Raw genomic sequence first — 55471 nt, 5'->3', positions numbered from 1 at the left:
TCGTTCTCAACCTGACCATCCCGGCCGCGCACGCACCGGTCCACCAGGCGGCGCTGCAGGCCGGCAAGCACGTGTACGGCGAGAAGCCGCTGGCTGTCGATCGTGCCGAGGCTGAGCCGCTACTGAAGCTCGCTGCGGCCAACAACCTCCGCATCGGCTGCGCACCCGACACTGTGCTCGGCACCGGGACCCAGACCGCCCGTGCGGCGCTCGACCGTGGCGACATCGGCGTACCGACTGCAGCGACGGCCTCGTTCGTCACGCCTGGACATGAGCTCTGGCACCCGGCTCCCGAGTTCTACTACCAGCCAGGAGGCGGCCCGCTGCTCGATATGGGCCCGTACTACGTGACGAGCCTCGTCACGCTCCTCGGCCCGGTACGCCGGGTTACTGGTCGCGCAGGCCGCTCTCAGGAGCAGCGCAAGGTCCACACGGGTCCCCGGGCGGGGGAGACGTTCCCGGTCGAGGTGCCGACGCACGTCACCGGCGTTCTGGAACATGAGTCGGGTGCGCTAACCACTGTGCTGATGAGCTTCGACGTGTGGGCGGCGCGGCTGCCGCGGATTGAGATCTACGGCACCGAGGGCAGCCTGTCGGTCCCGGACCCGAACAACTTCGACGGGACCGTGGAGATTGCCACCGCGGCCAACCGCGACTGGACGGCGCTCCCGGTGGCCGGTGGGTATGCCAATGCCGGGCGCGGGGTCGGGGTGGCGGACATGGCTCGGGCCTTGCGCAACGGCGAGCCGCATCGCGCCGACGGAGCGCTGGCCTACCACGTGCTCGACGTACTGCAGTCGGTGCTCGAGTCGGCCGCTCAGGACCAGTCGCTGGACGTGGCGAGTACGGTCTCCCGGCCGGCCGCCGTACCTTTGGGGGCGTCACCCGAGCTGGCCTGAGATGTGTCCCACGCTGGCTCGTGGGGTACTGGCTGGCCACGGCTCGGTAGACTGGCACTCGAAAGTCCGGAGTGCCAAGAGGGCTCCCGGTGGCCGACGCGGCGGAGAGGGTGGTTGCGGTGCTGGACGAACGCAAGCTGGACGTGCTCCGGGCCATCGTCGAGGACTACGTCGCCACCCACGAGCCGGTCGGGTCGAAGACCCTGGTCGACCGGCACAACCTCGGCGTCTCCCCGGCCACGGTCCGCAATGACATGGCCGCGCTGGAGGAGGAGGGGTACATCACCCAGCCCCACACCAGCGCCGGCCGGATCCCCACCGACGCGGGCTACCGGCTGTTCGTCGACAAGCTGAGCACGGTCAAGTCGCTGTCCCCGGCCGAGAAGAAGGCGATCTCGTCCTTCCTGGTCGGCGCGGTCGACCTGGACGACGTCGTACGCCGTACTGTCCGGCTGCTCGCGCAGATCACCCGCCAGGTCGCGATCGTGCAGTACCCGACGCTGAGCCGCTCGAGTGTCCGGCACATCGAGGTGGTCACGATGACGCCGCGGCGGCTGCTGCTGGTGCTGATCACCAGCACCGGCCGGGTCGAGCAGCGGATCGTCGAGGCGCAGGAGGACGTCGACGAGCAGTTGATCGCCGACCTGCGCACCCGGCTGAACTCGGCCCTGACCGGCCAGCGGCTGACCGACGCGGCCACCTCGCTGGCGAACGTCACCGACACCTTCGCCCCGGCCGACCGCAACCTGGTGGCCGCGATCGTGGCCAGCCTGCTGGAGGCCTTCACGGTCGAGGGCGAGCAGCGGATCGCGGTCGGCGGCGCGGCCAACCTGACCCGGTACGGCGACGACTTCGAGCGCAACGTGAAACCCGTGCTGGAAGCGCTCGAGGAGCACGTGATCCTGCTCAAGCTGCTCGGCGAGGCGACCAGCCCGCAGACGCTGACGGTCCGGATCGGCCACGAGAACCCGTACGAAGGACTTGTCACCACCTCGGTCGTCGCCACCGGCTACGGCTCCAAGTCGGAGGCGCTGGCCACTCTCGGCATCGTCGGCCCGACCCACATGGACTATCCGAGCACGATGGGCGCGGTCCGCGCCGTCGCGCGCTACGTCAGCCAGATCCTGGCCGACTCGTGAGCTTCCACCAGAGAACGCACCCAACACTGCCTACCAAGTGGTCTGGAGTATGAGCACCGATTACTACGCCGTCTTGGGCGTGAGCCGTGACGCATCACAGGACGAGATCAAGAAGGCCTACCGCAAGCTGGCCCGTCAGTACCACCCGGACGTGAACGATTCCGAGGACGCGCACCACAAGTTCCAGGAGATCGGCCGCGCGTTCCAGGTGCTGAGCGACCCGCAGAAGAAGCAGGTCCACGATCTCGGCGGTGACCCGTTCGCGAGCGGACCGGGTGGGGGAGCGGGCGCCGGCTTCGGCCAGCAGTTCACCTTCACCGACATCATGGACGCCTTCTTCGGCCAGACCGGCGGGGCGACCCGCGGGCCGCGGCCGCGGACCCGGCGCGGCCAGGACGCGCTGATCCCGCTCCGGATCGATCTGGCCGAGGCCGCCTTCGGGACGACCCGCGAGCTGAAGGTCGACACCGCGGTGGTCTGCCCGACCTGTACCGGGTCGGGCGCGCAGGCCGGCTCCGAGCCGGTCACCTGCGAGATCTGCCACGGCCGGGGCGAGGTCACCCACACCCAGCGCTCGTTCCTCGGCGAGGTCCGGACGATGCGGCCGTGCCCGAACTGCCGCGGCTTCGGCACCACCATCCCGAACCCGTGCGTCGAGTGCGCCGGCGACGGGCGGGTGCGCTCCCGTCGTACCGTCACCGTCAAGATCCCCGGCGGCGTCGACAGCGGCACCCGGGTGCAGCTGACCGGCCAGGGCGAGGTCGGCCCCGGCGGCGGCCCGGCCGGCGACCTGTACGTCGAGATCGAGGTCGAGCAGCACGAGATCTTCACCCGCAGCGGTGACGACCTGCACTGCACGGTCACGCTGCCGATGACGGCTGCCGCGCTCGGCACCACGATCGACCTGCCGACCCTTGAAGGCGAGACCACCCCGCTGGAGATCCGCGCCGGCACCCAGTCGGGCACGGCGATGACGCTGACCGCGCGCGGCGTACCGCGGCTGCGGCACGCGGGCCGCGGCGACCTGATCGTCCAGGTGATCGTCGAGACGCCGACCAAGCTGGACGACGCGCAGAAGGCGCTGCTCCGGCAGATCGCCGAGGCGCGCGGCGAGGAGCGGCCGCAGGGGCACGTCCAGGCGGCCCACAAGGGTGTCTTCGGACGCCTGCGTGACGCCTTCGGCGCACATTGAAAACGACTTAGGCTGCCGAGCGATGGGACTCGCGGTCTTCTACCTGCCTGAGCTTGATGGTGCTGAGCTAGTACTTGACGGCGCAGAAGGGCGGCACGCTGCCGTCGTACGCCGAATCGGCCCGGGCGAGCGGATCCGGCTGACTGATGGCCGCGGTTCGTTCGCGGAGGGCGCTGTCATCGCGTCCTCCAAGACCGGCCTGACCGTCGCCGTGGACCATCGCGGTGAGGTCGAGCCGGCGGCGACCCGGCTGGTCGTAGTACAGGCACTGCCGAAGGGTGAGCGGGCCGAGCTCGCCGTGGAGATGCTCACCGAGGTCGGCGTCGACCTGATCGTGCCGTGGAACGCGGACCGCAGCCAGTTCCGCGCGAACCCGGAGCGGGTCGCGAAGACCCAGTCCAAGTGGCAGTCCTGGGCCTTCGAGTCCAGCAAACAGTCCCGCCGCTCCTGGTTCGGCGAGGTCGCGCCGATCGCCTCGACGCCCGAGGTCGCCAAACTCCTCGCGGACGCCGCGCTCGCCGTCGTACTGCACGAGGAGGCGACCACCCCACTGGCCGCGCTCGACCCTCCCGCCTCGGGCGACGTGGTCATCGTGGTCGGCCCCGAAGGCGGCATCACCCCTGCAGAACTCGACACCTTCGCCGCCACCCCGATCCGCCTGGGCAACACCGTCCTCCGCACGTCAACCGCCGGTGTCGCCGCCGCAGCAGCCTTGCTCGCCCGCTCCCGCTGGACCTGAGCAGCTACTACTTCACGGTCACCGTCTTCGAGTCGACGTCGGTGATCCGGCCATCCTCGGCGGAGGTCAGGTAGACCTCGATCAGCCATTCACCCTGGCCGAGCTTGGGGTTGAACTTGTAGGGGGAGAGCTTCTGGCCCTCCGCGGTCATCGTGTAGTTCTTCACGATCTGCTTGGTCTTGAGGTTGGTGGCCCGCCAGTCCACCTGTGCCTCGAACGCCGCCGCGGTCCCGGTGACCAGGAAGCCGGACTTGACCACCTGGTTGTTCTCCGGGGTCTCGATCCAGACCAGTGCCTGGACGTCGGCGGCCTTGGCGCGGCTGAACGGCGTACTGGTGTCGATGACACCGAACAAGTCCCTCGCGGGGCGGCCGCGCTCGGTGACCTGGACCGGAGCGGTCTGCTGCAGCGCGCCCTGGACCGTGTAGACGAGCTGCTGGGCCGCCATGTCGGCGACGTCCGGCTCGAGTTTGGTCTGCGGGAGTTGCTTGAAGTCGACCAGGATCAGGCCGCCGGTGTACCGCACCGAGCTGACCGAGGCGCCTGACCAGGGGGACTCGTAGTCGGCATCGTTGGCGACCTTCGGCAGGGTCATCAGCTCGACGGCCTGGAAGGCCGGCCGGCCCTTGACCTGGCTGAAGGTCCGGTAGAGCCGGTACTCCGCGGCCTTGTTGTCGGGCGCGCGCCCGAGCCAGTAGATCGGGACAGCCCTCGGCTCGGAGAGCGCCGGTTCCTCGACACCGCGGGTCTTCTCCGATGGTGACGTGGTCGGGAGGTCGGTGGCCGCCGGTGACGGCGTGGGCACTGGGCTGGCCGGCAGCGTCGGCTCGTTGCTGGTCGGCAGAGATGACGCGCTGGTGGTGGTGTCGGGGCCGCCGGCGACGTTGGGCTGGTCTGCGTTCTGGCCGGTGTCGTTGAGTACTGCGAAAGCGCCAACGGCTGCCGCGGTACCGACGACCGCCAGGCCCGCGGTGACCGCCCAGGGGCGGCGGGTGACCGGAGTTCGCTGGCTGCTGACCCGTGCTTGGATCTCGTGCAGACCGTCGGTCGGGTCGATTCTGCCGGCCTCCTCGGACAGGGCGCGGCGCATCAACTCGTCGAACGGGTCGTCCCCGTTTTCGTGCCTGTGGTCGTTCATGCGCTCTGCTCCAGGACCTGGCGCAGCGACTTGCTCGCTCGCGCGGCGTGGCTCTTCACGGATCCCCGGCTGATCCCCATCGTGTCGGCGATCTCCGCCTCGGACAGGTCACCGTAGTACCGCAGCACCATCACGGTGCGTTGTTTCTCCGGCAGTGTGCGCATCGCCTCGATCACCCGATCGGTCTCGGCGGTGCGCAGCACGGCCTGTTCGGCGCTCGGCTCGTCCGGCAGGGACTTCGGCAGGTGTTTGTCGACCACCACCAGGTGCCGTTGCCGGGAGCGGCAGCGGTTGACCACCGCGGTCCGCAGGTAGGCCAGGGCCTTGTGCGGGTCGCGCAGCCGGTGCCAACGGCCGTGCATCGCCACGAAGGCGTCCTGCACGATCTCCTCGGCCGAACCGTTGTCGCGCAGCAGTAGGGCGCCGAGCCGGACCAACGACGTGTAATGCGCCGTGTAGACAGCCGTCAGCGCCTCGTCTGCATCCCACGAGGACTCATGTGCCACGCACTCTTGATACATCACGGCTGGTTGTGCCACACAACAGAGACGCGAAGGCAGCATTCCAGGTTGACAACAGGTCGGAGGAAAGATGAAGCAGCACGGCGACGCGGCCTGGTCCGGCCACCGGGAGATCAGTTACGCCGCGACCGACCGCCTGTACGACGAGCTGGCCGGAAGCGGTGGCAGGATCCGCGGCCTGACCCGCCCGGAGTACGCCGCGGCGCTCGACAAGGCGCAGGCCAAGGCGGACGCGCTGCTCGGCGCCGGGCTGGTCAGGAACGCCGGCGGCACCGGCCTGACCTTCGTGTACGTCGGGCTCGGCAAGACCGCGCAGTCGGCGTACTTCAACCCGGAGGCGCAGGCCGAGCACTTCATGGCCAACCCGTACGCCGACGGCGCGGCCAATCTCGAGGCCAACGCCAAATTTCTCCACGACCAGTTGCGGCTGGCCCGGTCGGGGGAGCGCAGCCCGGCGCAGCGGCTCACGCATCTCGGCGCGGCGGCGCACGCGTTGCAGGACAGCTACAGCGGCGCGCACGCGTGGCGGGACAAAGCTGTGTACGAGGGCAAGGTGGATGCCGCGATCGAGTCGCTGCACGTGTTCACGCCGTCGCATGTGGTGGGGCTCGACGACGGGCGAAACACCCATGCCGACGAGTTCGACCAGCCTGGCGCTCGGTCCGGTACGACGCGGGCCGCGGTCGAGGCGACCGCCGCGATGTTGATCGCGCACGAGAGGGCGCTGGAGCAGCCGGCGCAGGCGGAGGCGCTGATGCGCGCGGCGCTCGATCCGATGCTGCGGGCCTCGCCGAACGGCGTGACGGTGAATCTGAGGCCGGATGCCGCCTGGCAGGCGGAGCGGGATCTGCGGGTCTCGCTGGAACAGGCATCAGGGAGCAGGTTGGCGCCAGGGGAGCTCGACAAGCTGAACTCCCTGATGAATCCGCAGCCTGGAGTGCCGCGGATCGCCGGGGACGGGCTCGCGGCGGTACCGGAGTACGGGGTAAACAGCCTGGTCAGGGCATTGCCCGGGGGTGATCGGGGTTTTATCGGGTGAGCCTGTCGGAGGAGACGGCTAGCATTGGTCATCTCACACCATCTGCATCAGGAGGAAGAGGCTGTCCAGGCCACGCAGTATCGAGCCGTCGCACCCGGATGCGGCGCGCGCTGAGACCAGCGCGGCAAGCGCCGGCCAGACGGCGTCCCACAAGATCATCGTGCCGAACAGCATCGACATGGTGGCCCTGCTCGGCGCCCGGGACGAGTTCCTCCGCATCATCGAGAAGGAGTTCGCCGCCGACATCCTGGTCCGCGGCAACGAGATCACCATGTCCGGCGAGCCGGCCGAGCTGGCGCTGGCCGAGCGGCTGATCGACGAGCTGATCGCCGTCGTCCGGACCGGTCACGGGCTGACCGCGGACTCGGTCGAGCGCAGTATCGCGATGGTCAAGGCCGAGCCGGGCGAGAGCCCGGCCGACGTGCTGACCCAGAACATCCTGTCCAGCCGCGGCCGGACGATCCGGCCCAAGACGCTGAACCAGAAGCGGTACGTCGACGCCATCGACAAGAACACCATCGTCTTCGGGATCGGCCCGGCCGGCACCGGCAAGACCTACCTGGCGGTCGCCAAGGCGGTCCAGGCGCTGCAGGCCAAGGAGGTCAACCGGATCATCCTGACCCGGCCGGCCGTCGAGGCCGGTGAGCGGCTGGGCTTCCTGCCCGGCACCCTGTCGGAGAAGATCGACCCGTACCTGCGGCCGCTGTACGACGCGCTGCACGACATGCTCGACCCGGACTCGATCCCGCGGCTGATGACGGCCGGCACGATCGAGATCGCGCCACTGGCCTACATGCGCGGCCGGACCCTGAACGACGCCTACATCATCCTGGACGAGGCGCAGAACACCTCGCCGGAGCAGATGAAGATGTTCCTCACCCGGCTCGGCTTCGGCTCCAAGATGGTGATCACCGGTGACGTCACCCAGGTCGACCTGCCGACCGGGACGAATTCGGGTCTGCGGGTCGTCCAGGACATCCTGGAGGGCGTCCAGGACCTCACCTTCTGCCGGCTGACGGCGCACGACGTCGTCCGGCACAAACTGGTCGGACGGATCGTGTCGGCCTACGAGAACTACGAAGGCAGCGCTGAGCCCAGAAAATGAACGTCGAAGTCAACAACGAGTCCGGTGTCGAGATCGACGCCCACGGACTGATGCGGTTGGGCCGGTTCGTGATGTCGTCACTGCGGCTGCACCCGGAGTGCGAGCTGTCGATCAAGCTGGTCGACGAGGACACGATGGCGAAGTACCACGTGGAGTTCCTCGACCTGCCGGGGCCGACCGACGTGATGTCGTGGCCGATGGACGAGCTGCGGCCGGGCGGTGACTCCGGTGACGACGCCGACCTGCCCCTCGGGCATCTCGGCGACATCGCCCTGTGCCCGACGGTCGCGGCCGCGCAGGGCGCGAAGGCCGGCCACGGCACCTGGGCCGAGCTCGAGCTGCTGACGGTGCACGGCATCCTGCACCTCCTTGGCTACGACCACGCCGAACCGGCCGAGAAGGCGGAGATGTGGGACGTCCAGGGCAGACTGCTGGAGGCCTGGCGGGCCCCCGGAAACAGGCTCGGACAGGAGTGAAGTTCCAGTGAGTTCCCACGACGGCGTCCTGCTGGTTGTGGCTGCGGTGCTGGTGCTGCTCGCCGGGCTGTTCGCCGGCGCCGAGGCCGCCTTCTCGTCGTACTCGAAGGTGCGGGCCAACGAGCAGGTGGAGCAGGGCAACCTGCGCGCGCTGAAGCTGAGCGAGCTGCTCTCCGACGCGCCCCGCTACCTCAACTCGCTGCTGCTGATCCGGCTGATCTGCGAGATCACCGCGATCGTGCTGGTCACCCAGGCCCTCTCGAACGTGTTCGAGGTGACCTGGACGCACATCCTGATCACCGCGGTGCTGATGGTGTTGATCTCCTACGTGGTGATCGGCGTCGCGCCCCGCACCCTGGGCCGGCAGCACTCGGACCGGTTCGCGATCGTCTCGGCCGGCCCGATGATGGCGCTGACCAAGGTGCTCGGGCCGCTGCCGAAGCTGCTGATCCTGGTCGGCAACGCGCTCACCCCGGGCAAGGGCTTCGCCGAGGGACCGTTCGCGACCGAGGCCGAGCTGCGCGCGCTGGTCGACCTGGCCGAGAAGTCGTCGGTGATCGAGAAGACCGAGCGGCAGATGATCCACTCGGTCTTCGAGCTCGGCGACACCATCGTCCGCGAGGTGATGGTGCCGCGGACCGACATGGTCTACATCGAGCGGCACAAGAAGCTGCGCCAGCTCACCTCGCTGGCGCTGCGCAGCGGCTACTCCCGGATCCCGGTGATCGGTGAGTCGCTGGACGACATCCTCGGGGTCGTCTACCTCAAGGACGTGATGCGCCGCGTCTACGACAACGCCTCGGCCGAATCCACCGAGCGGGTCGAGTCGGTGATGCGGCCGTGTATGTACGTCCCCGACTCCAAGCCGGTCGACCAGCTGCTGCGCGAGATGCAGGCGGCCCGGATGCACGTCGCGATCGTCGTCGACGAGTACGGCGGCACCGCGGGCCTGGTCACCATCGAGGACATCCTGGAGGAGATCGTCGGTGAGATCACCGACGAGTACGACGAAGCCCCGGAAGCGGTGCAGGCGCTGTCCGACGGCGCCTACCGGGTCTCCAGCCGGTACCCGATCGACGAGCTCGGCGACCTGTTCGGCATTCCGCTGGACGACGACGACGTGGACACGGTCGGCGGCCTGATGGCCAAACTGCTCGGCAAGGTGCCGATCCCCGGCGCCGAGGTCGAGATCGAGGGGCTCGGACTGTCCCTCACCGCGGAGCGGCCGTCCGGCCGCCGCAACCAGGTCGGTACTGTGCTGGTCCGGCGCGGTGTCACCGCCGACCAGGCGCAGGACAGCAGTCACCAGACCGCCTGATCTCCCGTCAACCCTATGGAGCCATCTTTGCCTGCCGAGCTCACGGCCGAGGACGCCAAACTGGTCACCCTGGCGCGCGCCGCCCGGGCCCGCACCCGGGCCGCCGAAGGCGCCGCCGTACGGGACACCGACGGGCGCACGTACGCCGCCTGCACGGTCCAGCTGGACAGCGTGCTGCTGAGCGCGTTGCAGCTCGCGGTGGCGATGGCCGTATCGTCGGGCGTGAAAGGCATCGAGGCCGCGGCAGTGGTCACCGACGGCGACGCGAGTGGCGTCGATGTCGAGGTGGTCCGCTATTTCGGCGGTGCCGCTCTTCCGGTAGTCGTTGCCGATGGCAACGGAGAGGTTCGTGATGTCGTCCACACCTGAGAACGCGGTGCCGGAGTTCAAGTCCGGTTTCGCCTGTTTCGTCGGCCGCCCGAACGCGGGCAAGTCGACCCTCACGAACGCCCTGGTCGGCCAGAAGATCGTGATCACGTCGTCCAAGCCGCAGACCACCCGGCACGCCGTCCGGGGCATCGTGCACCGCTCGGACGCGCAGCTGATCCTGGTCGACACTCCCGGTCTGCACAAGCCGCGGACGCTGCTCGGCGAGCGGCTGAACGACATCGTCAAGACCACCTGGGCCGAGGTCGACGTGATCGGCATCTGCCTGCCGGCCAGCGACAAGATCGGCCCGGGCGACCGGTTCCTGGTCGCCGAGGCGGCCAAGGTGGCCAAGACGCCGAAGGTCGCGCTGGCGACCAAGGCCGACCTGGTCTCGCCGGAGCGGATGATCGAGCACCTGTCCGAGATCCAGTCGCTGGGCGAGTCGGTCGGGATCGAGTGGGCCTCCGTGGTCCCGGTGTCGGCCACTTCGGGGTACCAGATCGACGTGGTCGCCGACGAGCTGGTGAAGTTCCTGCCCGACGGCCAGCCGCTCTACCCCGACGGCGACGTGACCGACGAGCCGGAGGAGATCCTGGTCGGCGAGCTGATCCGGGAGGCCGCGCTGGAAGGCGTCCGGGACGAGCTGCCGCACTCGATCGCGGTCACCATCGACGAGATGGGGCTGCGCGAGGGCCGGCCGGACGACAAGCCGTTGCTCGACATCTACGCGAACCTCTACCTCGAGCGGGACAGCCAGAAGGGCATCATCATCGGGCACAAGGGCGCCCGGCTGCGCGACGTCGGCGCCAACGCCCGGCGCCAGATCGAGGCCCTGCTCGGTACGCCGGTCTACCTCGACCTGCACGTGAAGATCGCCAAGAACTGGCAGACCGACGCCAAGCACCTGCGGAAACTCGGGTTCTGACGTGGGGCCGGACGTCCTGAAGAATCCGGCGTACTACGCGCTCAACGGTCCGCACGCCGGGCTGGCCGAGATCCGCGGCCGGGTCCGGCGCTATCCGGCCGAGGTGGCCCCGTTCGTCGGGCTGCCGGACGACCTGACCGAGCAGGACTGGGCGGACGCCGCCGAGCTGCTCGGCGTCGGCAACAGCGCCGCCACCAAGCGCCCGGACTTCGAGCTGCCGGAGACCTTCAAGCTGGACCAGCAGTTCGGTCTGGTCCAGTTCGTGGCGCCGGACTCGTTCGGCGCCGAGGACCCGGAGCTGGTCGTCCTCGGAGTCGAGGACGTCCCGGAGATGGTCGCGCTGACCGTCCTGACCGAGCCCGGCCCGTTCCGGTCCCGGACGATCGAATGCGGCCGGTACCTCGGGCTGCGCCGCGACGGTGAGCTGATCGCGATGGCCGGTGAGCGCTACCGGCTGCCGGGGTACGTCGAGATCAGCGCGGTCTGCACCAACCCGGAGTACCGGGGGCGGGGCATCGCCAGCCGGCTGATCCGGGCGGTGGCGGCCGGTATCGAGCAGGCCGGCGACCGGCCGTTCCTGCACACCGGCGCGACCAACGCGACCGCGATCCGGCTCTATCAGGGGCTCGGCTGGAGCGTCAGCAACCGGATGACGGTCAGCATCTTCGAGCCCGTCGCACGATGAGCGCCTCCCCGAGCGGCTTGCGGCTGAGCGCGGGGACCTCGCAGTCGCCGGCCGGATAGCCGACCGGGAAGAGGATGTACGGGCGTTCGGTGCGCGGGCGGTCGAGGACCTTGCCGAGGAACGCCATCGGGTTCGGCGTGTGCGTCAGGGTCGCCAGCCCCATCCGGTGCAGCGCGGCGATGAAGAACCCGCAGGCGATGCCGACGCTCTCCGAGACGTAGTAGTTCTTGCGCAGACTACCGTCGGGCAGCGGGGTGTGCTTCTGTGCGAAGGTGACCACCAGCCAGGGCGCGACCTCGAGAAACTCCTTGTGCTCGTCGGTCTCCAGCCGGGCCAGCGACGAGTGCCACTCGGGCAGTTCGCGCTCCAGGTAGAACGCGCGCTCTTCCTCCTCGGCGGCCAGCCGCACGCTGCGCTTGATCTCCGGGTCGTCGGTGGCGACGAACGTCCAGGGTTGGTGGTGTGCTCCGCTCGGCGCGGTGTTAGCAGCTGCGACAGCAAGTTCGATCGCTTCCAACGGGACGGGGTCGTCGGAGAACCATCGAACGGATCGCCTTGCCTCCAGCTCGGCCTGGAAGTCTCTGCCGCGGCGAAGACCTTCCTCGATCGGCACGCGAGGAGGTGCGTAAGGGATGAAGGGATGCTGATGGGTGCGGCTCACCCGTCGACCGTAGCCAGCGGGTCGATCATGAGTCCAGCTTGAGAAACTCGGCTCACCCATATGCTTTCCTCATGTCGCTGCCGAACGTGTCACTCCGCCAGCTGGAGTACTTGGTGGCCATCGCCGAGACCGGCGGGATCACCGCAGCAGCCGATCGCTGCCACGTCTCACAGTCCGCGGTATCGCTGGCCGTGGGGGAGCTGGAACGCGCGCTCGACGTCGCCCTCGTGCTCCGTGGCTCGCGGCGCGGCACCCGGTTGACGCCGGCCGGTCAGCAGGTGGTGGCCGACGGCCGCAAGGTGCTCGCCGCGTTGTCGGATTTGGGGGCCGGCGCCCGAAGTCTCGGTCAGGAGATCGAGGGGCGGCTCACGATCGGGTGCTACGGGCCGATCGCGCCGTTCCATCTGCCGTTGGCGATCGCGGGGTTCCGGGAGGCTCAGCCGGGGGTGGAGATCGACTTCGTGGAAGGGACCCTGCCGGACCTGCAGACCGCGCTGCTCGACGGGCGCTGCGAGCTGGCTTTCCTTTACCAGCAGGACTTGCTGCCGGGGATCGACAGCGCAGTACTGCATGATCGGGCGCCGTCGGTGCTGCTGCCGGGTGGGCATCGGCTGGCGCGGCGGCGGTCGATCTGGTTGGCCGAGCTGGCCGCGGAGCCGTTCGTGCTGCTGGACGTGCCGCCGAGTGAGCGGTACTTCCGGGCCGTCTTCGAGGCCGCGGGGTTGGAGATGCGGCCTGCTCATCGCGCCGGCAGCTTCGAGCTGGCCCGGGCATTGGTTGCCCGAGGCATCGGATACTCGCTGACCGTGCAGACGCCCGCGGTCGAGCTGAGCTACGAAGGGCTGCCGGTGCTGACGAAGGCACTGGCGGACGACGTACCGACGACTCCGGTGGTGCTCGGGTGGGCCGGCGGAGGACGCCTCACCCGGCGGGGTGAGGCGTTCCTCGGCCATTGCCGCAAGGCGTTCAGAGCGACTTCTGGTAGTCCTTCGTCCGGGCGACGATGAAGTAGTTCAGCTGCTCGTTGATCGCGATCATGTGACTGTTGGACTCGGCGTTCCAGGTGTCGAGCTGGGTCACGGCCGGCTCCGCCTCGCGCAGCCAGAGCAGCATCCCGGTCTTCACCAGCGCGCCGAGCCGGTGCCCGCGATGGTCGCGGGAGACCGCGGTGTCGGCCTGCTCCGCGATGTGCGGCCGCTCGCGCTCGACGGTGACGAGCGAGTGGCCGGCCAGCTCGCCGGTGGTGCGGTGCCGGGCGATCACCCGGTAGACGGTCTGGTTGTGCCCGCGCCGGGACTCCTCGTAGGCGCGCAGCCGCTCGGCGGTGAAGACGTCGTCCTCGATGTCGAGATCGTCCTTCGGGGCGTCGTTGATCGAGGCGGTGACCGCGATCATGCCCTCGAGCATGTCGTCCGGCAGTTCGCCGGTGAGCTTGACCAGCTCGTACTCCGCCGACGCCAGCACCGCCTCGTCGTACAGCTTCTGGACGGTGGCCCAGTCCAGGGTGGCGATGTCCTGGCGGCGGTTGACCTCGATCGCCTTCTGCTCGAAGCCGTGCCGCTTGATGAAGGCGTCCGCCTTCGGCAGGTCCCAGGCGCCGATGCCGATCGAGGTACGGCCGAGCTCGCGCGCGACCTGTTCGCCGTACCGGACCAGTTCGCTGCCGATGCCGCGGCCACGATGATCGGGATGGACCTCGACCTCGATCCAGGCCAGATGGGTGTTGTCGTAGGTCGGCGCGAAGAACTGGAGCAGGCCCACCAGGGTCCCACTCTCGTCACGGGCCAGGTAGCTGCGCCCCGGATCGCCGTCCCAGCCGTAGCGGAGGTTCGCCGCATAGCCGAACGGGGTCGACAGCAGGGCCGCCGGGCAGTCGACGGCGTGCGTCGCGGTCAGCAACGCCACGGCGTCGGCACAGCCGGCCGCGTCGTCGGGAGAAAGCCTGGTGATGTCCACCTCCCCAGAGTGGGGCTTGGCAGGCGGTCACCGCGAGTCATTTATCCGTGGTGGAGAATTTCCTCGCTGAGCCGCCACAGCCGGCGGGCCGTGTCCGGGTCGATTGCGTAGGGCAGGACGCCGAACGCGCCCGGAGTCAGAGCCAGTACTTCGGTGTCCGGCAGCGCGCCGGTGTGGACGGCGGCGACCTCGACGTCTTCGCAGTACAGACCGCCGAGTCCGTCGAGTTGTGGGCTGGTCGCGCACCAGACCTGGGTGGCGGCGCCTTGTTCGGGGTTCTTCAGGCCGCGGCTCGGGTCGATGATCGGCTGGTAGTCGTCGTCCAGGAAGCCGCCTTTGCGCAGTACTTCGCGATCGGCGTTCTGGGCCAGGTTGGTCATGATGCTGCCCGGATGGACGGCGAAGGCGCGGATGCCGTTGGCCTGTTCGCGGGCGTCGAGCTCGACGGCGAAGAGCACGTTCGCCGTCTTCGACTGGCCGTACGCCGCGTACGGGTCGTACGCGCGGTGGTCGAAATGGGGATCGTCGAAGTGGATCGGGCTGTAGCGGTGGCCGCGCGAGGAGACTGCGACCACTCGGGCACCGCCGGCTTGGCGCAGGGCGGGGAGGAGCCGGGTGGTGAGTTGGAAGTGTCCGAGGTGGTTGGTGGCGAACTGCGACTCGAAGCCGCGGGCATCGCGGGCCAACGGTGCGGCCATGATGCCGGCGCTGTTCACCAGCAGGTGGAGTGGGCGTCCGGTGGCGAGGAAGCGGTCGGCGAAGGCGTCGATGCTGTCGGGGTCGAGCAGATCGAGGTGGTCGACGACGGCGCCGTCGATGTCGGCGAGCTGCTTGGTGGCTCGGGCGACATCGCGGGCCGGGACGATCACCTCGGCGCCGGCGGCAAGGAAGGCTCGGACGGTCTCTTTGCCGAGCCCTGAGTAGCCGCCGGTGACGATCGCGGTCTTGCCGGTCAGGTCGATTCCGGCGATCACGTCGGCGGCGGTCGAGGCGGCGGTGAAGCCGGATCCGAGGGGTTGTTGTGTGGTCATACATTGAACCTAGGTCGGGAAATCCGTACGCTGAATACTTGTGAGTCCTGAAAACCTGCGCGAAAGTACGGCTGACCCGCTGGCGGAGATCCTGGCGCTGACCGAGGCTCAGTGCTTCGTGTCCCGTGGCTTCGAGGCGTACGGCGAGTGGGCGCTGCGCTATCCGGCGTCCGGGCGGCTGAAGTTCAGTGCGATGGTCGAGGGGACCTGCTGGATCGACTTCGAGCAGGGGGAGCCGCGGATCGAGCTGGGTCGTGGCGACGTGGTGATGTTCGACGGCCGGCAGGGCTTTCTGAAGGGCAATGCCGACGTACGCGTCGAGGATGCCGTGGCCGCCTTCGAGTCGACGGACGGGCCGATCGCCTGCTTCGGCAGTGGTGCGGCGGATCGCTCCGGGGTGAAGGTGGTCGGCGTCGGCGGCCACGTCAGCGTCAATCGGACCGGCGAGGAGTTGCTGCTGCGGGCGCTGCCGCCGGTGATCGTGCTGAAGGCGAGCGACGACCGCGCGGCGACCTTCCGCTGGCTGCTCGACCGGTTGTTGCGTGAGGCAACGACAACCGATCCGGGCGCGGGGTTGGCCGCGGACAAGCTGGCCCACCTACTGTTCGTTGAGACATTGCGGGCGTGCCTGGCCGAGGCGGCGTCGTTGCCGGTCGGCTGGTTGCGGGCGATCGCCGACGACCGGATCGCCCCGGCGCTGCGGCTGATGCACGACCAGCCTGGCCGTGCGTGGCAGCTCGAGGAGCTGGCGCAGGCCGCGGCGATGTCACGGACCACCTTCGCGGAGCGGTTCCGGTCGGTGGCCGGCGTACCGCCGTTGACCTACCTCACCAACTGGCGGATGAGGCTGGCCGAGCGGGCGCTGCGCGAGGAGGACGTCGTGTTGTCCACTCTCGCGCGCTCGCTCGGCTACACCTCGGACAGTGCGTTCAGCAATGCCTTCAAACGCGTCAACGGGTTGGCCCCGAGGCGCTACCGGGAATCAGTCACATCCCATAGGAATGGTCGACGGTCATCGTGAACAGCAGACGCTTGTCGGCCACCATCGCCCGGCGGTAGTCGTCCCAGTCGTCGTGCTCCCCGGCCGCCTCGCGGTAGTAGGCAACGAGTTGCTCGACGGTGTCATCGTGCTCCTCGGCCGCAACCGAGGTCAGCTCGGCCTTGCCCTCCACCACGAGGTACGAGCGCCCGTTGGGTCCGTTGACATAGAGACTCGCGCGCGGGTCACGCCGAAGGTTCTTGGTCTTCGCCCGGCCATCGGTGAGCGACACCCGGATCCGCTCCCCGTCGTACAGGTAGGTGACATTGGACAGCTGCGGCCGCCCGTCCCGCTTGATCGTGACGAGCACACCGAGGCCGGTCTTCTGCAGAAGCTCAGAGGTCATACCGCCAGCCTAGGTATTTGGGGCAAGGAGCCAGTTGCGGGTGTGTTCGAGGACTTCGGCGCGGGTGCGGGGGCCGTGGTCGGCGGCGACGAAGTGGTTGCCGATGTAGAGGGAGTAGACGAGCAGGCAGCGGGTCTCGACCTCGGCGGGGTCGGGGACGAAGGTGGCGAAGAGTTCGCGGAGGTAGGTCAGGCGGCGGGTGTCGACGCGGCGGAGGCGTTTGGCGACGGCAGGATCGCGGCGGGCCCAGTCGCGGATGGCCAGGTCGATGGTGACGGTGGTGGTGAGTTGGTCGGCGGAGGCGACGATCGCGATCAGGCGGTGGAGCTTGGCCTGGGCGTCGCCGCCGTCGGTCTCGACGCGGTCGATCAGTTGCTCGGTGGTGCTCGACTCTCAGGTGTCGAGCATCTCGTCGAGGAGCGCGCCGCGGTTCGCTCCACCTGCCGGCGAGGCCGCCGCCGGTACTCGCTTCCCCGAGGATGCCCCGCTGGTAATTCGCGTGCTGTGGGAGGCCCGCTGGAAGCTGGGGCGGGTGTTCGGGTGGGACGACGAGAGGGGTGGTCTCGGCGCGCGGGTGCCGACGCTGCGCGATCGGTTTCCCGCCGACCTGAGGGCGACGCCGACCGGTCCGCGGCCCGGGAAGGTGCCGTTCGAGCCGCTCTACCAACTCGACGACGAGTGGGCGGCCGAGATGGCGAATCGGACCGTGCACGCGGTGATGCACCTGGGGTGGGTTCCGGACGGTGATGGTGGCTATCGCGGGCAGATGGCGGTGCTGGTGAAACCCAACGGGCGCAGGGGATCGGCGTACATGGCGGCGATCAAGCCGTTGCGCTACGCCTTCGTGTACCCGGCGCTGCTCGGCCTGATCGGACGGAAGTGGGAGGCCGGCGCGGCCGCCTGAGCCGTCACTCTGCGTCTCGGAGTGCGAGACCCCCGGTTCGACCTCTGGATGGGGTTGTGCATAGACTCGCAGGCACTATGCGGCACCAGCTTCTTCTCCTTCGCTGCCGCGGCGAGGCCTGACGTAGGCCGGTTTCCTCGCCGCGGAGTTTCGTCGTACGCCGGTCGAACCTGACCCCGCAGTACACACACTCTCGCGAGGAGACCCGCACCCATGGCCCCCAAGAATCAGCCGAAGCCCGTCCAGCAGCCGTCCGCGATGCCGATCGGGCGCTACAGCGCGTTCCCGCCGATCGACCTGCCGGACCGGAGCTGGCCGGCCAAGTCGGTCGACAAGACCCCGCGCTGGCTGTCCACCGACCTGCGGGACGGCAACCAGGCGCTGGTCGAGCCGATGTCGCCGGCCCGCAAGCGGCGGATGTTCGACCTGCTGGTGAAGATGGGCTACAAGGAGATCGAGGTCGGGTTCCCCAGCGCCAGCCAGTACGACTTCGACTTCGTCCGCAGCCTGATCGAGGGCGACGCGATCCCTGAGGACGTCACCATCTCGGTGCTGACCCAGGCCCGCGAGGAGCTGATCGAGCGGACCGTGCAGTCGCTGCAGGGGTCGCCGAAGGCCACCATCCACCTGTACAACGCGACCGCGCCGCTGTTCCGCCGGGTGGTCTTCAACGTCGACAAGGCCGAGTGCCGCAACATCGCGGTCCGCGGTACCGAGACGGTGATGAAGTACGCCGACGAGATCCTGGGCGACTGCGAGTTCGGCTACCAGTACAGCCCGGAGATCTTCACCGGCACCGAGCTGGAGTTCGCGCTGGACGTCTGCGAGGCGGTCAGCGACGTCTGGCAGCCGGCCGAGGGCCGCGAGATCATCCTGAACCTGCCGGCCACCGTCGAGATGTCGACGCCGAACGTCTACGCCGACCAGATCGAGTGGTTCGGCCGGAACCTCACCCGGCGCGAGTTCAGCACGATCAGCCTGCACCCGCACAACGACCGCGGGACCGCGGTGGCCGCGACCGAGCTGGCCCTGATGGCCGGCGGCGACCGGGTCGAGGGCTGCCTGTTCGGCCACGGCGAGCGGACCGGCAACGTCGACCTGGTGACGCTGGGGATGAACCTGTTCAGCCAGGGCATCGACCCGCAGATCGACTTCTCCGACATCGACGACATCCGCCGCACGGTCGAGTACTGCACCCAGATGCGGGTCCCCGAGCGGCAGCCGTACGCCGGTGACCTGGTCTACACCGCCTTCTCCGGCTCGCACCAGGACGCGATCAAGAAGGGTCTGGAGGCGCTGGACAAGCAGGCCGCCGCCGAGGGAATCCCGGTCGGCCAGGTGCACTGGGAGGCGCCGTACCTGCCGATCGACCCGAAGGACGTCGGCCGCTCGTACGAGGCGGTCATCCGGGTCAACTCGCAGTCCGGCAAGGGCGGCGTCGCGTACATCATGAAGTCCGAGCACCGGCTCGACCTGCCGCGCCGGCTGCAGATCGAGTTCAGCCGGGTGATCCAGCAGCACACCGACGCCGAGGGCGGCGAGGTCGGTCCCCAGCAGATGTGGGACATCTTCGAGGCGGAGTACCTGGCGCCGGGCAAGCTGTCGCTGCTGACCGTGAACTCGACCTCGGGCGAGGGCCAGAACGACGGCCTGCGGGTCCAGGTGTACTCCAACGGCGTCCCGCACGAACTGGTTGGCGAGGGCAACGGTCCGGTCTCGGCGTTCGTCGACGCGATCCAGCCGCTGAAGTACGACGTCCGGGTGCTGGACTACCACGAGCACGCGCTCTCGGCCGGCGGTGACGCGCTGGCCGCGGCGTACGTCGAGTGCGAGGTCGGCGACGAGGTCTTCTGGGGGGTCGGCCGCGACGCCAACATCCTGACCGCGTCGCTGAAGGCGGTCGTCTCGGCGATCAACCGCGCCACTCGCTAAACCTGTGGTGCATCACCCCCGGAGCTGGTTGGCTCTGGGGGTGATCACCGTGCGCGAGGTCGACCCCCACGACACTGCTGTCTTCGAGGCCTGGTACGCCGTACTGCGGGCCGGCGCCACCGCCGATCGGCCGGCCGCGATCGTGGAGACCTACCAGGCGCTCGCCTCGTCTCTGGGGTCGGTGAACCCGGTCAAGGCCCGGCTCGCGGTCGGCGCCTTCGAGGGTGAGCGGCTGGTCGGCGCGCTGCTGTTCGAGTACTTGCTGCACAGCGATCTGGACACCGTCTCGGTCGAGATCGACGTCGCCCCGGCGGACCGTCGACGCGGGGTCGCGACCGCGCTGTGGGGCTGGGCGAGATCCCGCGCGGCCGACCTGGAGCGGACCATCTTCCAGTGCGAGCTCGCCGTGCCCGAGGGCTTCACCCCCGACACCTGGCCAGGCAGCGTCTTCGCCGCCAAGCTCGGCTTCGCCGTCGAGAACGTCGAGGACCACTTGGTGGTCGAGCTGCCGTGGACAGGCTCGGTCGAGGTCGAGCCGCTGGACGGTTATGTGCTGACCTCCTGGGCGGGCCCGTGCCCCGAGGAACACCTCCAGGCACTCGCCGACCTGCAGACCGCGATGGACCGCGACGTCCCCACCGGCGGCATGACCAAGGACCTCGTCCCCTGGGACGCGGAGAAGATGCGCGCCCGCCAGGAGCGCACCGCCCGCAACTACCTCACGCTATACACGATGGCGCAGACCACTGACGGCGCCCCCGCCGGCTACACGATCATCTACCTGCCCAAGGCCAACCCCGACGCCGCCCAGCAGGACGACACCCTCGTACTCCGAGAGCACCGCGGCCACAACCTCGGCACCCACCTGAAACTCGCCAACCTCGCCCAACTCGCCCAGCACCGAACCACCCAGACCCTGCTGCACACCTGGACCGCCGAAACCAACACCCCGATGCAGAAAGTCAACGCCCGCTTCGGTTTCCAGCCCCGCGAGAAGAACATCGAAGCCCAACTCCAGCTCCCCACACCCACACTTCGACCGGCAGCGCGTGCCGTAGTACTGGATGCCGAGGACCGGGTGCTGCTGATGCGGTTCGAGTTCGCTGGGGACACGGTCGTCTGGGCAGCCCCGGGTGGTGGAGTGGAGCCGGGAGAGTCGTTGCTCGAGGCCCTTTCCCGGGAGCTCGCCGAGGAGATCGGCCTCGACGTACCGGCCGATCCGGCACACCTGTGGCATCAGGTGACGGTCGCTCCTGGCCATGCCACCGGGTACGACGGAGTCACCAACGACTACTTCCTGATCCGGGTCGACTCGTTCACCCCGGCCGGCACGATGTCCGCAGCCGAGCTGGAGGCCGAGAACGTGCACGGGTACCGCTGGTGGACCCCTGAGGAACTCCTAGCCCACGACGGGCCGGAGTGGTTGTCTCCTCGTGCGCTTCCGCATCTCCTGCAGGCCGTCCTCACCGACGGCCCACCACCCGAACCGATCTTCCAGACAACCTGACCCGCTCGGTCAGTGGTGTGAGAAGGCTGTGTGAGGTCTGTTAGGGGGCGGGACAGCGGGGGCCGGGGGATTTAGCGTCGGGGGTGTGAAGACCTCGAGTGTTCCTTTGTTTGTGCCTACCCGGGTGGCCGGGGCGCCGGATGTGGCGGCTCCGCAGTGGGGGCGGCGGCCGGATGGTGTGCGGGTGGGGATCGCGTTCAGTTCGGCGGAGTTGTTGCGGGCGGCAACTGGGCCGCGGCAGGAGTGGGTCCGGCTGCACGAGAGTGAGTTGCGGGAGTTGCTGGCGGCGTACGGGATCGGCGTGATTCAGCTGGACCCGGTGCTGGTCGGGCCGGAGGTTGCTGTTCGTGCGCCGGAACTGGTGGCCTGAAGTGCGGCGAGAGCGGCTGGATCCCGAGTTCGTCGCGATCCTGCGGATCGTGCTCGTGATGGCCGCTCTCGCCGGGTTGCTGCACTGGCTGGGGTGATCAGTCGCCGTTCAGCGGATCGGAGGCGAAGGCGACGACGGTGTTGCGGAAGTAGACGGGGTCGGCGAACGTGGCCGGGACCTTGCCGAGGCCGTTGATCACGGTCGCGGTGCCGCTCGCGCGGCCGACGGCGTACAGGAAGCCGGTCTTGGTCTCCTTGTCGATACCGAGCAGCAGCGTGCCGTGCTGGCCGCAGCGCTCCGCGATCAGGGTCTCGAAGCCTTGCCAGGTGGAGCTGCGGACCTTCGTCACCACCGGCTTGAGCGGACTGCTGAGCGGGATCCGGATCGTGTAGAGCGCGCCGCCGCGGGCGTTCGCCAGGAAGGTGTCGTACGACGGGGTCTGGCTGATCAACGCCATCGTCTTCACCGAGCTGAAGCCGGCGTAGGTGCCGGCCGCGATCCACTGACCCTTGTCGCCGATCCGCCAGCGCGCCAGTACGCCGTCCTTGCGCAGCGCGTACTCGTAGGTGTGCCAGGTCCCGCCGGGCCGGCCGCTCTGGTCGAAGCGCGACTCCTCGTAGAAGCTGAACTGGTCCCAGCCGCCGCCGATCTTGCGCAGGGTGGTCGGCTTGTCCAGCTCGTTGGTCTGGTAGAAGCCCGCGTAGAGCGAGGTGCCGAGCACGAGCTTGCCGTAGTTGTCCGAGCCGGCGATGTTGGGTTCGCTGATCCAGGAACCACTGAGCTTGGCCACGCCGGGGGCGAACCGGATCGGGGTGACGTGCTTGGCGCTCGCGGTCGGCGGGGTGCCGGCGGTGATCTCCTGCCCGGTGTGGCCACCGACCGAGTCCACCGAACCCAGCGCCAGACGGCAGGCAGCGCTCGGCTGGGTGGCGGTCGCGGCGGCACCGCTCGCCGGGAGGGTGGCGGTTGCCCCCAGCACCAGCGAGGCGAGGCTCGCCGCGGCGATCGACAGTCGTCTCTTGTTCATGACGCCCTTTCTCCAAGCTCCGTCGTCAGAGATCTAGATGCGGGCGGCTTTGGAAAAGTTACAGCCGGCGCTCCCAGGTCAGCCGGCCTTCGTCCATCAGGGCGTGTCCGTCGGCGCCGGCCGCGACGCTCGGGTCGTGGGTCGCGATGACGACGGCGGCGCCCCGGTCGGCCTCCGCGCGGAGCAGTTCGAGGACGCGCTCCCGGTTGGTGCTGTCGAGCTCGCTGGTCGACTCGTCGGCCAGGATCACCTTGCCGCGCTGGGCCAGCCCGCGCGCGACGGCCACGCGTTGCTGCTCGCCGCCGGACAGCTCCTCGACCAGGTGGTCGCCGCTCTCCTCCAGCCCGACGGCGGTGAGCGCCTTCACGATGATCTCGTCGATCGACTCGAGTGCCTCGTCCCGGTCCTCGTCGTCGGTCGGGAGCTTGTGCTCGGCCAGCAACGGCACCGACAGGTTCTCCCGCGCGGTCAGCACCCGGGCCAGCCCGTTGCCCTGCGGAATCAGTACTACGCCGTGCCGGGCCGCGCTCGGCCGGTTCACGATCTCCAGCCCGTCGACCTCGACCGTCCCGGACTTCGCCGCCACCGCGCCGGCGATTGCCCACAGCAACGAACTCTTGCCGGCGCCGGACGGCCCGCTGACCGCCAGCACATAGCCCGGTGGCACCCGCAGCGAGACGTCGGCCACCGCGACCAGATCGTCGTACGCGACAGTGAGATTGGTGACGGTGATCATGCTTCGTCCTCCCGCTCGACCGGCGTCAACCGGACCTCGCCGTCCTCGGTGGTGGTGACGCGCAACAACGTGCCCGGTGGCAGGAGTTCCGCGACATGCGGGGGCAGTGGCAACGACCCGTCGGTGGCAACCACTGCGAACTCCTCACCAGAGCGGCCTTCCGACGCGATCCGGCCGTCCTTGATCGTGATGGTCCGCGGCAGCACAGCGGCCACCTCGGGGTCGTGCGTGATCAGCAGGACGGTCATCCCGGTCGCCTGGTTGACCGTCGAGATCGCTGCCAGTACTTCGTCCCGCGCCCGGTGGTCGAGCTGGCTGGTCGGCTCGTCCGCGAGCAGCAGCCCGGGGAAGGTGGCGATCCCGACGGCGACCGCGCAGAGCTGGATCTGGCCTGGCGTGATCCGCTCCAGCGGTGTCTGTGCTTGGTTGCTCAGGCCAACGAGTTCGAGAACCTCGCGCGGACCCGGCAGCGGTCGGCCGCGCGCGGCGGCGCGCTGGGCGTACCGGACGTTGTCCTCCGGCGTGAGGTACGGGATCAGGTTGCGGCCGGCGCCCTGCAACACGATGCCGACATCGCCGGCCCGCATCCGGTCCAGCTCGGCCTCGGTCATCGAGGCGATGTGGTGCTCGCCGATCTGCAGCCGGCCGGCGCTCGGCGTCAGCAGTCCGCCGCACAACTGCAGCAGGGTGGACTTCCCGGCGCCGGACGGGCCGAGCAGCCCGACCAGTTCACCGGCCCGGACGCTGATCCCGATCCCGGACAGGGCCGCGACGTCGTGACCCTGGCTGCGATAGATGTGCACCAGGCCGGAGGTTTTGATCGCGAGGCCGGTCATGACAGTTCCTCCCTGATCCGGGTGTAGCCGGCTCGCCTGTTGACGCCGGTGCCGAGCAGCAGCGTGGTGACGGCCATGATCGCCGTACTGGTCACAGTCAGGATCAGCGCGACCGGCCAGTTGATGCCCAGCTCGAGCGGGATTGCCGACGGCAACAAGGTCGGCGCGAACAGCGGGATCAGCGGCAGTGCGACGTACGCGCCGATGATGCCGCAGGCCGAGCCGAGCAGCGCCGCCAGCGTGACCGGACCGGCCTGCTCCCAGCGCGCGGCGCGTCCGGTCGTCGCCGCCGGTACGCCGGTGATCCGCAGGCTCGCGTAGTCCTGCGCCCGGGACCGCCACGACGTCACGATCATCAGCAGCAACACGATGATCGCCAACGCCCAGCCGGCGACGCCGATCACCGGCGTGAGCTGCAGCGCGAGCGCGCTGGCGGAGCGGCCGTAGCTCGCGAGCCGGTCGGCCTTGCGGTCGACCAGGGTGGCGATGATGCCGGCCTGGCCGAGTCCGTCGATGATCTCGGCGGAGTGCGCGAGACCGTCCGCGTTCAGCCAGATCTCGAAGTCGGTGCTGGTGTCGGCGACGCTGCCGCCCAGCCGGCGGACCGATTCCAGGTCGACCACCGCGGTGTGGTCGGTGTAGCGGGGGACCGTGCTACGCAGCCGGTCGACCTTCGTGACCGGGACGGAGATCCCGTCCAGACCGGGCACGGTCTGCGCCTCGCCGAACCGGTAGTCCGGGGTCACCAGGGCCGGAAGTTGCGGCGGGATTCTGGCGGTCTGGAGGTCGAGCGTCGCGCCGGTGCTGGTGACCCCCATGATCAGCCCGCCCGATCCGCCGTCCGAGGCGGTAATGCTGCCCTGGGACGCGTCGCCATCCGGCTGTTGCGCCGGGAGCCAGTTGGTCGCCTTGCCGAGCGGGACGGACGGCTGGGTGTCGGTGCTGACCTTGTCGATGGCGAGCTCGCCGCGCAGGCCGGCGGAGTCGCCGAGTTCGCGAGCGACGCCGAGCCGGATCAGGTGGCAGGACTTCGCGCAGTCGACCTTGGTGCTGAGTTGGACCGGCTTGCCGGCCACCAGCCGCAGCGGCGGAAACGACACCACGTACCGCGATCCGGTCCGGAGGCTGAAAACGGTCGCCTGCAGGACGACCGACTCACCCGGTGGTCCGGCCACGGGCACTTCGCCGCTCAGGTTGGGCGCCGCGTACGGCAGGATCTCGCCGGGGGTGGCGGTGATGGTCAGCCGCTCACCCCGGACCTCGACCGCGGCCGGTTCCGAAGGGGCCCTGATCGCGCGGATTCCGTCGGCGTCGGTGAGCTTGTCGCCACGGAAGGCGATCCGCTGGAAGCTGTCCGGTTCGATCATCAGGGCCCGCAGGCCGCTGTTGTTCGCGGGGTAGGACAGCACCACCGGCGTGAGCCAGTTGCGGTTCTTGTCGATCCGGTCGGCCGCGGCGGTGAAGTCGCCGAGAGTGTTCACCTCCATCGCCAGCACCCCCTCGGCGCCGATCTCGTAGCCGGCCCGGAAGTCGCGGTTGCGATCGGCGACCGACGAGGCCTGGCCGGCGAAGCTCACCAGGGCGGCGGCCACCGCGACGACCGCGACGATCCGGGTGACCGCCGGGCGGCGGGCGACCTGCAGGGCGCCGAGCGCGAGACCCAGCCGGCCGCGGCGGAGTGCCTGGCGACTGATCAGCCCGGCGATGGGAAGCAGCAGATGGGCGAAGGTCAGCCCGACGGCCAGTGCGAGCAGGCTGGGCGTGAGGACCGGCAGTGGGCCGCGGCCGCCGCCGGTCAATGCGCCGACCAGTCCGACGGTGGCGACCACGATGATCACGACGTCGATCAGGCCGATGGTCCGGCCGCGGCGCCGCGGCACGATTCGCCGCAGCAAGGTCGAGATCGGCTGCCGGATGACGCTGCGAATCGTCCCTGCCACCACCGCGAGCCCGACGAGAGCGGCGAGTGCGACGGCCGCCGGAACGGTCCAGGGCAGCTCCAGCGGAGCCCCGCCGTTCAACCAGGTACTTCGGACGATCAGCAGCACGCCGAAGCCGACCATGGCCCCGGCGAGAGTGCCGATCAGGACGGGAACACTCAGCTCGACGGCCAGCGCCCGCCCGGATCGCCGGGCACCGGAACCGCGCAGCCGCGAGACGGCCAGCTCCGGCCGCCGTTGGTCGACCACCGCAGCCAGGGCCAGAGCCAGTACGACGACGCCGAACAGCGCGACCTGCACCATCACCAACGGGATGATCGTCGCGGCCTGCCGGCGCTCCGCTTTGATCCCGTCGATGATGCCGACCAGCCCGGAGGTGTTGTGGGCCGCCAGGTTGATCTCGGACGCCTTGGCATCGGCCTCGTCGGTGACCTGCCGGAGCCGCTCCAGGTCGTCGACCCGCACCTTGCCCGGCAGCGGGTGCGTGTCCAGAGTCGAGTGACTGCCCCAGCCCTCGGTCAAGGTGTCGCGCCCGGTGAGCAGATGGTCGGAGGTCGCGCCCCGGGTCTCGCTGGCGGGCATCGAGTGGCCGGTGGGGCCGCGTCCGTACCAGTACCTGTCGAGATCGTCGGCCTGGTAGATCCCGACGACCCGCAGCGTGCCGCCACCGGCGTACTGGCTCGCGATGGCTTTGATGGTGGCGCCGATCTTGGTGCCGAAGTTCTTCAGGTCGACGGTCGAGACGGCGACCTCGTTGGCGGCGTTGGGGCAGCGGCCCTCGGTCAGCACCAGGCGGGCGCAGTACCCGTCGCGCCACTCGGCCCGGCCGGCGATGTTCGTCTTCTGGCCCTGCAGTCCCCAGCTGATCGCGACGGTCATGCCCAGCGACGGCGGGCTGAACAGGGGTTTGAGGTCGTCCGGGACGATCTTCGCCAGCTCTTCCGGCGGCACCGCGGTGGCCGGCCCGGTGGCGGACGGTGGTGGCGTCCCCTCCAGCTGCCAGGCGGCCGACAGCCAGCGGGTCTGCAGCGTCTCGGTGGTCACCGTCTGCTCGACCGCACGCGAGAACCACGGCGCGAACGCCGCGCAGGTGCCGATCAGCAGACTCACGCCCGCGAGGACGAGCATCTGCGACCATCGGTATCGCAGTGCCTGCCGGAGGAACGTCACTGGCCACCCCTAACCCTTGAGCTCCCGCCCGAAGATACGGAAAGCGGGGTGCTGACCGACCGTCAGCGGCCAAATGACACAGAGTCGTTGCCTGCGAGGTGCGTCCGGACGGCTACTCGGGGTGATCGGCCGCCCTGGTGCCGGGAAATCGTGGTCCGGCGGTAAGTTCGGGGTATGCGTGAATCCCAGCTCGGCGAACTGACCGTTTCCAGCCTCGGCCTCGGCTGCATGGGGATGTCCCAGTCGTACGGCGTGCAGAGTGACGAGGCGGAGTCGATCGCCACCGTGCACGCCGCGATCGACGCGGGCTGCACCTTCATCGACACCGCCGACATCTACGGCGCCGGGGCCAACGAGGAGCTGGTCGGGCGGGCCCTGGCCGGGCGTCGTGACGAGGTGGTGCTGGCGACCAAGTTCGGGTTCCAGAGTGCTGCCTCGGGGTCGGCACTGCCGAGCAACGTGAACGGCCGGCCGGAGTACGCGCGAGCTGCCATCGACGCGTCGCTGCAGCGGCTCGGCGTGGACTCGGTGGATCTCTGGTACCTGCACCGGCGCGATCCGGAGGTGCCGATCGAGGAGACCGTGGGGGCGATGGCCGAGGCGGTTGCCGCTGGCAAGGTTCGGTACCTGGGGTTGTCGGAGGTGTCGGGCGAGACGGTTCGGGCGGCGCACGCGGTGCACCCGATCAGCGCGGTACAGAGTGAGTGGTCGCTGTGGACGCGCGACCCGGAGACCGGCGTCCTGCCGACGCTGCGCGAGCTGGGGGTCGGGTTCGTGCCGTTCAGCCCGCTGGGGCGTGGGTTCCTGACCGGGCAGCTCACCTCGCCGGACGACTTCGAGCCGGACGACATGCGGCGCGGGTTGCCGCGGTTCAGTGGCGAGAACTTCCAGCGCAACCTTGACCTGGTCGCTCGGGTGAAGGAGCTCGCGGCCGCGAAGGGCGTGCTGCCGAGTCAGCTCGCGCTCGCCTGGTTGCTTGCGCAAGGCAATGACATTGCGCCGATCCCGGGGACCAAGCGACGGACGTACCTGGCCGAAAACCTCGGTGCTGTTGACGTTTCGCTGTCCGAGGACGAGCTGGCCGCGCTTGACGCGGCGTTCCCGCCGGATGCGGTGGCGGGCGACCGGTATGCGCCGAGCGGGATGAAGCAGGTGGGTAAGTGATCGGCGTTACCGGGTCGACTGGGCAGCTCGGATCGCGGGTCGCGCGCCGGTTGGCGGCCAGTGGAGTGCCGCAGCGGTTGATCGTGCGGGATCCGGCGCGGGCGCCCGAGTTGGCAGGAGCCGAGGTGGCGCAGGCGGCGTACGGCGAGAGTGCCGCGTTGCTGAACGCGCTGGACGGGGTGACGACCTTGTTGTTGCTCAGCGCAACGGAATCGGCGGATCGGGTCTCCCTGCACACGGCAACGGTGGATGCGGCGGTGGCGGCCGGGGTGCAGCGGATCGTCTACACGTCGTTCGTCGGCGCTTCGCCGGCCGCGACCTTCACCTTCGCGCGCGATCACTGGCACACCGAGAAGCATCTGCGCGAGACGGGGGTCGACTTCACCTTCCTGCGGGACAACCTGTACCTCGACTTCGTGCCGGGATTCGTCGGTGAGGACGGAGTGATCCGCGGGCCGGCCGGCGACGGGCGGGTTGCCGCGGTTGCGCGGGACGACGTCGCTGAGGTGGCCGCTGCGGTGCTGGTGGCCGATGGGCATTCTGGGCAGACGTACGACCTCACCGGGCCGTCGGCGTTCACGTTGAACGAGGCAGCTGGGCTGATGAGCGAGGCGTGGGGGCGGTCGGTGCGATACGAGGCCGAGACGCTCGACGAGGCCTACCAGTCGCGCGAAGGCTTCGGGGCGCCGTCGTGGGAGGTGGCCGGCTGGGTCACGTCGTACGCCGCGATCGCGAGTGGCGAGCTGAGCAAGGTGAGCAGTGCGGTGGAGGATCTCACCGGTCATCCGCCCACCGGGCTCGCGGAGTACCTGGCCAAGACCTGAGACAATGGCGGTATGCCGCTCTATCGTGACGAGGCGATCGTGCTCCGGGTCCAGAAACTGGGCGAAGCCGATCGGATCGCCACGCTCCTGTGCCGCAGCCACGGCAAGATCCGGGCCGTCGCCAAGGGGGTCCGGCGGACGTCGTCCAAGTTCGGCGCCCAACTCGAGCCGTTCAGCCACGTCGACCTGCAACTCGCGACCGGCCGCAGCCTCGACGTGGTCACCCAGGCGGTCTCGATCGCGCCGTACGGGTTGGGCATTGTCAGCGACTACGCCCGCTACACCGCCGGCACCGTTCTGCTGGAGACCGCGGACCGCCTGGTCGTGGAGGAGAAGGAGCCTGCCACCCAGCAACACCTGCTGCTGGCCGGCGCCTTGCGCGTTCTGTCGGCCGGTGATCGCACCCCGGGGCTGATCCTGGACTCGTACTTCCTCCGCTCGCTGGCGATCTCGGGATACGCGCCGTCCTTCGAGGACTGCGCGAAATGCGGCGAACCAGGCCCACACCGAGCCTTCAACCCGGCCGCCGGTGGCATGGTCTGTGCGACCTGCCGACCGCCTGCTTCCGCCATGCCTGCTCCCGCCACCATCGTGCTGCTGGGTGCGCTCCTGGCCGGCGACTGGCCCACCGCGGAGCGCACCGACCTCCGCACCCGGCGCGAGGCCTCGACTCTTGTCTCCGCCTTCACGACGTACCACCTGGATCGCCTCCGGTCCCTCCGCCACCTGGACCTGACCACCGATTCCCGGCAGCTGGACCTCCCCGCCGAAGCCTGAGGGGCTGCGGGCGGCCGTGGTCCGCGGGTTTGGGAGGATCGGGGCATGTCGCCAATTGGTCGTCGTCGGAGTCGGGTCGAGCGGGTTGCGCGGGGGGAGGTGGTCGCTCCCGAGCCGCATCCGTCCGGGGCCCGGCCGCCGCAGATCCAGCGGGAGCTGATCCCGAACCACGTGGCGATCGTGATGGACGGCAACGGGCGCTGGGCGAAGGCGCGGAACCTGCCGCGGACCGAAGGGCACAAGGCCGGCGAGTCCTCGCTGCTCGACGTGATCCGGGGCGGGATCGACATCGGGGTGAAGTACATCTCGGCGTACGCGTTCTCCACCGAGAACTGGGCCCGGTCGCCGGAGGAGGTCCGGTTCCTGATGGGCTTCAACCGCGACGTGATCCACCGGCGCCGCGACGAGCTGGACGCGATGGGCGTGCGGGTGGTCTGGTCCGGGCGCCGGCCGCGGTTGTGGAAGAGCGTGATCGACGAGCTCGAGGACGCCCAGGAGCGGACCAGGGACAACGACACCATCACGCTCCAGTTCTGTGTGAACTACGGCGGCCAGGCGGAGATCGCGGACGCGATGAAGTCGATCGCGGCCGAGGTGGCCGCCGGCAGGCTGAAGCCGGACCGGATCACCGAGAAGACGATCGCCCGGCACCTCTACAACCCCGACATCCCGCCGGTCGACCTGTTCGTCCGGTCGTCGGGGGAGCAGCGGACCTCGAACTTCCTGGTCTGGCAGCTCGCGTACGCCGAGATGGTCTTCCTCGACACGCTCTGGCCGGACTTCGACCGGCGCGACCTGTGGCGCGCGATCGAGCTCTACGCCCAGCGCGATCGCCGGTACGGCGGCGCCGTCCCCAATCAGGTGGAGCCGAACTGACAGCCGGTACGTCGTACTCGCCGTGAGCCTGCCGAGGTCTAGGCTCGCGAGTTGGTCAGCGGTTTGTCGCCAGAGGGAGTTGTCGAGCGTGGATGAGCAGCAGTCGTCGGACGAGCAGGTGCCGGTGGTCGACGGGCAGGCGGCGTACGAGAACCTGCGGGACGCCGGGGACGTGATCGAGGAGATGGCCGCGAGCCTGCGCGAGGTACTCGCCGCGGACGACGAGCTGCCCTGGGTCCAGGTCGACGACGATGACTCGCAGGAGAGCAAATGAGCGCCGAGCAGGCGGCCTACCTGGCTGACCAGGTGGCAGCTGCCATCAACGAGGCGCGCAGGACGCTGAGCCGGAGCGCGGATCACGCCGAGGAGCTCGGCGCGCTGGTTCGGCAGGTCGAGGGCAGTGTCGAGGAGCTGAACTACAGCGGCAGCCAGGCCGGCCGGGCCGACGTACCGACCCGGTTCCTGCAGGACGCTCAGGACTACGCGTCGCAGGTGCACCGCAAGCTTGGTCAGGGCGAGGAGTTGATCGACGACGTTCGCGGTCAGCTCGATCAGACCCGTGATCATCTGGCCAACGGGCGGCGTGGGCTCGACGAGCTGACTCGGGTGCCCGAGCAGCGCAGCGAGGTCACCGACAGCCTGCGTCAGCGGCTGGACACGCTGGACGCTGCCGTCCGGACCGCCGGGCGGCAGGTGGAGCAGGTGTCCCGCAAGTTCGGTGTTGCCCAGGGCAACGTCGAGCCGATGGTCGAGGATGCTCGCAACGGGAGGCTGCAGGGTGTCACCTCTGCGTCGGTCGCCAGTACGGGTGCGTCGGCGGGGAACAACGTCCAGCAGGCCAAGCAGCAGTTGAACGAGCTGCGGGACGGGTTCGACCGGGCGGCGCCGGAGGCCAACGCGGCGATGCGCGACGCGGCGGAGCTGGAGCAGGCGGCGCGGGCTGGGTTCAACCCGCCGGTCGGGCAGGGCGCTGCTGCTGGTTCGGCGCAGTCGACCTACCGGGGTGGTTCTGGCGGTGCGGACCGCCAGAACAGCTACGAACGGTAATTAGCGGCGAGGGGACGGGAGCAGGCCTCGTTCGATCGCGACGGTGACTGCGTGGGTGCGGTCGTCGACGTCCAGCTTGGTGAAGAGGCGCTGCAGGTGCGTCTTGACCGTCGCCTCGCCGATGAACAGCTCGCGGCCGATCTCCGCATTACTCAGGCCGCGAGCGACCGCCGCCAGCACCTCCAGTTCGCGAGGTGACGGCTGGACCGCGGCGGGCGCGGCCGGCGTACGGAGTCGGGACATCAAGCGTGCCGCGACTGGCGGCGCCAGCACCGTCTCGCCGCGAGAAGCAGCGCGGATCCCGTCGAGCAACTCAGCGTGGGGCGTGTCCTTCAGCAGATAGCCCGCCGCGCCCGCCTCGACGGCGTGCAGGATGTCGGTGTCCGTGTCGTACGTCGTCAGCACCAGCACCTTCGTCGCCGGATAGCCCGACACGATCGCCCCGGTCGCCGACACCCCGTCGCGGCGCGGCATCCGCAGATCCATCAGCACCACGTCCGGCCGGGTCGACTCGACCAGCGCGAGCGCCTCCTCGCCGTCACCCGCCTCGCCGACCACCTCGATGTCGTTGGTCACCGCGAGCATCCCGATCAGCCCCGACCGGACCACCGGATGGTCGTCCACCACCAGTACGCGAACCATCGTCACCCTTCCTGCCCCGTCGCCGGGATGAGTACCTGCACCCGCGTACCGCGCCCCGGCGCGCTGTCCACCGAGACCGTCCCACCGGATTCCTCGACCCGGCCCCGCATCGCCGCCAGCCCATAGCCACCCGAGGACGCGCCAGGCGAGAACCCGGATCCGTCGTCACTGATCTCGATCGCCACCCCGTCGGCGGACATCCCGAGCAGGATCCGCACCCGGGTCGCCCCGGCATGCTTGCGCACATTGGCCAACGACTCCTGCGCCGCCCGCAGCAACACCACCTGCTGTCCCTGCGGCAACGCGGCGACCTCGTCGTCAGCCATATCCAGCGACACCTGTACGTCGACGCCGGTCTCCGCCGCGAACCGCTCACCCTGCCGTTGCAGTACTTCGGCCAACGTCGCACCGCTCAACGCGACCGGGGTGAACGCCGCCACCAGCGCCCGCGCCTCGGCCAGATTCTCCCGGGCCGTGTCCTCGATCGCGGCCAGCCGGCCGGCCACCGGGTCGACCGCGCCACGGGTCAGCTCGACCGCGGCCGTCTGCGAGAGCATCACGATGCTGGTCATCCCCTGCGCGAGCGTGTCGTGGATCTCGCGCGCCATCCGCTCCCGCTCGGCCATCACGCCGGCCGTGTGGTGCGCCGCGGCCAGCTCGTCGCGGGCCGCCTCGAGCTGCTCGATCAGCTCACCGCGCTGCTGGCTCTGGTCGATCACCCGGTCGATCCAGATCCCGAGCAACGTGCTGACGACCAGGCTGATCACCATCCACGGCAAGATGCCCCAGAACGCGTCGACCGACCAGCCGGCCCCCCACAGCTGGGCCGTGCCGACCGCGACCAGCATCAGCGCGCTGAGCACCACCGCGTCGCGGATCCGGTCGCTCAGCAGCCAGATCTGCGGCGAGACGATGAACAGCAGGAACACCGACTGCGGGAAGAGCGCGACCATCCCGCTCACGCAGACGATCATCAGGCCGCGGTACAGGTGCGCCTGCCAGCGGCTCCGGGAGACCATCGCCGGCATCGCGATCAGCCGGTAGGCGAGCCCCAGCACCCCGACCAGGACCAGGTAGCCGATCCGCCGCGGCGTACTCAGCTCGGGCGAGGCCGCGGCGGTGATCGCGGTGACGCCGAGCAGCGCGTAGAAGACCAGGTGCCAGGCGCCGAGCGTGCGGAGCCAGACCGGTTGCTGGACCTTGGCGCTGGAGACCTGCATACGCCCCATCTTCCTCCACGACCACCGCGGGCCGCTGACGGCGCCACCGGTGGTCGCGGAGTACGAGGTGCCGAACATCAGCCGGCGTCGCGCCGGGTCCACCGGAACACCCGCTGGGAGACGACCAGGCCGACCACCAGCCAGACGGCCAGCACGATCGCGCCGACGCCGAGGTGCCACGACTGGCCGGGCTCGGTGGTGACGAAGTCGGCCGGCAGGAAGACCGAGCGCATGCCCGAGGCCAGCCACTTGAGCGGGAAGACCGATGCCACCGCCCGCATCCACTCCGGCAGGCTGCTGTAGACGAAGTACACGCCGGACATGAACTGCAGCAGCAGGACCACCGGGGTGACCACCGCGGAGGCGGCCTTGCCGGACTGCGGGACGACGCTGAACGCGATGCCGAGCACCGAGCCCGACGCGGTGCCGAGGACGAAGATCCAGAGGAAGTCGAGCCACTTGGCCGGCTCGGACGGCAGGTCGACGCCGAGCAGCAGGTTCGAGATCGCCAGCAGCAGGACGATCTGCGCGATCGAGGTGATCAGGACCTGGCCGATCTTGCCGATGAAGTAGGCCTGCGGCGGCATCGGCGTACCGCGCAGCCGCTTGAGCAGACCCTCGTCCCGCTCCAGCGCGATGCTGAGCGCGAGCGACTGGAAGCTGCTCAGGAAGATGCCGGAGGCGATCATCCCGGGGGTGAAGTAGGTGGCGGCGTTGACGCCGTTGCCGAAGTCGGTGTCACCGAAGACGGCGGAGAAGATGGCCAGGAAGATGATCGGGAAGAAGAAGGTGAAGATCAGCGCCTCCTTCTGCCGGAAGAACTCGCGCACCTCCAGCTTGGTCCGGGCCAGGCCGACCGAGAGCGTGGACGGCAGCGGCTTGGTGGTGTGCGTGGCGGCCATCAGAGTGCTCCAGCTTCGATCGATGCGGCGTCGGCAGCGGCGGCGGTCGCCTTGCCGATCAGCTCCAGGTAGATGTCTTCCAGGCTCGGCCGCCGGACCTCGAGCTCCGGTACCTCGCCGCCGAAGCGGGCCATCAGCGCCGCCACCTCGGCCGTCGGCTCGTCGGTGCGCAGCTCGTGCGGCCCGTCCGCGTCCGACCAGGAGACCCGCGCGGTCCGTGCGCCGCGGCCACCGAGGGTTTCCGGCGTACCGACCTCGATCATCCGGCCGTCGGCGATCACCCCGACCCGGTCGGCCAGGTGCTCGGCCTCGTCCAGGTAGTGGGTGGTCAGCAGGATCGTCGTACCGCCGGTCCGCAGGCCCTCGATCAGGGTCCAGAACTGCCGGCGCGCCTCGGGGTCGAACCCGGTGGTCGGCTCGTCCAGGAACAGCAGCTCCGGGTTGCCGACCACGCCGAGCGCCACGTCGAGGCGGCGGCGCTGGCCGCCGGACAGCTTGCGCGGCCGGGTCTTGCGCTTGTCGGTCAGCCCGACGGCGGCGATCACCTCGTCGGGATCGCGCGGGTTCGGGTAGTAGCCGGCGTAGTGGCTGACCAGCTCGGCCACCGTCGACTCGGCCTCGTCGCGCGAGGTCTGCAGCACGATCCCGATCCGGCTGCGCCACAACCGGTCGCCCTGACCCGGGTCCGAGCCCAGCACGCTGATCTCGCCCTCGTCCGCACGGCGGTACCCCTCCAGCACCTCCGTGGTCGTGGTCTTGCCGGCGCCGTTCGGGCCGAGCAGGGCGAACACCTCACCGCGGTGGATGTCCAGGTCGATGCCGGCCACGGCGACCTTGTCCGGGTAGCGCTTGACGAGTCCGCGGACCCGTACGGCGATGTCTGTGTCGGTCATGGCTCCAGTCTGGTTTTTCCGCGCGCCGCCGGGGAGCACCGGACGGAGTACCGGTTGTCCACCGACCGGGGGACGCCGGCTGTACTCCTTTCCATCCCTTGGATAGCGTCAGCCCCATGAGTCAGACCGTGCGTGGAGTCGTGGCCCTCAGCAAGGGCGCCCCTGTAACCATCGAAGAGATCACCATCCCGGACCCGGGACCGGGCGAAGCAGTGGTCCAGGTGCAGGCGTGCGGCGTCTGCCACACCGACCTGCACTACCGCGAGGGCGGCATCAACGACGAGTTCCCGTTCCTGCTCGGGCACGAGGCGGCCGGCATCGTCGAGTCGGTCGGCGAGGGGGTCACCGACGTGGCGCCCGGCGACTTCGTGGTGCTGAACTGGCGGGCCGTCTGCGGCTCCTGCCGCGCCTGCCTGCGCGGGCGTCCGTGGTACTGCTTCAACACCCACAACGCCAAGCAGAAGATGACCCTTGCCGACGGCACCGAGCTGTCGCCCGCGCTCGGCATCGGCGCGTTCGCCGAGAAGACCCTGGTCGCGGCCGGTCAGTGCACGAAGGTCGACCCGGCCGCCAAGGCCGAGGTGGCCGGCCTGCTCGGCTGCGGCGTGATGGCGGGCCTCGGCGCCGCGGTGAACACCGGCAACGTCGGCCGCGGTGACACCGTCGCCGTGATCGGCTGCGGCGGCGTCGGAACCGCGGCCGTCGTCGGCGCGCGGCTGGCCGGCGCGGCCAAGGTGATCGCGATCGACCTCGACCAGCGCAAGCTCGACGTCGCCCAGGAGCTCGGCGCGACGCACTCGATCAACTCGAAGGGCCTGGGCCACGACGGCGTCGTCGAGGCGGTCCAGGAGCTGACCGGCGGGTTCGGCGCCGATGTGGTGATCGACGCGGTCGGCCGCCCGGAGACCTGGAAGCAGGCCTTCTACGCGCGCGACCTGGCCGGCACCGTGGTGCTGGTCGGCGTACCGACGCCGGAGATGACGCTCGACATGCCGCTGCTCGACTTCTTCGGCCGCGGTGGCTCGCTCAAGTCCAGCTGGTACGGCGACTGCCTGCCGTCGCGCGACTTCCCGCTGCTGGTCGACCTGCACCTGCAGGGCCGGCTGCCGCTGGAGCGGTTCGTCTCCGAGACGATCGCGCTGGACGAGGTCGAGGCCGCGTTCGAGAAGATGCACCACGGCGACGTGCTCCGCTCGGTCGTGGTGTTCTGATGGCGGCGCGGATCGAACGGGTCATCACGTCCGGCACGTTCAGCCTGGACGGCGGCACCTGGGATGTCGACAACAACGTCTGGCTGGTGGGGGACGACGAGGAGGTACTCGTCATCGACGCGGCCCACTCGGCCGACGCGATCGTCGAGGCGGTCGGCGGCCGTCGGGTGGTCGCCCTGGTCTGCACCCACGGTCACAACGACCACATCAACGCGGCCGGCGCGTTCTTCGAGGCCACCAAGGCGCCGATCTGGCTCAACCCGGCCGACCGGATGCTGTGGGACACGCAGTACGAGACGGCGCCGGACCACGAGCTCGCCGACGGCACCACCTTCGAGGTAGCCGGTACGACGCTGGTCGCGATCCACACGCCCGGCCACAGCCCCGGCAGCACCTGTCTCTACGCGGCCGACCTGCACGCGGTCTTCACCGGCGACACGCTCTTCCACGGTGGTCCCGGCGCGACCGGCCGCTCGTACTCCGACAAGCCGACCATCCTGGAGTCGATCGAGACCAAGCTGCTCGCGCTGCCGCCGGCCACGGTCGTGCACACCGGCCACGGTGACACGACCACCATCGGCGCCGAGATCGGCAACATCAACTGACCTGCCCGGAGGCCCGCCTGGATCAGGCGGGCTTCTGGCAGTCGGCGCAGGTGCCGAAGATCTCCAGGGTGTGGCTGACATCGGCGTAGCCGTGCTCGGCAGCGACCTTGTCGGCCCAGCGCTCGACGGCCGGGCCCTCCACCTCGACGGTCCGGCCGCAGTTGCGGCAGACCAGGTGATGGTGGTGTCCCTTCGAGCAACGCCGGTACGCCGTTTCGCCGTCCGCGGTGCGGAGCACATCGACCTCGTGCGAGTCGGCAAGCGCCTGCAGGGTCCGGTAGACGGTGGTCAGGCCGACGGCCTCACCCGCGCCCCGGAGCTCCTGGTGGATCTCCTGGGCCGTCCGGAAGTCGTCGAGATTGTCGAGCGCGGAAGCGACCGCCGCGCGCTGACGGGTCGAGCGTGTTCCGATGGCCACCGTTCCTCCTGTCATCCCTTCGCCACGTTTTCCGCAGCAACCCGGCCAATTCTCTCAGAGATCAACAAGTTAGTGCTCATCCCAGTGGTCTCCGTGAGCCGCATGGAGATGGCCGTCGTGAACGTAGTCGACGTGGTCGCCGTGCTCGATCTTGGGGTGGCCGCACTTCGGATCGTGCGCGTGCTGGTGCGAAGCGCTGACCACGTGGGGTTCCGGGGCCGGCAGGCCGAACTCGGGCTCCTCGTCGTGCAGCGGCGCGAGGACACCGCGGCGGCGCCGGAGCAGGGTGCCGGTGATCGCGGCGACGATGAAGCCGGCCAGGGCCAGCACGACGATCGTGGCGCCGGGAGCGACGTTCGCGTTGTAGGACGTGATGATCCCGGCCAGACAGGCCGTGACGCCGATCGCACAAGCAGTGACGAACGTACTGCGGAACGACCGCGTGAACTGCTGAGCGGTCGCCACCGGCACCACCATCAGCGCGCTGACCAGCAGCAACCCGACGGTCCGCATGGCGACCGTGACGGTCACCGCGGCCATCACGGCGATCAGCAGGTTCAGTAGCTGCACCCGGAGACCGGTGACGCGAGCGAACTCCTCGTCCTGGCACACGGCGAACAACTGCGGGCCCAGCCCGATCGCGATGACCAGCACGGTCACGGCCAGCCCGACCACGACGTACAGGTCGGTGGGGGAGACGGTGGTCAGCGAACCGAACAGGTAGGTGTTCAGAGTCGCTGCGCCCTGCCCTGCCAGCCCGATGAGCAGTACGCCGCCCGCTATGCCGCCGTAGAAGAGCAGTGCGAGCGCCACATCGCCACTGGCCTTGCCGCGGGCCCGGACCAGCTCGATCGCGCAGGCGCCGACGATAGCGACCAGTACTGCGGTCAGCACTGGCGCAGTACCGGTCAGGAGTCCCAGGGCGACACCAGTGATCGCGATGTGGCCGATGCCGTCGCCCATCAGGGACAGGCGGCGCTGCACGAGGTACGTGCCGATCGCGGGAGCGGACAGTCCGGTCAGCAGCCCGGCGATCAACGCCCGCTGCATGAACTCCAGCTCGAACAACGTCATGACAGCCACCCCGGCTCGTCTTCGATGGACCCGTGCGGGTGGACATGGGCGTGCGTCTGCGAGGCGTGCGGAGGACCGTCGTACACGATCCGGCCGCGGCGCAGTACGACGGAACGGTCGATCAGCGCGTCCATCGGGCCCAGGTCGTGGCTGACCAGTACTACGGTCGTGCCGCGCGACACCCGCTCCCGGATGGCGTCGGCGAAGATCGCCTGACTGGCGAGGTCGACCCCGGCCGTCGGCTCGTCCAGGACCAGCAGTTCGGGATCCGACACGAGCGCCCGGGCGATCAGCACGCGCTGCTGCTGGCCCCCGGAGAGGTCAGCGACCCCGTCCTTGCGCCGGTCGGCCATGTCAACGACCTCCAGCGCCTCGTCGACGGCAGCCCGGTCAGCTGCCTTCAGCGGCCGGAACAACCGCCGCTTCGAGAGCAGCCCCGATGACACCACCTCGGCCACAGTCGCCGGTACGCCGCCCGCTGCGGTGATCCGCTGCGGCACGTAACCGATGCGGCTCCACTGGCGGAAGCGCGGCACCGGCGTACCGAAGAGCTCGACCTTGCCGCGAGCGGCCGGCAGCAGGCCGACCACCGTGCGGATCAGGGTGGACTTGCCCGAGCCGTTGGTGCCGAGCACGGCGACGACCTCGCCCTGCCGGATCGACAGGTCGACCCCGCGCAGCACGAGACGACCGCCCAGGTCCACCGAGAGATCGGTGACCTGGACGGCCGAAGTGTTGGTGTCTGGAGGTGTCACGCGCAGCTGTTCGCCTTCCGGAGCTCCTGCAGATTCTCGCGCATCAGCGAGAGGTAGGTCTCCTGGGAGTTCGCGTCCGACAGGCCCTCGATCGGGCTCAGGACCGCGGTCTTGACGTGGACGTCGCGGGCGATCGACTCGGCCACCTTCGGGCTGACGAGCTCCTCGTAGAAGATCGTGGTGACCTGCTGCTTGCGCACGATCTCCTGGACCTCCTTGATCCGCGTCGGGGTCGGCTCGGCGTCCGGGGTGAATCCGGCGATTCCGACCATCGTCAGACCGTACCGCTTCGCGAGGTAGGCGAAGGCCTGATGACTCGTCACGAAGGTCTTCAACTTGCAGTTGGCCAGCCCGGCCTTGTACTCCGTGTCGAGCTTGCCGACGTCGCCGAGCAGGGCGGTGGCGCGCTGCTTGTAGGCGTCCGCGTGGTCGGGGTCGACCGAGACCAGTTTGTCGGTGACGGCCTGGACGACCCCGGCGTACCGGATCGGGTCGAGCCAGAAGTGCGGGTCGAGCGCGTCGTCGGTGTGCGTCTTGGGCGCGACGTACGCGGCGGGCGTCACCGAGTTGGTCGGCGTACCGGCGGCCTCGCCCTCCTCGTGCTCCTCGAAGTCGGCGCCGGTGGCCTCCAGCTTGGCGGCGGGCGCGATGTCGAAGCCGGCGTCCTTCGCGTTCTGGTCGACGGCCTCGTCGACGGCCGGCTGCAGGCCCTTCTCGAAGACCACCAGCTTGGCGCCGGCGATGGTGCCGACCTGCTTCGGCGTCAGCTCCAGGTCGTGCGGCTCGACGCCCGGGGCGGTCAGGGTGGTGACGTTGACGGCGTCGCCCCCCACCGACCGGGCGATGAACTCGAGCGGGTAGAACGAAGCGACCACGTCGAGCTTGCCGTCGGAGCCACCGGCGGCGTTGTCACCGCAACCTGCCAGAGTGACCACTGTCAGGGCGGCGAGCCCGGCGACGACTGCACGCGTACTAGATCTCATGACAATCATTTTCATTTAAGTGGGGATGGTTGTCAAAACAGGGAGTTGACGAATGGCCAAGCGGACCGTAGGACGGCGGCGCGCCGACACCAAGTCGAACCGCGGGCGCCGGCTCGAAATTCCGCAGGGTCACGGGCACGGACACGGCCACGGGCACGGTGATTCGGTGGTCGACACCTCGGTCGTGGACGCCGATGCGGTGGTCGCCCGGCGTGTCCGGATAGTGGTCGCCGCGGTGCTGATCCCGCTGATCGCGGCCGCGGTGATCGCGATGATCGTGATGTGGCCGGGTGGCGACATGAAGATCGCGGCGGCCGAGCAGACCGGGGCGAGCGGCACGGTGGTGTCGCTGGCGGAGTGTCCGGAGACTCCGGCCGACTGCGACGAGGCGAAGGTCAAGCTGCGGAGCGCGCCCGGAGCGGACAAGGGGCTCGAAGTACCGGTCGAGGTGCCGAAGGGGAAGAACGCGGCGGTGCCGATCAAGGTCGGCGACCGGCTGATCCTCGGCGTCCAGAAGGATGCGCCGATCGAGGGCAAGTACCAGTACGTCGATCACGATCGGTCGATTCCGCTGGTGGCGCTGGCCGGCGTGTTCGCGATCGCGGTGATCGCCTTGTCGCGATGGCGAGGGGTCGCGGCGCTGGGTGCGCTGGCGGTGACGGCGTTGACGCTGACGCAGTTCATCCTGCCGGCCATCCTGAAGGGTTCGAATCCGCTGCTGGTGGCGGTGGTCGGGGGCTCGGTGATCATGGTCATCGCGCTGTATCTGACGCACGGGATCAACGCGCAGTCGTCGGTGGCGCTGGCGGGGACGATCGCCGCGTTGGGGCTGACCGCGTTGCTGGGCTGGGGGTTCGTCAAGGTCAGCGCGTTCTCGGGGTTGGCGGGGGAGGGCGCGTCGGCGGTCAAGGCGTACGTGCCTGATCTCGACCTCACCGGGTTGCTGGTCGCGGGCATTGTGATCGGGTCTCTCGGTGTGCTCGACGACGTGACGGTGACCCAGGCGAGCGCGGTCTGGGAGCTGTCGGCGGCCAATCCGTCGGCCAGCCGGTCGGAGTTGATCGGCGCCGGGTTGCGGATCGGCCGCGCTCACGTGGCCTCGGTGGTCAACACTCTGGTGCTCGCCTACGCGGGCGCGGCGCTGCCGATCCTGATGGTCTTCGCGATCGGCGGGGTGTCGACGGGATACCTGCTCAGTACCGAGGTGGTGGCGGTCGAAGTCGTCCGAGGTCTGGTCGGAAGTCTCGGAATCATCGCCGCCGTCCCGCTGACCACCGCACTGGCCGCGATGGCGGTCGCGGATCGCTCCCGCGATCTGGTCGCCGGCCCGGTATCCGCTGCTCCGGCGGGAGAATCCGCAGTCTCCGAGTAGTTTCGGGGAATTTGGCGGTTGACACAACAAAGTCCCCGGCAGCATCTTCCCAAGGAGTCCTGAGGCGATCTAGAGTTCCGATCTGTCACGGATCGTCCGTCCAAGATCACCTTCCGTGGCTGGACTCGTGAGGAGCCGCGGATGCGTCGACGCGTTGGTGTCTGGCTGTTCGGAGCAAGAGGATCGGTCGCCACGACCACGATCGCCGGCGCCGCAGCTTTGAACCACGGCAGCCCGCCCGCTGGTGTGGTGACTGAGCTTCCGGCGTTCGCGGGTGCTGGGCTGGTGCCGCTGGTTCAGTTGGTCTTCGGCGGGCATGACGTCGTCGAGACGCCGCTGGCCAAGCGCGTCGAGCAGCTGGTTGCGGGGGGAGTGCTGCCGCCGGGGCTCGCTGGGTTGATTGCGGCGGAGTTGGCTGAGGCTGATCGCAACATCGTGTTGCTGCCGACTGGTGGTTCGCAGTACGACGTGGTGCGGCGGATGGCTGAAGACATTCGGGCGTTCGCGCTACGGAACGACCTGGAGCGCGTGGTGGCTATCAACGTGGCTTCCACCGAGGCGCCGTACGAGATTGCTGGTGGGGTCGCGGAGTTGCGGGCTGCGCTCGACGGCTCTGAAGTGTTGCCCGCGAGCGTGCTCGGCGCGTTGGCCGCATTCGAGGCGGGAGCGGCGTACATCGACTTCACGCCGTCCACCTCGATCCGTCCTGCGGCGGTGCGCGAGTGGGCGGTGGAGAAGCGGCTCCCGTACGGCGGGCAGGATGCGAAGACCGGCGAGACGCTGGTGAAGAGCGTGCTGGCGCCGATGTTCGCGGCGCGGGCGTTGCCGGTTCACGCCTGGTCAGGGACGAATCTGCTCGGCGGCGGTGACGGCGCGACCCTCGCCGATCCGCGGGCAGCGGAGTCGAAGAGCATCTCCAAGGAACGCGGGCTGGCCGAGATGATCGGCGACGTCGCGGGCGAGGTGCACATCGACTACGTGGACCCGATGGGCGACTGGAAGACCGCCTGGGATCACGTGATGTTCTCGGGCTTCCTCGGTGTGCGGATGACGCTGCAGTTCACCTGGCAGGGCTGTGACTCCGCCCTCGCCGCGCCGCTCGTCCTCGACCTGGCGCGACTGTCGGCCCTCGCCCTCGAACGCGGGCACGTCGGCGCGATGCCGTTCCTCGGCTTCTACTTCAAGGACCCGATCGAGTCGACGGAACACTCCCTCGTCCGCCAGTACGACGAACTGCTGCGCTGGGTGCACGCATGCTGAGGCGCACTGCCCGGCGTACCCAGTTGGCAGACCTGGCCGAGCTGGTCCGCGCTCCAGCCGCGTTGACGGTCCCTGGCGACGTACTGGCCGGGGCGGTGGCCGCAGGCAACCTCCGCCCAGCCCGCCTCGCAGGCCTCGCCGCCTCCTCGATCGCCATCTACTGGGCCGGCATGGCGCTCAACGACTGGTCCGACCGCTCACTGGATGCAGTAGAGCGCCCCGAGCGCCCCATCCCGTCCGGCCGAGTCACCCCGCGTACTGCGTTTGCTCTCGCGTCGGGTCTGACCGCCACCGGCCTGGCCCTCTCAGCCCTCTCCGGCGGCCGCGCCACCTTCCGTACTTCGGCCGCACTGGCAGCCACCGCCTGGACCTACGACCTGGTCGCCAAGAACACCCCGCTGGGCCCGGCGGTGATGGCGACTGCCCGCTCCCTCGACGTACTAGTAGGTGCCGGCGCCAACCGCCGAGCCGCCCTCCGCCCCGCTCTGGCAGTTGGTACCCACATCCTCACCACCACCCTCATCTCCCGAGGTGAGGTCCACGGCAGCAGCACAACAGCTCCCCGAGTCGCGCTGGCCGCAACAGCTGCGATCGCCACAACAACAGCCGACCTGAACAACCCGGGTCCGGCGGCGGCGTTTGCTGGTTTGTATGCGCGGTCTGTTGGGCGGGCTCAGTTGGTTGCTGCTCAGGACCCGAGCGCGCAGAACATCCGGAAGGCAGTAGGCGCCGGCATCCACGGTCTAGTGCCACTGCAAGCTGCCTGGTGTGCGAGAGGCGGGCAACCGCTGGTCGGTGCGGGCCTACTTGCGGCACTGCCGCTCGCCAAAGCACTCGCACGAAAGATCTCACCGACATGAGACTCGGCTACGGCACCAACGGCTTCGCCAACCACCGACTACCCGAGGCGCTGAGCGTGCTCGCCGACCTCGGGTACGACGGGGTCGCGCTGACGCTCGACCACAACCACCTCGACCCGTTCGGCCCAGACCTCCGGCAGCGCACCGCGGCCGTCGGCAAGATGCTTGCCGAGCAAAACCTTTCGGTGGTGATCGAGACGGGCGCCCGGTACGTCCTCGACCCGCTCCGCAAGCACGAGCCGACCCTCCTGCACACCAAAGGCGCCGAGTGGCGGATGGCCCTGCTGGAGCGCGCGATCGAGGTGGCGGCCGATCTGAACGCCGACGCGGTCTCCTTCTGGTCCGGCACCCTCCCGCCGGACGTTTCGCCCGAGCTCGGCTGGCAGCGTCTCACCGCCAGCTGCGAACAGCTCGTCGCGTACGCCGCCGACCGTGGTGTCCAGCTCGGTCTCGAGCCGGAACCAGGCATGCTGGTCGACGACCTGGCCGGCTACCTCAAGCTCCAGGCCGAGGTAGGGAGCGAGACGCTCGGCCTCACGCTCGACATCGGGCACCTGGTCTGCAACGAGCCACAATCCCCGCCGGCCTGCATCGCCGCCGCAGCGCAGTACCTGGTGAATGTGCAGATCGACGACATGCGTCGCGGGGTGCACGAGCATCTCGAGTTCGGCACCGGCGAGGTCGACTTCCCGCCGGTCTTCCAAGCGCTCCGCGAGATCGACTACCAAGGTCTGGTGGCGGTGGAGCTGCCACGCCACTCCCATGCGGCTCCGACAGTCGCTCGGGACTCGATCGAGTTTCTGCGGAAGGCGTCGGCATGACGTCGGCACAACACCTGGAGCGATTGCTGCCCAGCAACGCCCAGACCTGGTTGGCGACCGCACGCCAACAGCCGCTCGCCACAACTTTCCCGGCAGCAGCGCGCAAGGTCGGCCGCGAGCGCCTGACCCCTGCCTGGACCACCGATCAGGCGACCCGCGCGCTCCTTCTGCAAGGCGCCTCAGCAGCCGACATCATCGCCGTCTACCGGTACGGCGACGCCGCCGAGAAGCTCGCTGTCCTGCACGCGCTCTCAGTCGCCGACCTCGCCGACGCCCTGCAAGACCAGGCCCTCCCGATCATCGAGGACGCGATCCGCACCAACGACCAACGCCTGGTCGCGGCCGCCCTCGGCCCGTACGCCACGCAGTACCTTCCTCAACCCGCCTTCCGGCAAGCCGTCCTGAAGTGCGTGTTCGCGAACATCCCGCTGGCCGTGGTCGACGGTCTGCCGCAGCGGGTGGATCAGGAACTGATCCGGATGATGTCCGATTTCGCCACCGAACGGAGCGCAGCCGGCCGGGACCTTCCCGCCGACTTGGAGGCATACCTCGCCACACCGCCCTGAGAGGCCACTATGCGCATCTTCGATCCGCACATCCACATGACGTCGCGCACCACCGACGACTACGCCGCGATGGCGGCCCACGGAGTGCAGGCCCTGGTGGAGCCTGCGTTCTGGCTGGGGCAGCCGCGGACCAGCGTCGGGTCGTTCGTCGACTACTTCGACGCGCTGATCGGCTGGGAGCCGTTCCGCGCGGCGCAGTACGGGATCAGGCATCACTGCACGATCGCGCTCAACCCGAAGGAAGCCAACGACCCGCGGTGCCGGGAGGTCCTCGAAGTACTGCCTCGGTACCTCGCCAAGGACGGTGTCGTCGCCGTCGGTGAAGTGGGCTATGACTCGATGACGCCGGAGGAAGACGAGGTGTTCTCACACCAACTGGAGTTGGCCAAGGAGTTCGAGCTGCCCGTCCTCGTGCACACGCCGCACCGCGACAAAGCGACCGGTACTACGCGCACGCTCGACGTCGTCAAGGAGTCTGGCGTCGAGCCGCACATGGTCGTGGTCGATCACCTCAACGAGGTGACGGTCAAGGAGGTCGCCGACTCGGGCTGCTGGATGGGATTCTCGATCTACCCCGACACCAAGATGGATCCCGACCGGATGGTGGCGATCCTGCAGCAGTTCGGCACCGAGCGCGTGCTGGTCAACTCGGCTGCCGACTGGGGCAAGTCGGATCCGCTCCGCACCTTCGCGACCGGCCAGGCGATGCTCGCGGCCGGCTTCACCGACGACGACGTCGACCAGGTCCTTTGGCGCAACCCGGTCGCCTTCTACGGCCAGTCCCAACGGCTCGACCTGGAAGACAGAGCCGGACCGGAGACCTTCCAAGGCAACTCGATCCTGCGAGGAGCGAGACCATGAGATTCCGCCACCCCGATGGTTCGATCGTCCACCTCGCCTACTGCACCAACGTGCACCCGGCCGAGGATCTCGAAGGCGTCATCGCCCAGCTCGAAGGCTGCTCCGCCCTGGTCCGCAAGGAACTCCAAGTCCCCGTCCTGGGTGTCGGCCTCTGGCTCGCCAACACCCTCGCCGATCGCCTCGCCACCTCGACCGTCGCCCTCAACCGCCTCCGCCAGACCCTCGACCGCAACGGCCTGGAAGTCGTCACCCTGAACGGCTTCCCGTACTCCGGATTCCACGACCGCGTGGTCGGCAAGAAGGTCTACTCACCCGACTGGACCGAGCCGGCCAGACTCCAGTACACCCTCGATCTGGTCGACGTCCTCGCCAAGCTGCTCCCGGACGACGCGGCGTACGGGTCGATCTCGACACTCCCACTGGCCTGGCGTACGCCGTGGGACCGCACGCGCGACGCCGCCGCGCGCGACGCGTTCAACCGGCTCGAACTCCGCCTCGCCAGGAGCCAGGACTCGACCGGCCGCCGCATCCGCGTCGCGCTCGAACCCGAACCGGGCTGCATCCTCGAGATGATCCCGCAGGCCGCCGACTGGCTCACGCCGTACTCCGCTCAGTCGCTGGTCGGCCTGTGTCTCGACACCTGCCATCTGGCGGTCCAGTTCGAGCAACCCGCCGAATCGTTCGCCACCCTCCAACGCGCCGGGGTGGAGGTGGTCAAGAGTCAGGTCTCGGCCGCTCTGCACGTCGCGCAGCCGGACGACCCGATCGCGCTGGAGTTGCTGAAGGAGTTCGCCGAACCGAAGTTCCTGCACCAGACCCGCGAGTACGGCGGACCTGGGATCGACGACCTCGACCTGCTCGACCAACTCTCCGGTCACGCCGCCTGGCGCGTGCACTTCCATGTCCCGGTGCACGCCGCCCCGCGCCCGCCCCTGACCAGTACGACGGATGTCCTCGACGAGAGCCTGCAGCACCTGGTCGGCGGAGCCCATCCGTTGACTCATCACCTGGAGTCCGAGACCTACACCTGGTCCGTCCTCCCCACCGCTCCCAAGAACCAGCAGGAACTTGCCGAGGGCATCGCCGGAGAGCTCGCCTGGCTCCGTGACCGCCTCGTCAACCTCGGCCTGGAGGAGATCAAGTGAGCAAGCAGGTCGTGGTCATCGATGTCGTCGGACTGACCCCACGGCTGCTGCGCAAGATGCCGCGGCTGCGCCAGTTGCCGCTGAACCGTGAGCTGGGGACCGTGCTGCCGGCCGTCACCTGCTCGGCTCAGGCCACTTTCCTCACCGGCTCGATGCCAAGCGAGCATGGGATCGTCGGCAACGGCTGGTACTTCCGCGACCTGGGCGAGGTCTTCCTCTGGCGTCAGCACAACAAACTCGTCCAGGGTGACAAGGTCTGGGACATTGCCCGGCGCAACAACCCGCAGTACAAGGTGGCGAACGTCTGCTGGTGGTACGCGATGGGCGCGGAGACCGACCTGCTGGTCACCCCGCGGCCGATCTACTACGCCGACGGTCGCAAAGCGCCGGACTGCTACACCCGGCCGGTCGAGCTGCACGACCGCCTGACCGGCAAGCTCGGCGACTTCCCGCTCTTCCACTACTGGGGGCCGACGGCATCGATCAGGTCGAGCCAGTGGATCGTTGCCGCGTCCCGGCAGATCCTTGCCGAGGACAACCCTGATCTGCTGCTCACCTATGTCCCGCATCTCGACTACGACCTCCAGCGGTACGGCGCCTCGTCGGTCGAGGCGACGCGGGCGGCGATCGAGCTGGACGCGGTACTGGCTCCGCTGCTGGATGATGCCGAGGCCAGGGGTGCGACGGTGATCGTGCTGTCGGAGTACGGGATCACTGATGTGTCGCGGCCGGTGGACATCAACCGGTTGCTGCGCCGCGAAAGGCTGCTGGAGGTGCACACCCAGGACGGGATGGAGTATCTCGATCCGTGGGCGTCGCGGGCCTTCGCGGTCGCGGATCACCAGCTGGCGCACGTGTACGTGAAAGACGACTTGGATGCTGTCGGCAAGCTGCTCAGCGGCCTGCCGGGCGTCGCCGAAGTACTGGATGCCGAGGGCAAACGCCGGTACGGACTGGACCATGAGCGGGCCGGGGACCTGGTCGTGGTGGCCGAGCCGGACTCCTGGTTCACCTATTACTACTGGCTCGACGACGAGCGAGCGCCTGACTTCGCCAGGGGAGTGGAGATCCATCGCAAACCTGGCTACGACCCGGCGGAGCTGTTCTTCGATCCGTCCGACAAATGGGTGAAGCCGCGGGCGGCGTCGTACCTGCTGAAGAAGAAGGTCGGGCTGCGGTACGCGATGTCGGTGGTGCCGCTCGATCCGTCGATCGTGCGCGGTTCGCACGGTCGGCTGCCGGACAACCCTGAGGACGGGCCGGTCTTCCTCAGCAGCGATCCCGAGCTTGCCGCGGAGGGACGGATCGAGGCGACCGCGGTACGGGATCTGATTCTGAAGGCGGGGCTAGGCTGATTCGCGGATGACGATCTCGGTCGGCAGGATGACCGATTCGGCGCAGCCGTCGGCGAGCAGGTCGAGCAGCAGGCGCACTGTGCGCGCCGCCTGCTCGCCCATCGGGCTGCGGACCGTAGTGAGCGGGGGAGCGGTGTAGAGCGCGGCCTCGATGTCGTCGAAGCCGACCACCGCGACGTCGTCGGGCACCCGGCGGCCGGCTTCGCGCAAGGTGCGGAGGGCGCCGATCGCCATCAGGTCGTTGGCGGCGAAGACGGCGTCCAGTTGCGGATCGTCCTGCAGTAGCTGGCGCATCGCCTCGGCGCCGGAGATCCGGGTGAAGTCGCCCAGGGCAACGATCGACCGGCGGTCGGTGTCCTGGAGACTCTGCCGATAGGCGTTCAGGCGCTCCTGCGCGGCCTGCATGTCGAGTGGACCGGAGATGGTGGCGATTCGCTGCCGGCCCTGGCTGAGCAGGTGCTGGACGGCTGTGGTGGCGCCGCCGATGTTGTCGTTGTCGACGTACGGCATCAGGCCTGGCGTCGCGAGCCGGCCGTGCGACACGATCGGCAACCCGGTCCGGGCCAGTACTGCGGGGAGCGGGTCCGAGCCGTCCATCGACACCAGCATCGCGCCGTCGACGTGACCGGCCGCGAGGTACTGCTCGACCCGCAGTCGGCTCTCGTCGGAGCCGGCCAGCACGAGTGAGACCTGCTTGCCGGCCGCCTCGAGTGCGCGGGAGGCAGCGCGGACGACCATCGCGAACATCGGGTCGTCCGAGACCAGACCGGCCGGCGGATCGGAGACGATGATCGCGATCGTGTTCGTCTTCTGGGTGACCAGGTTGCGGGCCGCGCCGTTCGGCACATAGCCCAGCTCGGTGACCGCGGCCATCACGATCTGGCGGATCTCGGGCGCGACCGTGGGCTCGCCGTTGATCACCCGGGAGACGCTCGACTTCGACACCCCGGCCCGGGCCGCGACAGCGTGCAGCGTCGGTCGTCGCACCCACTACCCCCGGCGGCTCGTGGTCGGCACAGCTTGACGCTGGAGGCGCCCAGGCACGCACCTCACGGCACTTGAGCAGCATCCACGATGCTCCGCATCGAGGACGCTGCTCAAGCACCGTGATGCACGCACCTGGACACCTCCATCGTTCAACCTGTGCCGACCACGAGCCGCTCGCTGGGCCAAGCAAGGGGAGCGTTCCCCACGACTGAGCATCCCGGCGGTTCCGGAACCTTGTCAAGGCGGGCCCGAGCAGCCCCGCAGTGTTACGTCAAGGTTGCGGCCGAGTGACCACGAGGTCTTGACACCGTTCCCTGAGCACGGTTTTCTCAGGCTTAGGGAACGTTCCCCCGGTTCTTCTCGCCCCGCCCCAGGAGATGCCATGCCGTCCCTTTCCCCCTCGCTGTCGCGCGTCCGGTCACGCTTCAAGATCGCCACCGGAATCGCCGTCGCGACCAGCTTCGTTCTCGCCCTGCTGGTCAGCCAGCCCGCAGGCGCCGCCGACACCCTGCTGTCCCAAGGCAAGACCGCCACCGCGTCGTCCACCGAGAACGCCGTCTTCTCGGCGGCCTCGGCCGTCGACGGTGACGGCGGCACTCGCTGGTCGAGCGCTCACGCCGACCCGCAGTGGATCCAGGTCGACCTCGGTCAGACCGCCACCATCAGCCAGGTCCAGCTGAACTGGGAGACGGCCGCCGCGAAGGCGTTCCAGCTCCAGGTCTCGGCCAACGGCTCCACCTGGACCTCCGTCTACTCGACCACCACCGGCGCCGGCGGCAACCAGACGCTGTCGGTCGCCGGCTCCGGCCGCTACGTCCGGATGCTCGGCACCCAGCGCACCACCCAGTGGGGCTACTCGCTGTGGGAGTTCAAGGTCTTCGGTACGCCGGGCACCGGCCCCGGCCCGGGCAGCAAGCTGCTCAGCTACGGCAAGACCGGCGCTGCCTCGTCGCAGCAGCACGACGGCAACTGCTGGGAGTGCACCCCGGCTCGCGCCTTCGACCTCGACCCGGCCAGCCGCTGGGCGACCACGACCGAGACCGGCTGGGTCGACCCGGGCTGGATTTCCGTCGACCTCGGCGCCCCCGCCCAGATCGACAAGGTGATCCTGCAGTGGGATCCCGCCTCGGCGAAGGCGTTCCAGATCCAGGTCTCCAACGACAACGTCAACTGGACCTCGATCTACACCACCACGACCGGTCCGGGCTTCAAGCAGACGCTGAACGTCACGGGCTCCGGCCGCTACGTCCGGATGTACGGCACGCAGCGCAATACGCCGTACGGGTACTCGCTGTGGGAGTTCCAGGTCTACGGCACCGGTGGCGCACCGAACACGCCGCCGACCCCGCCGGCCGACCCGGCGAACCCGCCGCAACTGGTCTTCGCCGACGAGTTCAACGGCCCGGCCGGTACCAAGCCGGACGCCGCCAAGTGGTCCGCCGACCCCGGCATCGGCCAGAACAACGAGCTGCAGGTCTACACCAACCACAACAACACCCAGATGGACGGCACCGGCAACCTGGTGCTCGAGGCGCGCCGCGAGGTCACGCCCGGCTCGGCCTGCCCGATCGACCCGGTCAGCGGCAGCGGCACCTGCCAGTACACCTCGGCCCGGATGAACACGGCCAACAAGTTCAGTACGACGTACGGCAAGATCGAGGCGCGGATCAAGGTCCCGAAGGGCAACGGCCTGTGGCCGGCCTTCTGGATGATGGGCGCCGACTTCCTGACCGGCCGCCCCTGGCCCTACAACGGTGAGATCGACATCGTCGAGATCCTCGGCCGCGAGACCACCAAGGGCTACTCGACCCTGCACGCCCCGGCCTACAACGGCGCCGGCGGGTACGGCGGCACCTACGGCCTGCCGGGTGGCGCCGACTTCGCGAACGACTTCCACACCTGGACGATGCTCTGGAACAGCACGAGCATCACCTACCAGGTCGACGGCACCACGGTCTTCGTGGTCGACAAGGCCCAGCTCGAGGCGACGCGTGGTCCGTGGATCTTCGACCACCCGTTCTACCTGATCCTCAACCTGGCCGTCGGCGGCGACTTCCCCGGCCCGCCCAACTCCGCGACGCCCTTCCCGTCCCGGATGCTCGTCGACTACGTGCGCGTCTACCACTAGGAGCTCTGATGAAAGCCTCCGGTGTACTCCGAATCAGCACGCTGTTCCTCACCCTGTTCGCCCTGCTCACCGCCTACCTCTTCGTCTCCAGCCGCCCGGCCCAGGCAGCGGAAACCCTGCTGTCACAGGGCAAACCAACCCTCGCCTCCTCGGTCGAGAGCGCCGCCTTCCCGGCAGCGGCCGCGGTGGACGGCAACAACGGCACCCGCTGGGCGAGCAGCTTCGCCGACAACCAGTGGCTCCAGGTCGACCTGGGTTCGGCCCAGGCCGTCAACCGTGTCCTGCTCCGCTGGGAAGCGGCGTACGCACGCGGTTTCCAGATCCAGACCTCTGCCAACGGCAGTAGCTGGACCACCATCCAGACCACCACGAACGGCACCGGCGGCGAGCAGAGTCTCGTTGTCAACGGCAACGGCCGGTACGTGCGGGTGCTGGTCACCCAGCGCGCCACCCAGTGGGGTGCCTCGCTGTTCGAGTTCCAGGTGTACGGCGGTACGCCGGGTGGCGGGCCGATCGTCCGGGTGGCCGAGTTCCTCGCGGACTGCGCGTTCACCCACCGGCTGCCTGACGACCCGATCGTGTTCCCGAACATGCCGGGCGCCTCGCACATGCACAGCTTCTTCGGTGCGACGGTGACGAACGCCAACACCACCGTGGACGACCTGGTCAACTCGCCGACGTCGTGCAACCCGGCCGAGGACAAGTCGTCGTACTGGGTGCCCACGCTGTACGTGAACAACCAGCCGGTCGAGCCGACCGGGACGACCTTCTACTACCTGGGGGAGGGCGTGCGGGACGACGTCATCGCCCGGACCCAGCCGCTGCCGTTCGGGCTGCGGATCGTGGCCGGCAACGCGAAGGCGACCGGCCCGGGCGACAACACCATCTCGCGCTGGTCCTGCCTGCACGCCGGTGACGCCGGCGCCGGGCACGACTTCATCACCTGTCCGGCCGGCACCATGCTGGAGTCCTACCTGGACTTCCCGCAGTGCTGGAACGGGCGCGACCTGGACTCGCCCGACCACAAGAGCCACATGTCCTACCCGGTCAACGGCGACTGCCCGGCCAGCCACCCGGTGCCGGTGCCGAAGCTGCGGCAGGTCCTGCGGTACCCGGTGAACGGCCCGACGGCCGGCTTCCGGCTCGCCTCCGGTGGTGGCTTCACCATGCACGGTGACTTCTTCAACGCCTGGCCGGTGGCCGAGATGGCCCGCCGCGTCAACGACTGCATCCGCCCGATCATCAAGTGCGGAGCCAACGGTCACCCCTAGATAAGTCCCCCATCAGCCGGGCGGGTCCCCGTCCCAGGACCCGCCCGGCCGCTCTTCCATTACGTCAGATCTCTGTTTAACTGGTGGAGTCGCTTTCGAGGAGCTCTCCACCGCCCCCGCTGTTCGAGGAGTTCGTTCATGAAGGCTCTAGCCTGTTGCGCCGTGCTGCTGGCCGCTCTGACCGGCTGCGGCTCGTCCGCCGCGGTCTCGTCCCCGCCGGCCGCCAGTACTCCGGCCGAGACCCCGTCGTCGAGCGAGACCAAGTGGGACATCGATCCGTCGTTCAACGCGACCGACCTGGCCTGGATCGAGCTGGCGATCCCGATGGACGAGCAACTCCTGCAGGTGCTGGGTATCGCGGAGAAGCAGGCCACCGATCCCGCCGTGAAGAAGTTCGCCGCCGAGGTCGCTGCCGGGCACAAGACCGAGCTGGCCCAGTTCGTCGCGCTGCGGACCCGCTCCCGGTTGCCGGTCCGCAACCCGCACAAGGGTCACGACATGCCGGGCATGATGACCGAGCCCGAGATCGTCACCCTGGGCAAGACCGCCGGCCCGGCCTTCGACCCGCTCTTCGAGAAGAACCTCAAGGAGCATCTGGACCAGTCGATCGTGCTGGCCCGCAGCATCACCACCGACGGCTCGGACCCGGCGACGAAGAAGCTGGCCGGCTCGATCATGACCACCCGGGCCGCCCAGCTGAAGCAGCTCGCCGCGCTCTGAACCGAACTGGGGTAGCGTCTTCGGTGTGCCAGCCGACGTCTTCGAACCGCCTGCGCAGCGGGGCCTGCTGACCGAGAGCATCGCCCGGCAACTGCAGAACCAGATCCGGTCCGGGGCGCTCCCGGTCGGCGCCAAGCTGCCCTCCGAACGCGAGCTCGCCACCCAGTTCGGGGCGAGCCGCAACGTACTGCGCGAAGTACTGCGCCGGCTGGAGGCGCAGCACCTGATCGAGGTCGCGCCCGGCCGGGGTTCGTTCGTCATCGACCAGTCAGCCGCCGATGCCCGCAGCTATGACGCCCTGTACCGCGCTGGGCGGCCGACGGTTCGCCAGTTGATCGAGGCCCGGATCCCGCTCGAGGTCGAGATCGTCGGACTCGCGACCGAGCGGGCCACCGACGAGCAGATCCGCGCGATGCGAGTGGTCAACGACGCGATGATCGCGGCGACCGATCCGGTCACCAAGGCCCGGGCCGATCTGGAGTTCCACGAGACGATCGCGGCCGCCGCCGGCAACCCGGTCCTGCGGATCATGTTGTCGTCGATCGGCGGGATGATGTTCGAGATGATGCTGCGCTCCAACTCAGATCCGTCGATCGCGCAGCCCGGCGTACCGCATCACCCGGAGATCCTCGACGCGATCGAGGCCCGGGACGTCGACCTGGCCCGGCACCACATGCGTGAACACCTCGCGCTGGGGCTGCGGACGTACGGCGCCGACCTCGATGTCGGGCTCGATGTGATGGCGGCCCGGCACATCGAGACGCTGCTCGAACGCCGTACCGCGGGCTGAGCTTTGTCTGGACTTGGTCGGCTGGGAGCTGTTACGGTCCAACTGGTACTACCAGTTGGACCACCACTCAGAGGGTGAGTACATGTCTGTTGATCGACCCTTGAGCCGCCGTGCGTTCGGTCGGCTCACAGCAGCTGTCGCGGGCGGCTTGACGCTCAGCGGCTGCTCATCGGACGGTCCGCCGTCGGCCGGTACTCCGCTCCGCATCGCCGCGGTCAACCACGTCTGGACGCAGGCGATCCGCAAGCGCCTGCCGGAGTTCGAGCAGCGGATCGGCCGGCGGGTCTCGATGTCGCTGCTGACCGGCGACCAGCTCTCCAGCAGCTACAACGTCAAGCTCAACGCCTCGGCGACCGACATCGACGTGATGATGGTTCGCGCGCTACAGGACCAGTTGCTCTTCGGCCACAACAACTGGCTGGCCGACCTGTCCGATCGGGTCCAGTCCGACAACGCGTTCGGCTGGACGGACTTCCAAGGCGCGCCTCGCGAGGCCTCGACCACGGGCGGGCGAGTGCTGAGCGTGCCGGTGGTGACCGAGCGACCGGTCCTCTACTACCGCAAGGACCTGGTCCCCTCGCCGCCTCGCACGCTGGACGAGTTGCAGCAGGCCGCTGGTCGGCTTACTGACAAGAAGGCTGGCCTGTTCGGGTACGTCGGACGCGGGCAGCGCAGCGGCGCGGTGACGCAGTGGTCGAGCTTCCTCTACTCGTTCGGCGGCGATTTCGCGGTGGACGGCCGGTCGGCGATCGCGACGCCCGAGGCGATCACGGCGTACCGGTACTACGGCGATCTGCTGGGCAAGTCCGGGCCTCCTGGAGCCACCAACATGAGTCTCGAGCAGGCGATGCCGATCTTCGCGCAGGGCAAGGCGGCGTTCTATGTCGACGCCGACGCGATCTACACCAGCCTGATCGATCCGAAGGTCTCCGCGGTCGGCAAGA

General features: G+C 69.1%; 58 protein-coding genes (2 of these 58 cut by a window edge). 38 read left to right on the top strand and 20 right to left on the bottom strand.

Features of this window, described 5'->3' with window-relative positions:
• The 4 genes from AB0P21_RS08315 to AB0P21_RS08300 all read left to right on the top strand — a co-directional run.
• Positions 1-899, top strand: partial view of a Gfo/Idh/MocA family oxidoreductase gene (locus AB0P21_RS08315; RefSeq protein ID WP_363694834.1) — the 3' portion only. It extends 205 nt beyond the left edge of the window; the window shows 899 of its 1104 coding nt (coding positions 206-1104); its start codon lies beyond the left edge, outside the window; it ends in the stop codon at positions 897-899.
• Positions 900-1018: 119 nt separating this feature from the next.
• Positions 1019-2038: a heat-inducible transcriptional repressor HrcA gene (hrcA, locus tag AB0P21_RS08310; RefSeq protein WP_363696463.1), complete on the top strand. Its 1020-nt coding sequence runs from the start codon at positions 1019-1021 to the stop codon at positions 2036-2038.
• A gap of 49 nt (positions 2039-2087) precedes the next feature.
• Positions 2088-3230 carry a molecular chaperone DnaJ gene (dnaJ, locus tag AB0P21_RS08305; RefSeq protein WP_363694832.1) on the top strand — a complete coding sequence of 381 codons (1143 nt, stop codon included), beginning with the start codon at positions 2088-2090 and terminating at the stop codon, positions 3228-3230.
• A gap of 22 nt (positions 3231-3252) precedes the next feature.
• Positions 3253-3969 (top strand): 16S rRNA (uracil(1498)-N(3))-methyltransferase, encoded by a 717-nt coding sequence (locus tag AB0P21_RS08300; protein ID WP_363694831.1) that lies wholly within the window; start codon positions 3253-3255, stop codon positions 3967-3969.
• Positions 3970-3976: 7 nt separating this feature from the next.
• On the opposite strand, the gene AB0P21_RS08295 is transcribed toward AB0P21_RS08300, so the two are convergent.
• Positions 3977-5107: a Gmad2 immunoglobulin-like domain-containing protein gene (locus tag AB0P21_RS08295; protein ID WP_363694829.1), complete on the bottom strand. Its 1131-nt coding sequence runs from the start codon at positions 5105-5107 to the stop codon at positions 3977-3979.
• The gene (locus tag AB0P21_RS08290; RefSeq protein WP_363694827.1) at positions 5104-5613 is read right to left on the bottom strand and encodes a SigE family RNA polymerase sigma factor; all 510 of its coding nucleotides are present in this window, start codon (positions 5611-5613) and stop codon (positions 5104-5106) included. The genes AB0P21_RS08295 and AB0P21_RS08290 overlap by 4 nt, the downstream gene beginning before the upstream one ends.
• An 85-nt stretch (positions 5614-5698) precedes the next feature.
• Between AB0P21_RS08290 and AB0P21_RS08285 the strand changes: the two genes are divergently transcribed.
• On the top strand, positions 5699-6667 hold the full coding sequence (locus AB0P21_RS08285; RefSeq protein ID WP_363694825.1) for a hypothetical protein: 969 nt from the start codon (positions 5699-5701) through the stop codon (positions 6665-6667).
• A 33-nt stretch (positions 6668-6700) separates the two neighbouring features.
• Here AB0P21_RS08285 and AB0P21_RS08280 read toward each other — a convergent pair whose 3' ends face one another.
• Entirely contained in the window at positions 6701-6847 is a 147-nt protein-coding gene (locus tag AB0P21_RS08280; RefSeq protein ID WP_363694823.1) for a hypothetical protein, read from the bottom strand.
• Here AB0P21_RS08280 and AB0P21_RS08275 point away from each other — a divergent pair.
• From AB0P21_RS08275 to AB0P21_RS08250, 6 genes are read left to right on the top strand one after another with little or no spacing between them, the layout of a single operon-like run.
• Entirely contained in the window at positions 6846-7772 is a 927-nt protein-coding gene (locus tag AB0P21_RS08275; protein WP_363696462.1) for a PhoH family protein, read from the top strand. The two genes, AB0P21_RS08280 and AB0P21_RS08275, sit on opposite strands and share 2 nt — an antisense overlap.
• Positions 7769-8248, top strand: a complete 480-nt coding sequence (ybeY, locus tag AB0P21_RS08270) for an rRNA maturation RNase YbeY (protein ID WP_363694821.1) — start codon at positions 7769-7771, stop codon at positions 8246-8248. Before AB0P21_RS08275 ends, ybeY begins: the two co-directional genes overlap by 4 nt.
• A gap of 7 nt (positions 8249-8255) precedes the next feature.
• Entirely contained in the window at positions 8256-9566 is a 1311-nt protein-coding gene (locus AB0P21_RS08265) for a hemolysin family protein (RefSeq protein ID WP_363694819.1), read from the top strand.
• Positions 9567-9581: 15 nt separating this feature from the next.
• The gene (locus tag AB0P21_RS08260) at positions 9582-9935 is read left to right on the top strand and encodes a cytidine deaminase (protein WP_363694818.1); all 354 of its coding nucleotides are present in this window, start codon (positions 9582-9584) and stop codon (positions 9933-9935) included.
• Positions 9919-10860 (top strand): GTPase Era, encoded by a 942-nt coding sequence (gene era, locus AB0P21_RS08255; protein WP_363694817.1) that lies wholly within the window; start codon positions 9919-9921, stop codon positions 10858-10860. Before AB0P21_RS08260 ends, era begins: the two co-directional genes overlap by 17 nt.
• Before the next feature lies 1 nt (position 10861).
• Positions 10862-11545, top strand: a complete 684-nt coding sequence (locus AB0P21_RS08250) for a GNAT family N-acetyltransferase (RefSeq protein ID WP_363694815.1) — start codon at positions 10862-10864, stop codon at positions 11543-11545.
• Here AB0P21_RS08250 and AB0P21_RS08245 read toward each other — a convergent pair.
• A complete protein-coding gene (locus tag AB0P21_RS08245) occupies positions 11517-12206 on the bottom strand; it encodes a nitroreductase family protein (RefSeq protein WP_363694813.1) in 690 nt (229 codons plus the stop codon). The two genes, AB0P21_RS08250 and AB0P21_RS08245, sit on opposite strands and share 29 nt — an antisense overlap.
• Before the next feature lie 71 nt (positions 12207-12277).
• On the opposite strand from AB0P21_RS08245, the gene AB0P21_RS08240 reads away from it, so the two are divergent.
• Positions 12278-13213 carry a LysR family transcriptional regulator gene (locus AB0P21_RS08240; protein WP_363694812.1) on the top strand — a complete coding sequence of 312 codons (936 nt, stop codon included), beginning with the start codon at positions 12278-12280 and terminating at the stop codon, positions 13211-13213.
• On the opposite strand, the gene AB0P21_RS08235 is transcribed toward AB0P21_RS08240, so the two are convergent.
• Positions 13173-14162, bottom strand: coding sequence for a GNAT family N-acetyltransferase (locus tag AB0P21_RS08235; protein ID WP_363694811.1), 990 nt, complete (start codon positions 14160-14162; stop codon positions 13173-13175). The genes AB0P21_RS08240 and AB0P21_RS08235 overlap by 41 nt on opposite strands.
• 41 nt (positions 14163-14203) lie before the next feature.
• Positions 14204-15193 carry an oxidoreductase gene (locus AB0P21_RS08230; protein ID WP_363694810.1) on the bottom strand — a complete coding sequence of 330 codons (990 nt, stop codon included), beginning with the start codon at positions 15191-15193 and terminating at the stop codon, positions 14204-14206.
• A gap of 40 nt (positions 15194-15233) precedes the next feature.
• Here AB0P21_RS08230 and AB0P21_RS08225 point away from each other — a divergent pair, with 40 nt between their 5' ends.
• Positions 15234-16214 carry an AraC family transcriptional regulator gene (locus AB0P21_RS08225; protein ID WP_363694809.1) on the top strand — a complete coding sequence of 327 codons (981 nt, stop codon included), beginning with the start codon at positions 15234-15236 and terminating at the stop codon, positions 16212-16214.
• On the opposite strand, the gene AB0P21_RS08220 is transcribed toward AB0P21_RS08225, so the two are convergent.
• A complete protein-coding gene (locus AB0P21_RS08220) occupies positions 16180-16578 on the bottom strand; it encodes a PPOX class F420-dependent oxidoreductase (protein ID WP_363694807.1) in 399 nt (132 codons plus the stop codon). The two genes, AB0P21_RS08225 and AB0P21_RS08220, sit on opposite strands and share 35 nt — an antisense overlap.
• 220 nt (positions 16579-16798) lie before the next feature.
• Here AB0P21_RS08220 and AB0P21_RS08215 point away from each other — a divergent pair, with 220 nt between their 5' ends.
• The 4 genes from AB0P21_RS08215 to AB0P21_RS08200 all read left to right on the top strand — a co-directional run bounded on the left by AB0P21_RS08215 (position 16799) and on the right by AB0P21_RS08200 (position 21291).
• A complete protein-coding gene (locus AB0P21_RS08215; protein WP_363694806.1) occupies positions 16799-17482 on the top strand; it encodes a DUF2867 domain-containing protein in 684 nt (227 codons plus the stop codon).
• Positions 17483-17695: 213 nt separating this feature from the next.
• Entirely contained in the window at positions 17696-19414 is a 1719-nt protein-coding gene (gene leuA / locus AB0P21_RS08210) for a 2-isopropylmalate synthase (RefSeq protein WP_363694805.1), read from the top strand.
• A 40-nt stretch (positions 19415-19454) separates the two neighbouring features.
• Positions 19455-20921 (top strand): bifunctional GNAT family N-acetyltransferase/NUDIX hydrolase, encoded by a 1467-nt coding sequence (locus AB0P21_RS08205; protein WP_363694804.1) that lies wholly within the window; start codon positions 19455-19457, stop codon positions 20919-20921.
• An 85-nt stretch (positions 20922-21006) separates the two neighbouring features.
• The gene (locus AB0P21_RS08200) at positions 21007-21291 is read left to right on the top strand and encodes an SAV_915 family protein (RefSeq protein ID WP_363694802.1); all 285 of its coding nucleotides are present in this window, start codon (positions 21007-21009) and stop codon (positions 21289-21291) included.
• A 97-nt stretch (positions 21292-21388) separates the two neighbouring features.
• Here AB0P21_RS08200 and AB0P21_RS08195 read toward each other — a convergent pair whose 3' ends face one another.
• The 4 genes from AB0P21_RS08195 to AB0P21_RS08180 are packed head-to-tail and all read right to left on the bottom strand — an operon-like array spanning position 21389 to position 27000.
• Positions 21389-22318 carry a hypothetical protein gene (locus AB0P21_RS08195; RefSeq protein WP_363694801.1) on the bottom strand — a complete coding sequence of 310 codons (930 nt, stop codon included), beginning with the start codon at positions 22316-22318 and terminating at the stop codon, positions 21389-21391.
• A gap of 58 nt (positions 22319-22376) precedes the next feature.
• Positions 22377-23054 carry an ATP-binding cassette domain-containing protein gene (locus AB0P21_RS08190; RefSeq protein WP_363694799.1) on the bottom strand — a complete coding sequence of 226 codons (678 nt, stop codon included), beginning with the start codon at positions 23052-23054 and terminating at the stop codon, positions 22377-22379.
• Positions 23051-23890 (bottom strand): ATP-binding cassette domain-containing protein, encoded by an 840-nt coding sequence (locus AB0P21_RS08185; RefSeq protein ID WP_363694797.1) that lies wholly within the window; start codon positions 23888-23890, stop codon positions 23051-23053. Before AB0P21_RS08185 ends, AB0P21_RS08190 begins: the two co-directional genes overlap by 4 nt.
• A complete protein-coding gene (locus tag AB0P21_RS08180; protein ID WP_363694795.1) occupies positions 23887-27000 on the bottom strand; it encodes an FtsX-like permease family protein in 3114 nt (1037 codons plus the stop codon). Before AB0P21_RS08180 ends, AB0P21_RS08185 begins: the two co-directional genes overlap by 4 nt.
• Before the next feature lie 174 nt (positions 27001-27174).
• Here AB0P21_RS08180 and AB0P21_RS08175 point away from each other — a divergent pair, with 174 nt between their 5' ends.
• The 6 genes from AB0P21_RS08175 (at position 27175) to AB0P21_RS08150 (ending at position 31688) form a co-directional block, all read left to right on the top strand.
• The gene (locus AB0P21_RS08175) at positions 27175-28164 is read left to right on the top strand and encodes an aldo/keto reductase (protein ID WP_363694793.1); all 990 of its coding nucleotides are present in this window, start codon (positions 27175-27177) and stop codon (positions 28162-28164) included.
• Entirely contained in the window at positions 28161-28988 is an 828-nt protein-coding gene (locus AB0P21_RS08170; RefSeq protein WP_363694792.1) for an SDR family oxidoreductase, read from the top strand. The genes AB0P21_RS08175 and AB0P21_RS08170 overlap by 4 nt, the downstream gene beginning before the upstream one ends.
• 12 nt (positions 28989-29000) lie before the next feature.
• Positions 29001-29765 (top strand): DNA repair protein RecO, encoded by a 765-nt coding sequence (gene recO / locus AB0P21_RS08165; protein ID WP_363694790.1) that lies wholly within the window; start codon positions 29001-29003, stop codon positions 29763-29765.
• A 45-nt stretch (positions 29766-29810) separates the two neighbouring features.
• Positions 29811-30641: an isoprenyl transferase gene (locus tag AB0P21_RS08160; protein WP_363694788.1), complete on the top strand. Its 831-nt coding sequence runs from the start codon at positions 29811-29813 to the stop codon at positions 30639-30641.
• A gap of 88 nt (positions 30642-30729) precedes the next feature.
• Positions 30730-30915 (top strand): hypothetical protein, encoded by a 186-nt coding sequence (locus tag AB0P21_RS08155; RefSeq protein ID WP_363694786.1) that lies wholly within the window; start codon positions 30730-30732, stop codon positions 30913-30915.
• Entirely contained in the window at positions 30912-31688 is a 777-nt protein-coding gene (locus tag AB0P21_RS08150) for a hypothetical protein (protein WP_363694784.1), read from the top strand. Before AB0P21_RS08155 ends, AB0P21_RS08150 begins: the two co-directional genes overlap by 4 nt.
• On the opposite strand, the gene AB0P21_RS08145 is transcribed toward AB0P21_RS08150, so the two are convergent.
• The 4 genes from AB0P21_RS08145 to AB0P21_RS08130 are packed head-to-tail and all read right to left on the bottom strand — an operon-like array spanning position 31689 to position 35345.
• Positions 31689-32330 carry a response regulator transcription factor gene (locus tag AB0P21_RS08145; RefSeq protein WP_363694783.1) on the bottom strand — a complete coding sequence of 214 codons (642 nt, stop codon included), beginning with the start codon at positions 32328-32330 and terminating at the stop codon, positions 31689-31691.
• A gap of 2 nt (positions 32331-32332) precedes the next feature.
• The gene (locus AB0P21_RS08140; protein ID WP_363694781.1) at positions 32333-33652 is read right to left on the bottom strand and encodes a sensor histidine kinase; all 1320 of its coding nucleotides are present in this window, start codon (positions 33650-33652) and stop codon (positions 32333-32335) included.
• Positions 33628-34452 (bottom strand): ABC transporter permease, encoded by an 825-nt coding sequence (locus tag AB0P21_RS08135; RefSeq protein ID WP_363694779.1) that lies wholly within the window; start codon positions 34450-34452, stop codon positions 33628-33630. The genes AB0P21_RS08140 and AB0P21_RS08135 overlap by 25 nt, the downstream gene beginning before the upstream one ends.
• Complete coding sequence (locus AB0P21_RS08130; protein ID WP_363694778.1) at positions 34452-35345, bottom strand: ABC transporter ATP-binding protein; 894 nt, start codon at positions 35343-35345, stop codon at positions 34452-34454. Before AB0P21_RS08130 ends, AB0P21_RS08135 begins: the two co-directional genes overlap by 1 nt.
• 116 nt (positions 35346-35461) lie before the next feature.
• Here AB0P21_RS08130 and AB0P21_RS08125 point away from each other — a divergent pair, with 116 nt between their 5' ends.
• Positions 35462-36556 carry an S-(hydroxymethyl)mycothiol dehydrogenase gene (locus AB0P21_RS08125; protein ID WP_363694777.1) on the top strand — a complete coding sequence of 365 codons (1095 nt, stop codon included), beginning with the start codon at positions 35462-35464 and terminating at the stop codon, positions 36554-36556.
• On the top strand, positions 36556-37161 hold the full coding sequence (locus AB0P21_RS08120; protein WP_363694775.1) for an MBL fold metallo-hydrolase: 606 nt from the start codon (positions 36556-36558) through the stop codon (positions 37159-37161). The genes AB0P21_RS08125 and AB0P21_RS08120 overlap by 1 nt, the downstream gene beginning before the upstream one ends.
• A gap of 22 nt (positions 37162-37183) precedes the next feature.
• Here the strand turns inward: AB0P21_RS08120 and AB0P21_RS08115 are convergent, their stop codons facing one another.
• From AB0P21_RS08115 to AB0P21_RS08100, 4 genes are all read right to left on the bottom strand, one after another.
• On the bottom strand, positions 37184-37579 hold the full coding sequence (locus AB0P21_RS08115) for a Fur family transcriptional regulator (RefSeq protein WP_363694774.1): 396 nt from the start codon (positions 37577-37579) through the stop codon (positions 37184-37186).
• A gap of 69 nt (positions 37580-37648) precedes the next feature.
• Positions 37649-38653 (bottom strand): metal ABC transporter permease, encoded by a 1005-nt coding sequence (locus tag AB0P21_RS08110; RefSeq protein ID WP_363694772.1) that lies wholly within the window; start codon positions 38651-38653, stop codon positions 37649-37651.
• Entirely contained in the window at positions 38650-39408 is a 759-nt protein-coding gene (locus AB0P21_RS08105; protein WP_363694771.1) for a metal ABC transporter ATP-binding protein, read from the bottom strand. Before AB0P21_RS08105 ends, AB0P21_RS08110 begins: the two co-directional genes overlap by 4 nt.
• On the bottom strand, positions 39405-40391 hold the full coding sequence (locus AB0P21_RS08100; protein ID WP_363694769.1) for a metal ABC transporter substrate-binding protein: 987 nt from the start codon (positions 40389-40391) through the stop codon (positions 39405-39407). The genes AB0P21_RS08105 and AB0P21_RS08100 overlap by 4 nt, the downstream gene beginning before the upstream one ends.
• 52 nt (positions 40392-40443) lie before the next feature.
• On the opposite strand from AB0P21_RS08100, the gene AB0P21_RS08095 reads away from it, so the two are divergent.
• The 8 genes from AB0P21_RS08095 (at position 40444) to AB0P21_RS08060 (ending at position 48631) form a co-directional block, all read left to right on the top strand.
• Complete coding sequence (locus tag AB0P21_RS08095) at positions 40444-41763, top strand: YibE/F family protein (protein ID WP_363694767.1); 1320 nt, start codon at positions 40444-40446, stop codon at positions 41761-41763.
• Between the two features lie 141 nt (positions 41764-41904).
• Positions 41905-43023, top strand: coding sequence for an inositol-3-phosphate synthase (locus AB0P21_RS08090; RefSeq protein WP_363694766.1), 1119 nt, complete (start codon positions 41905-41907; stop codon positions 43021-43023).
• The gene (locus AB0P21_RS08085; RefSeq protein ID WP_363694765.1) at positions 43017-43883 is read left to right on the top strand and encodes an SCO3242 family prenyltransferase; all 867 of its coding nucleotides are present in this window, start codon (positions 43017-43019) and stop codon (positions 43881-43883) included. Before AB0P21_RS08090 ends, AB0P21_RS08085 begins: the two co-directional genes overlap by 7 nt.
• The gene (locus AB0P21_RS08080; RefSeq protein ID WP_363694763.1) at positions 43880-44704 is read left to right on the top strand and encodes a sugar phosphate isomerase/epimerase family protein; all 825 of its coding nucleotides are present in this window, start codon (positions 43880-43882) and stop codon (positions 44702-44704) included. Before AB0P21_RS08085 ends, AB0P21_RS08080 begins: the two co-directional genes overlap by 4 nt.
• Complete coding sequence (locus tag AB0P21_RS08075; protein WP_363694761.1) at positions 44701-45270, top strand: EboA domain-containing protein; 570 nt, start codon at positions 44701-44703, stop codon at positions 45268-45270. Before AB0P21_RS08080 ends, AB0P21_RS08075 begins: the two co-directional genes overlap by 4 nt.
• A 9-nt stretch (positions 45271-45279) precedes the next feature.
• Entirely contained in the window at positions 45280-46131 is an 852-nt protein-coding gene (locus tag AB0P21_RS08070; protein ID WP_363694759.1) for a TatD family hydrolase, read from the top strand.
• Positions 46128-47276 (top strand): metabolite traffic protein EboE, encoded by a 1149-nt coding sequence (eboE, locus tag AB0P21_RS08065; protein WP_363694757.1) that lies wholly within the window; start codon positions 46128-46130, stop codon positions 47274-47276. Before AB0P21_RS08070 ends, eboE begins: the two co-directional genes overlap by 4 nt.
• A complete protein-coding gene (locus tag AB0P21_RS08060) occupies positions 47273-48631 on the top strand; it encodes a nucleotide pyrophosphatase/phosphodiesterase family protein (RefSeq protein WP_363694756.1) in 1359 nt (452 codons plus the stop codon). Before eboE ends, AB0P21_RS08060 begins: the two co-directional genes overlap by 4 nt.
• Here AB0P21_RS08060 and AB0P21_RS08055 read toward each other — a convergent pair.
• Positions 48623-49618 carry a LacI family DNA-binding transcriptional regulator gene (locus AB0P21_RS08055; RefSeq protein ID WP_363694754.1) on the bottom strand — a complete coding sequence of 332 codons (996 nt, stop codon included), beginning with the start codon at positions 49616-49618 and terminating at the stop codon, positions 48623-48625. The genes AB0P21_RS08060 and AB0P21_RS08055 overlap by 9 nt on opposite strands.
• A gap of 382 nt (positions 49619-50000) precedes the next feature.
• On the opposite strand from AB0P21_RS08055, the gene AB0P21_RS08050 reads away from it, so the two are divergent.
• The 5 genes from AB0P21_RS08050 to AB0P21_RS08030 form a co-directional block, all read left to right on the top strand.
• Positions 50001-51746 (top strand): discoidin domain-containing protein, encoded by a 1746-nt coding sequence (locus AB0P21_RS08050; RefSeq protein ID WP_363694752.1) that lies wholly within the window; start codon positions 50001-50003, stop codon positions 51744-51746.
• A gap of 8 nt (positions 51747-51754) precedes the next feature.
• Positions 51755-53017 carry a DUF1996 domain-containing protein gene (locus tag AB0P21_RS08045; protein WP_363694750.1) on the top strand — a complete coding sequence of 421 codons (1263 nt, stop codon included), beginning with the start codon at positions 51755-51757 and terminating at the stop codon, positions 53015-53017.
• Positions 53018-53155: 138 nt separating this feature from the next.
• A complete protein-coding gene (locus tag AB0P21_RS08040) occupies positions 53156-53737 on the top strand; it encodes a DUF305 domain-containing protein (RefSeq protein WP_363694748.1) in 582 nt (193 codons plus the stop codon).
• 25 nt (positions 53738-53762) lie between these two features.
• On the top strand, positions 53763-54527 hold the full coding sequence (locus AB0P21_RS08035; RefSeq protein WP_363694747.1) for a FadR/GntR family transcriptional regulator: 765 nt from the start codon (positions 53763-53765) through the stop codon (positions 54525-54527).
• 82 nt (positions 54528-54609) lie between these two features.
• Positions 54610-55471, top strand: partial view of a sugar ABC transporter substrate-binding protein gene (locus AB0P21_RS08030; protein ID WP_363694746.1) — the 5' portion only. The gene runs 428 nt beyond the window's last position; the window shows 862 of its 1290 coding nt (coding positions 1-862); its start codon is at positions 54610-54612; its stop codon lies beyond the right edge, outside the window.

This window comes from Kribbella sp. NPDC056861 (assembly GCF_040687575.1).
Classification (GTDB): domain Bacteria; phylum Actinomycetota; class Actinomycetes; order Propionibacteriales; family Kribbellaceae; genus Kribbella.
Note: the sequence above shows the minus strand (reverse complement) of the source record. Positions and strands in the feature narration are given on the sequence as shown.

Coding starts and splice junctions, on each gene's coding strand:
- dnaJ (WP_363694832.1), top strand. CDS start 2,088: ATGAGCACCGATTACTACGCCGTCTTGGGCGTGAGCCGTGACGCATCA.
- AB0P21_RS08300 (WP_363694831.1), top strand. CDS start 3,253: ATGGGACTCGCGGTCTTCTACCTGCCTGAGCTTGATGGTGCTGAGCTA.
- AB0P21_RS08295 (WP_363694829.1), bottom strand. CDS start 5,107: ATGAACGACCACAGGCACGAAAACGGGGACGACCCGTTCGACGAGTTG.
- AB0P21_RS08285 (WP_363694825.1), top strand. CDS start 5,699: ATGAAGCAGCACGGCGACGCGGCCTGGTCCGGCCACCGGGAGATCAGT.
- AB0P21_RS08275 (WP_363696462.1), top strand. CDS start 6,846: ATGGTGGCCCTGCTCGGCGCCCGGGACGAGTTCCTCCGCATCATCGAG.
- AB0P21_RS08280 (WP_363694823.1), bottom strand. CDS start 6,847: ATGTCGATGCTGTTCGGCACGATGATCTTGTGGGACGCCGTCTGGCCG.
- ybeY (WP_363694821.1), top strand. CDS start 7,769: ATGAACGTCGAAGTCAACAACGAGTCCGGTGTCGAGATCGACGCCCAC.
- AB0P21_RS08260 (WP_363694818.1), top strand. CDS start 9,582: ATGGAGCCATCTTTGCCTGCCGAGCTCACGGCCGAGGACGCCAAACTG.
- era (WP_363694817.1), top strand. CDS start 9,919: ATGTCGTCCACACCTGAGAACGCGGTGCCGGAGTTCAAGTCCGGTTTC.
- AB0P21_RS08240 (WP_363694812.1), top strand. CDS start 12,278: ATGTCGCTGCCGAACGTGTCACTCCGCCAGCTGGAGTACTTGGTGGCC.
- AB0P21_RS08230 (WP_363694810.1), bottom strand. CDS start 15,193: ATGACCACACAACAACCCCTCGGATCCGGCTTCACCGCCGCCTCGACC.
- AB0P21_RS08220 (WP_363694807.1), bottom strand. CDS start 16,578: ATGACCTCTGAGCTTCTGCAGAAGACCGGCCTCGGTGTGCTCGTCACG.
- leuA (WP_363694805.1), top strand. CDS start 17,696: ATGGCCCCCAAGAATCAGCCGAAGCCCGTCCAGCAGCCGTCCGCGATG.
- AB0P21_RS08195 (WP_363694801.1), bottom strand. CDS start 22,318: ATGAACAAGAGACGACTGTCGATCGCCGCGGCGAGCCTCGCCTCGCTG.
- AB0P21_RS08190 (WP_363694799.1), bottom strand. CDS start 23,054: ATGATCACCGTCACCAATCTCACTGTCGCGTACGACGATCTGGTCGCG.
- AB0P21_RS08185 (WP_363694797.1), bottom strand. CDS start 23,890: ATGACCGGCCTCGCGATCAAAACCTCCGGCCTGGTGCACATCTATCGC.
- AB0P21_RS08175 (WP_363694793.1), top strand. CDS start 27,175: ATGCGTGAATCCCAGCTCGGCGAACTGACCGTTTCCAGCCTCGGCCTC.
- recO (WP_363694790.1), top strand. CDS start 29,001: ATGCCGCTCTATCGTGACGAGGCGATCGTGCTCCGGGTCCAGAAACTG.
- AB0P21_RS08160 (WP_363694788.1), top strand. CDS start 29,811: ATGTCGCCAATTGGTCGTCGTCGGAGTCGGGTCGAGCGGGTTGCGCGG.
- AB0P21_RS08150 (WP_363694784.1), top strand. CDS start 30,912: ATGAGCGCCGAGCAGGCGGCCTACCTGGCTGACCAGGTGGCAGCTGCC.
- AB0P21_RS08145 (WP_363694783.1), bottom strand. CDS start 32,330: ATGGTTCGCGTACTGGTGGTGGACGACCATCCGGTGGTCCGGTCGGGG.
- AB0P21_RS08135 (WP_363694779.1), bottom strand. CDS start 34,452: ATGGCCGCCACGCACACCACCAAGCCGCTGCCGTCCACGCTCTCGGTC.
- AB0P21_RS08130 (WP_363694778.1), bottom strand. CDS start 35,345: ATGACCGACACAGACATCGCCGTACGGGTCCGCGGACTCGTCAAGCGC.
- AB0P21_RS08125 (WP_363694777.1), top strand. CDS start 35,462: ATGAGTCAGACCGTGCGTGGAGTCGTGGCCCTCAGCAAGGGCGCCCCT.
- AB0P21_RS08120 (WP_363694775.1), top strand. CDS start 36,556: ATGGCGGCGCGGATCGAACGGGTCATCACGTCCGGCACGTTCAGCCTG.
- AB0P21_RS08110 (WP_363694772.1), bottom strand. CDS start 38,653: ATGACGTTGTTCGAGCTGGAGTTCATGCAGCGGGCGTTGATCGCCGGG.
- AB0P21_RS08100 (WP_363694769.1), bottom strand. CDS start 40,391: ATGAGATCTAGTACGCGTGCAGTCGTCGCCGGGCTCGCCGCCCTGACA.
- AB0P21_RS08095 (WP_363694767.1), top strand. CDS start 40,444: ATGGCCAAGCGGACCGTAGGACGGCGGCGCGCCGACACCAAGTCGAAC.
- AB0P21_RS08090 (WP_363694766.1), top strand. CDS start 41,905: ATGCGTCGACGCGTTGGTGTCTGGCTGTTCGGAGCAAGAGGATCGGTC.
- AB0P21_RS08085 (WP_363694765.1), top strand. CDS start 43,017: ATGCTGAGGCGCACTGCCCGGCGTACCCAGTTGGCAGACCTGGCCGAG.
- AB0P21_RS08080 (WP_363694763.1), top strand. CDS start 43,880: ATGAGACTCGGCTACGGCACCAACGGCTTCGCCAACCACCGACTACCC.
- AB0P21_RS08075 (WP_363694761.1), top strand. CDS start 44,701: ATGACGTCGGCACAACACCTGGAGCGATTGCTGCCCAGCAACGCCCAG.
- AB0P21_RS08070 (WP_363694759.1), top strand. CDS start 45,280: ATGCGCATCTTCGATCCGCACATCCACATGACGTCGCGCACCACCGAC.
- eboE (WP_363694757.1), top strand. CDS start 46,128: ATGAGATTCCGCCACCCCGATGGTTCGATCGTCCACCTCGCCTACTGC.
- AB0P21_RS08050 (WP_363694752.1), top strand. CDS start 50,001: ATGCCGTCCCTTTCCCCCTCGCTGTCGCGCGTCCGGTCACGCTTCAAG.
- AB0P21_RS08045 (WP_363694750.1), top strand. CDS start 51,755: ATGAAAGCCTCCGGTGTACTCCGAATCAGCACGCTGTTCCTCACCCTG.
- AB0P21_RS08040 (WP_363694748.1), top strand. CDS start 53,156: ATGAAGGCTCTAGCCTGTTGCGCCGTGCTGCTGGCCGCTCTGACCGGC.